The sequence below is a fragment of the Ancylobacter gelatini genome, from assembly GCF_022601675.1.
Taxonomy (GTDB): Bacteria; Pseudomonadota; Alphaproteobacteria; order Rhizobiales; family Xanthobacteraceae; genus Ancylobacter; species Ancylobacter gelatini.
Window position 1 is genome coordinate 1 of record NZ_JAKVIL010000011.1, and the last position, 57,444, is coordinate 57,444.

At 69.1% G+C, this 57,444-nt stretch carries 46 protein-coding genes, 1 other RNA gene and 2 pseudogenes (1 of these 49 only partly in view); 32 read left to right on the forward strand and 17 right to left on the reverse strand.

The window, feature by feature from the left end:
* From MKI84_RS17095 to MKI84_RS20830, 3 genes and pseudogenes are all read left to right on the forward strand, one after another.
* Window positions 1–84 (forward strand): NAD(P)(+) transhydrogenase (Re/Si-specific) subunit beta (locus MKI84_RS17095; protein WP_241621617.1); only part of this gene is annotated, 84 nt, incomplete at its 5' end.
* A 119-nt stretch (window positions 85–203) separates the two neighbouring features.
* Window positions 204–842: pseudogene (locus MKI84_RS20825) on the forward strand (extensin-like domain-containing protein); the annotation flags it as partial.
* 494 nt (window positions 843–1,336) lie between these two features.
* A pseudogene (locus MKI84_RS20830) lies at window positions 1,337–1,660 on the forward strand (hypothetical protein); the annotation flags it as partial.
* Here the strand turns inward: MKI84_RS20830 and dapB are convergent.
* From dapB to MKI84_RS17125, 5 genes are all read right to left on the reverse strand, one after another.
* Window positions 1,611–2,396, reverse strand: coding sequence for a 4-hydroxy-tetrahydrodipicolinate reductase (gene dapB / locus MKI84_RS17105; protein ID WP_241621467.1), 786 nt, complete (start codon window positions 2,394–2,396; stop codon window positions 1,611–1,613). The pseudogene MKI84_RS20830 and the gene dapB overlap by 50 nt on opposite strands.
* Window positions 2,397–2,411: 15 nt before the next feature.
* On the reverse strand, window positions 2,412–3,542 hold the full coding sequence (locus MKI84_RS17110) for a linear amide C-N hydrolase (RefSeq protein WP_241621468.1): 1,131 nt from the start codon (window positions 3,540–3,542) through the stop codon (window positions 2,412–2,414).
* 60 nt (window positions 3,543–3,602) lie between these two features.
* Entirely contained in the window at window positions 3,603–4,625 is a 1,023-nt protein-coding gene (locus MKI84_RS17115; protein WP_241621469.1) for a linear amide C-N hydrolase, read from the reverse strand.
* A gap of 164 nt (window positions 4,626–4,789) precedes the next feature.
* An RNA gene (rnpB, locus tag MKI84_RS17120) (RNase P RNA component class A) lies at window positions 4,790–5,177 on the reverse strand.
* A 126-nt stretch (window positions 5,178–5,303) separates the two neighbouring features.
* Window positions 5,304–5,768, reverse strand: coding sequence for a lytic transglycosylase domain-containing protein (locus MKI84_RS17125; protein WP_342593649.1), 465 nt, complete (start codon window positions 5,766–5,768; stop codon window positions 5,304–5,306).
* On the opposite strand from MKI84_RS17125, the gene MKI84_RS20690 reads away from it, so the two are divergent.
* Complete coding sequence (locus tag MKI84_RS20690) at window positions 5,713–5,844, forward strand: hypothetical protein (protein ID WP_281063254.1); 132 nt, start codon at window positions 5,713–5,715, stop codon at window positions 5,842–5,844. The genes MKI84_RS17125 and MKI84_RS20690 overlap by 56 nt on opposite strands.
* Window positions 5,845–6,028: 184 nt before the next feature.
* On the opposite strand, the gene MKI84_RS17130 is transcribed toward MKI84_RS20690, so the two are convergent.
* Window positions 6,029–6,832 carry an N-acetylmuramoyl-L-alanine amidase gene (locus MKI84_RS17130; protein ID WP_241621618.1) on the reverse strand — a complete coding sequence of 268 codons (804 nt, stop codon included), beginning with the start codon at window positions 6,830–6,832 and terminating at the stop codon, window positions 6,029–6,031.
* A 203-nt stretch (window positions 6,833–7,035) separates the two neighbouring features.
* Here MKI84_RS17130 and rsmH point away from each other — a divergent pair, with 203 nt between their 5' ends.
* The 20 genes from rsmH (at window position 7,036) to ligA (ending at window position 33,871) form a co-directional block, all read left to right on the forward strand.
* Window positions 7,036–8,040 carry a 16S rRNA (cytosine(1402)-N(4))-methyltransferase RsmH gene (gene rsmH, locus MKI84_RS17135; protein ID WP_241621619.1) on the forward strand — a complete coding sequence of 335 codons (1,005 nt, stop codon included), beginning with the start codon at window positions 7,036–7,038 and terminating at the stop codon, window positions 8,038–8,040.
* An 11-nt stretch (window positions 8,041–8,051) separates the two neighbouring features.
* Window positions 8,052–8,633 (forward strand): cell division protein FtsL, encoded by a 582-nt coding sequence (gene ftsL / locus MKI84_RS17140; protein ID WP_241621471.1) that lies wholly within the window; start codon window positions 8,052–8,054, stop codon window positions 8,631–8,633.
* A gap of 22 nt (window positions 8,634–8,655) precedes the next feature.
* Window positions 8,656–10,446: a peptidoglycan D,D-transpeptidase FtsI family protein gene (locus tag MKI84_RS17145; protein ID WP_241621472.1), complete on the forward strand. Its 1,791-nt coding sequence runs from the start codon at window positions 8,656–8,658 to the stop codon at window positions 10,444–10,446.
* Window positions 10,447–10,602: 156 nt separating this feature from the next.
* Window positions 10,603–12,096 carry a UDP-N-acetylmuramoyl-L-alanyl-D-glutamate--2,6-diaminopimelate ligase gene (locus MKI84_RS17150; RefSeq protein ID WP_241621473.1) on the forward strand — a complete coding sequence of 498 codons (1,494 nt, stop codon included), beginning with the start codon at window positions 10,603–10,605 and terminating at the stop codon, window positions 12,094–12,096.
* A 14-nt stretch (window positions 12,097–12,110) separates the two neighbouring features.
* Window positions 12,111–13,553 carry a UDP-N-acetylmuramoylalanyl-D-glutamyl-2,6-diaminopimelate--D-alanyl-D-alanine ligase gene (locus tag MKI84_RS17155; RefSeq protein WP_241621474.1) on the forward strand — a complete coding sequence of 481 codons (1,443 nt, stop codon included), beginning with the start codon at window positions 12,111–12,113 and terminating at the stop codon, window positions 13,551–13,553.
* 4 nt (window positions 13,554–13,557) lie between these two features.
* A complete protein-coding gene (gene mraY / locus MKI84_RS17160; RefSeq protein WP_241621475.1) occupies window positions 13,558–14,643 on the forward strand; it encodes a phospho-N-acetylmuramoyl-pentapeptide-transferase in 1,086 nt (361 codons plus the stop codon).
* Between the two features lie 7 nt (window positions 14,644–14,650).
* Window positions 14,651–16,033: a UDP-N-acetylmuramoyl-L-alanine--D-glutamate ligase gene (gene murD / locus MKI84_RS17165; protein ID WP_241621476.1), complete on the forward strand. Its 1,383-nt coding sequence runs from the start codon at window positions 14,651–14,653 to the stop codon at window positions 16,031–16,033.
* Between the two features lie 87 nt (window positions 16,034–16,120).
* Window positions 16,121–17,425: a sensor domain-containing diguanylate cyclase gene (locus tag MKI84_RS17170; RefSeq protein WP_241621477.1), complete on the forward strand. Its 1,305-nt coding sequence runs from the start codon at window positions 16,121–16,123 to the stop codon at window positions 17,423–17,425.
* Window positions 17,426–17,538: 113 nt separating this feature from the next.
* The gene (gene ftsW / locus MKI84_RS17175; RefSeq protein ID WP_241621478.1) at window positions 17,539–18,708 is read left to right on the forward strand and encodes a putative lipid II flippase FtsW; all 1,170 of its coding nucleotides are present in this window, start codon (window positions 17,539–17,541) and stop codon (window positions 18,706–18,708) included.
* A 10-nt stretch (window positions 18,709–18,718) separates the two neighbouring features.
* On the forward strand, window positions 18,719–19,828 hold the full coding sequence (murG, locus tag MKI84_RS17180) for an undecaprenyldiphospho-muramoylpentapeptide beta-N-acetylglucosaminyltransferase (RefSeq protein ID WP_241621479.1): 1,110 nt from the start codon (window positions 18,719–18,721) through the stop codon (window positions 19,826–19,828).
* Between the two features lie 102 nt (window positions 19,829–19,930).
* Window positions 19,931–21,340 carry a UDP-N-acetylmuramate--L-alanine ligase gene (gene murC, locus MKI84_RS17185; protein ID WP_241621480.1) on the forward strand — a complete coding sequence of 470 codons (1,410 nt, stop codon included), beginning with the start codon at window positions 19,931–19,933 and terminating at the stop codon, window positions 21,338–21,340.
* Window positions 21,337–22,257 carry a UDP-N-acetylmuramate dehydrogenase gene (murB, locus tag MKI84_RS17190; RefSeq protein ID WP_241621481.1) on the forward strand — a complete coding sequence of 307 codons (921 nt, stop codon included), beginning with the start codon at window positions 21,337–21,339 and terminating at the stop codon, window positions 22,255–22,257. Before murC ends, murB begins: the two co-directional genes overlap by 4 nt.
* A 77-nt stretch (window positions 22,258–22,334) precedes the next feature.
* On the forward strand, window positions 22,335–23,255 hold the full coding sequence (locus tag MKI84_RS17195; RefSeq protein WP_241621482.1) for a D-alanine--D-alanine ligase: 921 nt from the start codon (window positions 22,335–22,337) through the stop codon (window positions 23,253–23,255).
* A 50-nt stretch (window positions 23,256–23,305) separates the two neighbouring features.
* Window positions 23,306–24,289: a cell division protein FtsQ/DivIB gene (locus tag MKI84_RS17200; protein WP_241621483.1), complete on the forward strand. Its 984-nt coding sequence runs from the start codon at window positions 23,306–23,308 to the stop codon at window positions 24,287–24,289.
* Window positions 24,286–25,611 carry a cell division protein FtsA gene (gene ftsA / locus MKI84_RS17205; protein ID WP_241621484.1) on the forward strand — a complete coding sequence of 442 codons (1,326 nt, stop codon included), beginning with the start codon at window positions 24,286–24,288 and terminating at the stop codon, window positions 25,609–25,611. Before MKI84_RS17200 ends, ftsA begins: the two co-directional genes overlap by 4 nt.
* Before the next feature lie 102 nt (window positions 25,612–25,713).
* Entirely contained in the window at window positions 25,714–27,462 is a 1,749-nt protein-coding gene (gene ftsZ / locus MKI84_RS17210) for a cell division protein FtsZ (protein WP_241621485.1), read from the forward strand.
* A gap of 354 nt (window positions 27,463–27,816) precedes the next feature.
* The gene (gene lpxC / locus MKI84_RS17215) at window positions 27,817–28,755 is read left to right on the forward strand and encodes a UDP-3-O-acyl-N-acetylglucosamine deacetylase (RefSeq protein WP_241621486.1); all 939 of its coding nucleotides are present in this window, start codon (window positions 27,817–27,819) and stop codon (window positions 28,753–28,755) included.
* Between the two features lie 271 nt (window positions 28,756–29,026).
* A complete protein-coding gene (locus MKI84_RS17220; RefSeq protein WP_342593650.1) occupies window positions 29,027–29,845 on the forward strand; it encodes an outer membrane protein assembly factor BamD in 819 nt (272 codons plus the stop codon).
* Between the two features lie 175 nt (window positions 29,846–30,020).
* Window positions 30,021–31,700, forward strand: a complete 1,680-nt coding sequence (gene recN / locus MKI84_RS17225; protein WP_241621487.1) for a DNA repair protein RecN — start codon at window positions 30,021–30,023, stop codon at window positions 31,698–31,700.
* Window positions 31,697–33,871 carry an NAD-dependent DNA ligase LigA gene (gene ligA, locus MKI84_RS17230; protein WP_425353857.1) on the forward strand — a complete coding sequence of 725 codons (2,175 nt, stop codon included), beginning with the start codon at window positions 31,697–31,699 and terminating at the stop codon, window positions 33,869–33,871. The genes recN and ligA overlap by 4 nt, the downstream gene beginning before the upstream one ends.
* Window positions 33,872–33,959: 88 nt before the next feature.
* On the opposite strand, the gene MKI84_RS17235 is transcribed toward ligA, so the two are convergent.
* From MKI84_RS17235 to MKI84_RS17245, 3 genes are all read right to left on the reverse strand, one after another.
* Window positions 33,960–34,112 (reverse strand): DUF3309 domain-containing protein, encoded by a 153-nt coding sequence (locus MKI84_RS17235; RefSeq protein WP_241621489.1) that lies wholly within the window; start codon window positions 34,110–34,112, stop codon window positions 33,960–33,962.
* A 168-nt stretch (window positions 34,113–34,280) separates the two neighbouring features.
* Window positions 34,281–36,107 (reverse strand): aminopeptidase P family protein, encoded by a 1,827-nt coding sequence (locus MKI84_RS17240; protein ID WP_241621490.1) that lies wholly within the window; start codon window positions 36,105–36,107, stop codon window positions 34,281–34,283.
* 31 nt (window positions 36,108–36,138) lie between these two features.
* On the reverse strand, window positions 36,139–36,768 hold the full coding sequence (locus MKI84_RS17245; protein WP_241621491.1) for a LysE family translocator: 630 nt from the start codon (window positions 36,766–36,768) through the stop codon (window positions 36,139–36,141).
* Between the two features lie 90 nt (window positions 36,769–36,858).
* Between MKI84_RS17245 and MKI84_RS17250 the strand changes: the two genes are divergently transcribed.
* The 3 genes from MKI84_RS17250 (at window position 36,859) to MKI84_RS17260 (ending at window position 41,380) form a co-directional block, all read left to right on the forward strand.
* On the forward strand, window positions 36,859–37,650 hold the full coding sequence (locus MKI84_RS17250; RefSeq protein WP_241621492.1) for an ABC transporter substrate-binding protein: 792 nt from the start codon (window positions 36,859–36,861) through the stop codon (window positions 37,648–37,650).
* Window positions 37,651–37,743: 93 nt separating this feature from the next.
* A complete protein-coding gene (locus tag MKI84_RS17255; RefSeq protein ID WP_245404843.1) occupies window positions 37,744–40,308 on the forward strand; it encodes an ATP-dependent helicase in 2,565 nt (854 codons plus the stop codon).
* Window positions 40,309–40,456: 148 nt separating this feature from the next.
* Window positions 40,457–41,380, forward strand: coding sequence for a 50S ribosomal protein L11 methyltransferase (locus tag MKI84_RS17260; protein ID WP_241621494.1), 924 nt, complete (start codon window positions 40,457–40,459; stop codon window positions 41,378–41,380).
* Window positions 41,381–41,390: 10 nt separating this feature from the next.
* Here MKI84_RS17260 and MKI84_RS17265 read toward each other — a convergent pair whose 3' ends face one another.
* Complete coding sequence (locus MKI84_RS17265) at window positions 41,391–41,609, reverse strand: hypothetical protein (RefSeq protein WP_241621495.1); 219 nt, start codon at window positions 41,607–41,609, stop codon at window positions 41,391–41,393.
* Between the two features lie 147 nt (window positions 41,610–41,756).
* Window positions 41,757–42,269, reverse strand: coding sequence for a thioesterase family protein (locus MKI84_RS17270; protein WP_241621496.1), 513 nt, complete (start codon window positions 42,267–42,269; stop codon window positions 41,757–41,759).
* A gap of 243 nt (window positions 42,270–42,512) precedes the next feature.
* Here MKI84_RS17270 and MKI84_RS17275 point away from each other — a divergent pair, with 243 nt between their 5' ends.
* Together MKI84_RS17275 and MKI84_RS17280 are read left to right on the forward strand one after the other, a co-directional pair.
* Window positions 42,513–43,928: an FAD-binding oxidoreductase gene (locus tag MKI84_RS17275; RefSeq protein WP_241621497.1), complete on the forward strand. Its 1,416-nt coding sequence runs from the start codon at window positions 42,513–42,515 to the stop codon at window positions 43,926–43,928.
* 271 nt (window positions 43,929–44,199) lie between these two features.
* A complete protein-coding gene (locus tag MKI84_RS17280) occupies window positions 44,200–47,910 on the forward strand; it encodes an AsmA family protein (protein WP_241621498.1) in 3,711 nt (1,236 codons plus the stop codon).
* 4 nt (window positions 47,911–47,914) lie between these two features.
* Here the strand turns inward: MKI84_RS17280 and serB are convergent, their stop codons facing one another.
* Window positions 47,915–48,808, reverse strand: a complete 894-nt coding sequence (serB, locus tag MKI84_RS17285; protein ID WP_425353858.1) for a phosphoserine phosphatase SerB — start codon at window positions 48,806–48,808, stop codon at window positions 47,915–47,917.
* A 75-nt stretch (window positions 48,809–48,883) separates the two neighbouring features.
* Between serB and miaA the strand changes: the two genes are divergently transcribed.
* A complete protein-coding gene (gene miaA, locus MKI84_RS17290) occupies window positions 48,884–49,804 on the forward strand; it encodes a tRNA (adenosine(37)-N6)-dimethylallyltransferase MiaA (protein ID WP_241621499.1) in 921 nt (306 codons plus the stop codon).
* Here the strand turns inward: miaA and MKI84_RS17295 are convergent.
* The 3 genes from MKI84_RS17295 to purE all read right to left on the reverse strand — a co-directional run bounded on the left by MKI84_RS17295 (window position 49,768) and on the right by purE (window position 52,454).
* The gene (locus MKI84_RS17295) at window positions 49,768–50,730 is read right to left on the reverse strand and encodes a protein-methionine-sulfoxide reductase heme-binding subunit MsrQ (protein WP_241621500.1); all 963 of its coding nucleotides are present in this window, start codon (window positions 50,728–50,730) and stop codon (window positions 49,768–49,770) included. The two genes, miaA and MKI84_RS17295, sit on opposite strands and share 37 nt — an antisense overlap.
* A gap of 135 nt (window positions 50,731–50,865) precedes the next feature.
* A complete protein-coding gene (locus tag MKI84_RS17300; protein ID WP_241621501.1) occupies window positions 50,866–51,948 on the reverse strand; it encodes a 5-(carboxyamino)imidazole ribonucleotide synthase in 1,083 nt (360 codons plus the stop codon).
* 5 nt (window positions 51,949–51,953) lie between these two features.
* Window positions 51,954–52,454, reverse strand: a complete 501-nt coding sequence (purE, locus tag MKI84_RS17305) for a 5-(carboxyamino)imidazole ribonucleotide mutase (RefSeq protein ID WP_241621502.1) — start codon at window positions 52,452–52,454, stop codon at window positions 51,954–51,956.
* Window positions 52,455–52,830: 376 nt separating this feature from the next.
* Between purE and MKI84_RS17310 the strand changes: the two genes are divergently transcribed.
* Window positions 52,831–54,816: a L,D-transpeptidase family protein gene (locus tag MKI84_RS17310; RefSeq protein ID WP_241621503.1), complete on the forward strand. Its 1,986-nt coding sequence runs from the start codon at window positions 52,831–52,833 to the stop codon at window positions 54,814–54,816.
* A gap of 286 nt (window positions 54,817–55,102) precedes the next feature.
* A complete protein-coding gene (locus MKI84_RS17315) occupies window positions 55,103–56,662 on the forward strand; it encodes a peptidoglycan L,D-endopeptidase MepK (protein WP_241621504.1) in 1,560 nt (519 codons plus the stop codon).
* Window positions 56,663–56,752: 90 nt separating this feature from the next.
* Here MKI84_RS17315 and MKI84_RS17320 read toward each other — a convergent pair whose 3' ends face one another.
* Together MKI84_RS17320 and MKI84_RS17325 are read right to left on the reverse strand one after the other, a co-directional pair.
* Window positions 56,753–57,031, reverse strand: a complete 279-nt coding sequence (locus MKI84_RS17320) for a DUF2312 domain-containing protein (RefSeq protein ID WP_241621505.1) — start codon at window positions 57,029–57,031, stop codon at window positions 56,753–56,755.
* A 175-nt stretch (window positions 57,032–57,206) separates the two neighbouring features.
* Window positions 57,207–57,444 carry the 3' portion of a DUF1244 domain-containing protein gene (locus tag MKI84_RS17325; RefSeq protein ID WP_241621506.1) on the reverse strand. Its footprint extends 92 nt past the window's final position, so the window shows 238 of its 330 coding nt (coding positions 93–330); its start codon lies off the right edge, out of view; its stop codon occupies window positions 57,207–57,209.

A 57,444-nucleotide genomic window follows, 5' to 3' on the forward strand; every position in this document is an offset into this window, starting at 1 on the left:
AACGAGCTGTTCTTCCGCGACAACACCATGATGCTCTTCGCCGACGCAAAGAAAATGGTCGAGGATATCGTCAAGAATATCTGAAGCAGTTTCAATTTCGAAATAAATGGCCGGGGAGTTCTCTCCGGCCATTTGCATTTTCAGGTCGAAGACGTGCGCTGCTCTTAACCGGCTGTCAACCAAAGCGGTTCTAGCTTGCCGACATGGCGCGCGGCGTATCCTGGTTTTTCGTAGCCCCGCTCGTCCTTCTGGGGCTCTCGGGTTGCAAGTTCGGGCTGGAACAGCGCGAACCCTGGCGCTCGGCAGCTGAACAGCGGTGTCTGGCGGAGGGCTTGGTCAAGCCTTCCGCCTACATCCAGCCGATGCGCGCGATCGACGGCGCCGGCACCTGCGGCATGGACCGCCCCTTCAAGATCTCCGCCTTCGGCAATGGCTCGGTGGAAGTCGCACCCAAGGCGACGCTGGCCTGCCCGATGACCTCGGCGGTGGACCGCTGGATCGAGCAGGACATCCAGCCCGCCGCCATGGCCTGGTTCGGCCAGCCGGTGGTGAAGGTGAAGCAGATGTCCTCCTATTCCTGCCGCAAGATGAACGGCGCGGCGACCGGCAAGACATCCGAGCACGCCTTCGGCAACGGGCTGGATATTGGCGGCTTCGTGCTGGCCGACGGACGCGAGATTTCGGTGCAGTCCGGCTGGAAGGGGCGGCCCGACGAGGCCGGCTTCCTGCGCACCGTGCAGGCCTCGGCCTGCCAGCGTTTCACCGTGGTGCTGGCGCCCGGCTCCAATATCTATCACTACAACCACATCCATGTGGACCTGATGCGCCGCGCCTCCGGCAGCACGACCTGCAAGCCCGCGCCCGTGGTGCCGCGCCCGCCCAACCTGCCGATCTACAAGGCGCCGCCGATGCGCGGTTATCCCGGGCCGGTCTCCGCCCCGGATGCCGTCAACGAGGTCGAGCCGGCCTATGACGAGGAGGGCGAGCCGGTGAGCAGCAACGCCCCGGTCTCCACTCCGGCTCCCGGGCGCGCGCCGGCTTATCCCGCGCAGTCTTATCCGGCACAAGCCTATCCCGCGGCAGCGGCTTATCCGGCGCCCACGGGTGGCGCCGTCGGTGCGCCGATCCAGCTGTCGCCCGGCTATGGCCAGCCGGCTTACGGGCAGCCGGCTTATGGCCAGCCCTCGAACCATGGCGTCGATCCGAACTATCGGCCGCAGCCGAGCCCCGCGCCGCTCTCGCCCTATCCTGCGACCTCGGACTATCCGGCCGCGCCTTCCTACCCGGCGCCAGCCTATCCCGCGCAGGGTTACCCGGCTCAAACGCGTCCCGCGCCGGGATATCCCACGCAAACCTATCCGGCTCGAGTCTCTCCCGCGCAGCCCTATCCGGCCCCTGCCGTCGCCCCCACGCAGCAGACGCGTCCGCGCCCGTCGGGCGTGCCGCTGCCGCCCGCGGGCATTCCGCTCGCCAAATGGCTGGGCCTCGACCGCACCACCACCGGCTCCACCGGCAATGTCCGCTCCTTCACCGAGGAACGGCAGTTCGCCAGCCCGATCGAGCCGCCCGACGCGCCGGCCGGCGAGGACTGAGCCCCCGAACCTCGCCCGTCAGTCCAGCAGCGTGTCGAGCCCGCGCCGTACCCCGGTCCATCCGCTGACCTTGCGCGCCGCCAGCAGCGTGCCCGCGACATAGGGCGCGGCCGAGGAGCCGGCATCGTGACGGATGCTGAGCCGCTCATCCGGTGCGCCGAAGATGCTCTCGACTCCGAGCACGAAGGAGGGCAGCCGCAGCGCATGCACCCGCACCTCGCGCGCGCCCTCGCCGAAGCCACCGCCCCGCGTCGCCGGCACGCCCGAGACCTCGGAAACCGGCCGGCTGGTGGCGGGAAGTCGCACCCCGGCCAGCGTCTCGGCGAGTTCGCGGGCGGTGCCGGAGGGCGCGTCGGGCTTTCCGGCGGAGGCGTAGTCGATGATCTCGACATCGGCGACATATTTCGCCGCCTCAAGGGTGAAGCGCTTGAGCAGGGTCGCAGTGATGGAGAAATTGCCGGCGGCGAGCACGCCCCGGCCGCGCTCGCGGGCCAGCGCGTCGAGCTCGGCATAATCGGCGGCGCCGAGCCCCGAGGTGCCGACCACGGCGTGGAGCCCGGCATTGAGCGCGGCCGCGACATGGGCCTTCACCGCGCCGGGCTTGGTGTAATCGATCAGCACGTCGGCCGGGACCGTGAGCGCCTCCTCGATGGTGGCGAAGACGGGAGCGCCCTCGATCCGCGTGCCGGCGGCGGAGCGGGCGACGGCGGCCGCGAGTTCAAGGTCCGGCGCGGCGGCGATGGCAGGGGTGAGCGCCCGGCCGACCCAGCCGGTGGCACCGGCAAGAAGGATGCGGATCGTCATGAAAGCTCCCGTGGCTCAGGGCGCCGGCGGCTTGCCGGGCAGGAAGGTGAAGGGCGCGGACGGCCGGAACTGTCCGCTGACCTCTCCGGCATAGACCTCGCCCTTGGCGAGGTCGAGCTTGCGGACGCCGCTGCCGGGCGCGAAGTCCACCTTGTCGAAGGCGACCCAGAACGTGTTGGGGCGGGTGGCGGAATCGAAGAAATAGACTCGGTTCTTCTGGTCGGCGACGGTGCGCCAGAGCGTGGAGGAGATGTTGGGCTGGTCCGGCGTGGTGATGCCGAGCGGCACGCTCACCGCCCGCTGCACGCTCATCACACCCGCCACCGCCTGGTTGGCGAAGGAATGCCCGGGCACGCCGGCGATGTAATTGGGGTCCAGCTTCCTGGGGATGGCGCCGAGCAGGAAAGAGGCACGGGCGAAGCGGTCCGCCGCGCGGTTGGTGCCGGGCAGGAAGGTGAGGCCGCCGATCTCCTGCCAGTAGTCGTCCAGCGCCAGTTGCTGGTCATAGGCCGGCGAATTGGTCATCACCGTGTAGTCGCGGCCGTGATGGATGACGAGCTTGCCGCCGATATATTCGAAGATCGCGGAATCGCCGCTCGAATCGGAGAGCGAGAGGTGGAGCGCGGCGGGCGCGCCATTGGGCAGCGTCGGGGCCAGCAGGGCGAAGGGCTCGGCCGAAAGGTCGGCCACCGCCTCCGCCACGGTGGCGTGGCTGTCGAGGACATATTGCGCCCACAGCGAGATCGACAGGAACGGCTTGCCGGCCTGCGGCGTGCCGTAGTCGGATTCGGCGAGGTACAGGATATTGGCGACGAGGCCCTTCTCGTTCATGCCGTCCGTGGTGCCGGCGTCATAGCCGGTGACCACCACGCTGCCATATTTCGAGGTCCAGGCCAGCGAGTTCGGGCCGCTGGCGCCATCGCGCGTCATGCCGGCGGGCAGGATCCACATGTTGGAACCCATGTCCTCCTTCCAGTCCATGTTGCGGCCGGTGATCACCGTCTGGTCGGCGCCGACGAACAGGGTGCGGGTGCAGGCCTGCGCGAGCGGGGGCAGGGCGGTCAATATGGCGGCGACGACGGCCACGGAGGTCGACAGCATCCGCCCGCGCTTGAGCGAGCGGGCCTTGCGAGGGTGAAGCGTCATGTCGGGAAACCTCCTTGTGGGGCGCGTCGCGCCCCGTATCGATGGTCGGCCGGGCCGGTCTCAGCCCGCCGGCGGCGTGGCGGGCAGCGCGGTGAACGGCGCGACCGGCTGCATCGCCGCGCTGATCTCGCCGGCGAATACCTCGCCATGGGCGATGGTGAGCTTGCGCACCGGGGTGCCGGGCGAGAGGTCCACCTTCGACAGGTCGAGCCAGAAGGCGTTGGGTCGGGTCGCTGAATCGAAATAATAGACCCGGTTCGTCTGGTCGGAGACGGTCCGCCAGATGGTCGAGGAGATGTTGGGGTGCTCGGGCGTGGTGATGCCGAGCGGCACGCTGACCGCACGCTGCAGGCTCAGCACGCAGGCCACCGCCTGATGGGCATAGGAGTGCCCGGGCACGCCGGCGATATAGGCCTTGTCGAGTGCCTTGGGGATGGCATCGAGCAGGAACGAGGCGCGGGCGAAGCGATCCGCGGCATTGTTGGTGCCGGGAAGAAAAGTGAGCCCGCCAATGTTCTTCCAGTAGGCGTTGAGCGCGAGCTGCTGGTCATAGGGCGGTGAATTGGTCATCACCCGGTAGTCGCGCCCGTGATGGATGGTCAGTTCCCCGTCGATAAATTCGAAGATCGCCGAATCCCCGCCCGCATCCGAAAGCGAGAGGTGGAGGCTCGCCTCGGAACCGTTGGGCAGCGTCGGGGCGAGAATGGTGAACGGCTTCGCGGACAGCGCGTCGACCGCCTCGCTCACCGTGGCGAAGTTGTCGAGCACATACAGCGCCCATTGCGCGATCGACAGGAACGGGCCGTCGGTGCCGGGGCGGCCATAGTCGGATTCCGCCAGATAGAGGATGTTGGCGACGAGGCCCTTTTCATTCATCCCGTCGGTGACGCCGGCCTCATAGCCGGTCACGACCACGCTGCCATAGCGCGACGTCCAGCGCACCGAGTTCGGCCCGGCAGCGCCGTCGCGCGCGACGCCCGCGGGCAGCAGCCAGAGATTGGAAAGCATGTCCTCTTTCCAGTCCATGTTCCGGCCGGTGATGACGGTGTTGTCGTCCCCGACATAGAGGGTGCGCGTGCACATGGGTCTTGCCTTTTCTGAAGCGCGACCTGCCGCGCATCCTGTTTGCCACCGGGAGTGGGCGAGAATAGCCCGGTCCGCGTGGCAATCCAGAGCGCGGGGCGCGCCAAGGCAATATCCCGTTTGGGAGATTTCTCTCCCGCCGTGCTTCGGGCGAGGAAAAGTCAGGTGCCAGCCGGCCTGTAAGCCGGGTTCTGTATGGCGGGATTGCTCCCACGTGACGGCCATTCCTCTGGGACGCCGGTTACCCGGCGCCTCAAGCAGTCAACCCGGGTGGCTATCCGAGGACAGGATCTGATTCCGGCAGGCCGGAATCGTGCCACCCCTATACGACTTTGCTCCCGGTGGGGTTTGCCGTGCCGCTTCCGTTGCCGGCCGCGCGGTGCGCTCTTACCGCACCCTTTCACCCTTACCGCGGACGAATCCGTGGCGGTTTGCTTTCTGTGGCACTTTCCCTAGGGTCACCCCCGCCGGACGTTATCCGGCACCGTGTCTCCGTGGAGCCCGGACTTTCCTCGGCACCCTTGCGGATGACGCGGCCGTCCGGCCGGCTGGCGCGCCAGTGAATGGGCGAGGCGGCGCGCCGCGTCAAGGACTGAACAGGAAAACGCGCGCGCGCCGGAACGGAACGCGCAACCAGGAAGTCCCGGCGCGCACGCGCAACCTGCTCAGGAGGAGGGGTCAGTTCGAGGCCATCAGCGTGCGGGCCTTGCTGCAATAGGTGCGGGCGGTCGCGGACATGCGCCGCGCGCCATGCCCGCCCTGATAGCGCATCACGGTGCCGCAGGTGTCGCCGCCGGCGAGGCGATAGGCGCCCGCCAGATAGCGCATGCCCCATTTGATGTTGGTCTCGGGGTCGTAAAGCGCGGCGCGCGTGCCGCCATAACCCTGTCCGCGCGCGGTCTGGTGCTTGATCTGCATGAGGCCGACCTCGCCGGCGCGCCCGGTCAGATGGGTCTTCCAGTTGCTCTCGATGCGCACCACGGCGCGGGCCAGGGCCACCGGAACGCCATTTGTCTTCGCCTCCCGGTCGACGATTTTTGCGAGCTGTTCGCGCGAGCTGGGCGCGTCGATCTCTCGGGATTTCAGGTTGTTCGAATTAGCGCTGGCGCAGTTGGCGCCGAGGGCGACAGTCGAGGCGATGATGAGCGAAGCACAAAAAACGTTGCGGGATGCCATTATTCCGGTGAAGCCTTTTCAGGTCGATTTCGCAGCGCCATGAATCGCCGGGAAAATCTGTCTCGAATGAGGCTCGAATCGTTCGCGTTCGGGACGAAGCCTGTCCCGTTTCGCCACAACCTCTAAGATGTGTGGCGCAACCGCAACGTTTGTGAAACATCCTTGCGTTAGGAGGGGCACGCGCGAACGATGTTGGCGCGACGGGTAATCTGAAACCTCCGATCTTGTTACACGAAGTGATCAGCCCGCTGCGGAACCCCCGGCCCCGGCCGGGAGCGCGCGAGCGCATAGAGCGTCGCGAGCGTCGAGACATCGGCGATGCCGTCGATCTTGGCCCGGCGGAAATGGCGCTGGAAGGCGCGCACCACCGCTTCCGTGGTCTCGCAATAGCTGCCGGTGACCGGCACGCCATAGCCGTAAAACGCCAGCATGGCCTGCAGCGCCTCGACCGGCTGGCCGTGCTCGCCGCGCATGAAGAAACGCCCGTCGTCGAGCGGCGCTTCGGGCACGAGATGGCCGACCCCGGCGCGGTGCAGCACCTCCCACGGGAATTTCTCGCCGGGATCGTCCTTGCGGGTCGGGGCGATGTCGGAATGGGCCAGCACGCGCTCGGGCGCGATGGCGAGCCGCGTCACGATATCCTTGGCGAGCGCGGTCACCGCCTCGATCTGGATCGCGGGGAAGGGGGGATAACCGTGGTCATGGCCGGGATTGGCGATCTCGATGCCGATCGAGCGTGAGTTGATATCGCTCGCGCCTTCCCAGGACGAGACGCCGGCATGCCAGGCACGGCGCGCTTCCGGGACCAGCTGGGCGATCTCGCCAGTCTCGAACACCACGTAATGCGCGGAGACGCCGCGCTCGGGCGTGCGCAGCCACTCCACCGCCTCGTCGGTGGAGGTCATGCCGGTATAGTGCAGCACCAGCATGTCGGCGACCGTGACGCCGATCCGCTCGCCGTGATTGGGCGAGGGCAGCACCCGCGCGGCGAGCGGGGAATCCGGGGAAAACTGTGGCGCGGAGGTCTCCATCTCGACCGAGCTAGCGGGCATATGCGCCGCATTCAACCGATTCTTAAGGTTCATGGAGCGTTAATCACGGTTCAGGGCCGGGAGCGGAATCAGTTGCGTCGCCGAAAGGCGTGCCTGCCGGCTTCCCGCCGGCCCTTCTGACGCATTTGAGCCCCCGTTCCGAGTAGCGTAATCCGTTGCACAGCGATCCCAGCCAGCAAGGTTTGTCCCCGGCGGCCGACGCCCGGCACCTGCCCGTCCTTTTGGCGGAGGTGGTGGCAAACCTCGCCCCGAAGGACGGCGGCGTCTATGTCGACGGCACGTTCGGTGCCGGCGGCTACGCGCGTGCCATCCTGAACGCGGCGAACTGCCGGGTGATCGCCATCGACCGCGACCCGAGCGCGGTGGCGGGCGGGGCCGATCTGGTGCGCGCCTTTCCCGGGCGGCTCGCCATCGCGCAGGACCGCTTCGGCAACCTCGCCGAGGTCGCGGGCATGCTGGATGCGCCGCAGGTCGACGGCGTGGTGCTGGATATCGGCGTGTCCTCCATGCAGATCGACGAGGGCGAGCGCGGCTTCTCTTTCCGCCGCGACGGGCCGCTCGACATGCGCATGTCCAGCGAGGGCATCTCTGCCGCCGACATGGTGAACAGGCTCTCCGAGACCGAGCTTGCCAATCTGCTTTACCGCTTCGGCGAGGAGCGGCGCTCGCGCGGGGTGGCGAAGGCGATCGTCGAGGCACGGGGCGAGGCGCCGATCGAACGCACGCTGCAGCTCGCGGACATCATCGCCAAGGTGGTCTGGGCCAAGCCCCACGAGCCGCACCCGGCGACGCGCAGCTTTCAGGCGCTGCGCATCGCGGTGAACGACGAACTGGGCGAACTCGCCCGTGCGCTGGCGGCGGCCGAGCGCATTCTCAAGCCCGGCGGGCGGCTGGTGGTGGTCACCTTCCATTCGCTGGAAGACCGCATCGTGAAGAACTTCCTCGCCAACCGTGCCAAGGCGGCCTCCGGCTCGCGGCACCTGCCGGCGGCGCAAGGCGCGGCGCCGAGTTTCCGCCTCGTCGCGCGCGGCGCGGTCGAGGCCGGGGACGCCGAGCTTGCCGCCAACCCTCGCGCCCGCTCGGCCAAGCTGCGCGCGGCCGAGCGCACCGACGCTCCCGCCCATGGCGGCGGCGACCTCTCGTCGTTGCTGCCCCCGCTTCCCGCCTTCGACACCCGTCGCCGCTGAGGTCCGAAGACATGTTCCGCATCCTCAACTTCGTTTCGGTGATCGCGCTGCTTGCGGCGGCGGGGGCGGTCTATCACGTCAAATATTCCGCGGCCTTCGAGGCACAGAAGATCGCTGCGCTGCGCGGGGAGATCCGCTATGAGCGCGACCGCATCGCCACGCTGAACGCGGAATGGGCGCGCCGCACCGCGCCGGACCGGGTGCAGGCGCTCGCCGAGCATCATCTGGAGATGCAACCGCTGGACATCACCCGCATGGACAAGCTCGCCAGCCTGCCGGCCAAGCCCGAGCAGAACGGCGATGCGCTCGGCGGCATGATCGAGGCGCTGGTCGACGGCCCGTCCGGCGGCATCAACTCCATCCTCGGCGGCACCGGGAAGGAAGCCGAGAAGCCCCGCCCGGCGGCCCTCCGTCCGGCGCCCCGTCCGGCGGTGTCCTCCGGGCAGCCGCTGCCGCTCTCGGCGATGCCGGCGGCGGGGGTGATGGCGCCGCAGCGCCCTGTCTTCAACGCGGGACCGCAGGGCGCCATCGGCGCTCCGCTCAATCCCGCCGCGTCCCGCCCGCTGCTGCCCCCGGCAGCGGTCGGTCAATAGTTTCGCGAGGAGGTCTCCTGCCATGGCCGCGTTTCGCTTCGCCGCATCCTGTCTTTCCATCGGCCTGCGCTGGCTCGCGATGCTGCCGCTGCGCCTGTTGCGCGCGCTGGTCGGGGTGGTGCGCAGCGCCGCCGGGCGCGGGCGGCCGGAACCGCACGCCGTGGCGCGGGCGCGCATCCTGCTGTGCATGATCGTGTTCGGCTGCGTCTATCTCACCATTGCCGGCCGGCTCGCCATGTTCGCCTCGGCGCCGGACGGGGCGCTGGCGCGGCGCGGCGTCGCCTCCGACGCGGTGGCCTCGGCGCGGCCCGATATCCTCGACCGCCACGGCCTCGTCTTCGCCACCGATGTGAAGTCCTCGTCGCTGTTCGGCGAGCCGAAGCGGCTGATCGATGTCGATGAGGCGGTGGAAGCGCTCTCCGCCGTGCTGCCGGACCTCGATGTCGGCGAACTGCGCAAGCGCCTCGATTCCAATCGCGGCTTCGTCTGGCTCAAGCGCGAGATCACGCCGCAGCAGCAGCGCGAAATCCACAATCTCGGCATTCCCGGCATCGGCTTCATGACCGAGAACCGCCGCGTCTATCCCGGCGGCAATCTCGGCGCCCATGTGCTGGGTTCGGTGAACATCGACAATCAGGGCATTGCGGGCTTGGAGAAGTGGGTCGACAGCCGCGGCCTTGCCGACCTCCATCTCGCGGGCTTTGCTTCCGACCGCCAGCAGGAGCCGGTGGAACTGGCGATGGACCTGCGCGTGCAGCACGTGCTGCGCGACGAGCTGTTCGCCGCCAAGGAGAAGTTCAAGGCCATCGCGGCCGCCGGCACGGTGGTGGATGTGCGCACCGGCGAGATCGTCGCCATGGCCTCGCTGCCCGATTTCGATGCCAATGACCCGTCCGGCGCGCTCAACCCGAAGGCGCTGAACCGGCTCACCACCGGCGTTTTCGAGATGGGCTCGACCTTCAAGGCGCTGACCTTCGCCATGGCGCTGGATAGCGGGCGCTTCTCCATCAACTCGACGCTGGACGCGCGCGGGGCGCTGCATTTCGGCAAGTTCCGCATCAGCGACTACCACGCCGAAAACCGGGTGCTGACCCTGCCCGAGGTGTTCCTCGTCTCCTCCAACATCGGCACGGCCAAGATGGCGCTGGCGCTTGGCGTCGACGCGCACAAGGCGTTCCTGAAGAAGATGGGCCAGCTCGACCGGCTGCGCACCGAGCTGCCGGAAAGCGCGGCGCCGATCGTGCCCAAGCGCTGGGGCGACCTGAACACCGCCACCATCGCCTTCGGCCACGGCCTCGCGGTGGCCCCGCTGCAGGCGGTGATGGCGGTCAACGCGCTGGTGAATGGCGGCTATCTCATTCCCCCGACCTTTCTCAAGCGCACCCCGGAAGAGGTTCAGGAACTCTCTGTCCGCGTGATCAAGCCGGAGACCAGCGCCAAGATGCGCTATCTGCTGCGACTCAATGCCGAGAAGGGCTCCGCAAAGAAGGCCAACACTCCCGGCTACTATGTCGGCGCCAAGACCGGCACCGCCGAGAAGGTGGTGAACGGGCGCTATTCCAAGACCAAGCTGCTGACCACCTTCACCGCCGTGTTCCCGATGGACGATCCGCAATATCTCGTGCTGGTGATGCTGGACGAGCCGCAGGCGGTCGAGGGCACGTATGGCTATGCGACGGCGGGCTGGAACGCGGCGCCGACCACGGGGCAGATCATCAGCCGCGTCGGGCCGCTGCTCGGCATCATGCCGCGTACCGACCTGCCGCCGGCCGAGAGCCTGCTGAACGACTACAAGATCGCCCAGGCGCAATGACGGCCCTGCCGCGCCGCGCGGGGCAGGCATGACGCCGATTTCCCGTGCGTGAGGGCACGGGAATCGGCTATCCGATTGAGGATCGGCTATCCCGTGGTCAGGCTGGGAAGAGGCCGGCGGCACGGCCTGGCCGGGTGTCGTTAGAGGCAATTGAGAATGCACAACGCAATCCGCCCGACCGGCAGCGGCTGCATCAGGCTTACCCTGGGCGAGCTGGTCGGCGAGGACGCCGATTACAGCAGCGCCGACCCTTCGCTGGCCGTCGGCGAGCCGGTGCTCGACAGCCGCAAGGCGCGGGCCGGCGACGTGTTCTTCGCGCTGAGCGGGACCAAGAGCGACGGCATGGAATTCGCCCGCGACGCGCTGGCGCGCGGGGCGAGCGCGGTGGTCGGCGAGGCGGAAAATCCCGGTCTCGACCCCGGCACGCCCTATGTACGGGTCGGCAATGCCCGTCGCGCGGTCGCGCTCGCCGCCGCGCGGGCGTTTCCCCGCCAGCCCGAGACCATCGCGGCGGTCACCGGCACCTCGGGCAAGACCTCGGTCGCGGCCTTCACCCGGCAGCTCTGGGCGCGGCTCGGCCATGCCAGCGCCAGCCTCGGCACGCTCGGCGTGGTCGCGCCCTCCGGCGCGGTCTACGGCTCGCTGACCACGCCGGACCCGATCGAACTGCACCGCACGCTCGACACGCTGGCCGGGGAGGGTGTCACCCATCTGTGCCTGGAGGCGTCCTCGCACGGGCTCGACCAGCACCGGCTCGACGGGGTGCGGCTTTCCGCCGGCGCCTTCACCAATCTCTCGCGCGACCATCTCGATTACCACCCGACCATGGAGGACTACCTCGCCGCCAAGCTCCGGCTGTTCCGCGACCTGCTGCCGCGCGGGTGCCCCGCCGTGGTGTGGGTGGACAGCGCGGAAGGCGGGCAGGTCGCGGAAGTGGCGGCCGATCATGGGCTTGAGGTGATCGGCGTCGGCAATGCCGGTGCCGGCATCACCCTGCTGTCGCGCACCGACGAAGGGCTCGGCCAGCGGCTCGAACTCGACGTCGAGGGCCGGCGCCATTCGCTGCTGCTGCCGCTGGTCGGCGCCTTCCAGGCCGCGAACGCCCTGATCGCGGCAGGCCTCGCCATCGCCACCGGTGCGAGCGAGGGCGAGGCGCTCGGCGCGCTGTCGCAGCTCGAAGGCGTGCCGGGCCGGCTGGAGCTGGTCGGCACGGCGCGCGGCGCCGGCGTGTTCGTCGACTACGCCCACAAGCCGGACGCGCTCGCCAATGCGCTGGCGGCGCTGCGTCCCTACGCCACCGGCCGGCTGATCGTGGTGTTCGGCTGCGGCGGCGACCGCGACCGCGGCAAGCGCCCGATCATGGGCGAGATCGCCGTGCATGGCGCCGATGTCGCGATCGTCACCGACGACAACCCGCGCAGCGAGGACCCGGCGGCGATCCGCGCCGCCATTCTGGCCAGTGCCCCCGGCGCGCGCGAGATCGGCGACCGGGCCGAGGCGATCCACGCCGCCGTCGCGATGGCGCAATCTGGGGATGTCGTGCTCATCGCCGGCAAAGGCCATGAAACCGGCCAGATCGTGGGCGAGCGCACCCTGCCGTTCTCCGACAGCGAGAGCGCGCGTGCGGCGATCGCGGCGATCGCGAGCTAAGGGGGAAGTCTCTCATGTCCAAGAGGGTGCCGCTCTGGACCATTCACGAGCTGGCGGGGGCCATGGGAGCCACCGTGTCCGGCCCGATCGTCGAGACGCCGGACGGCGCGATCGCCGGCATCTCGATCGACACCCGCACGCTGGAGCCGGGCGACGCATTCTTCGCCATTACCGGCGAGAACAGCGACGGCCATGGTTATGTCGAGGCGGCGCTTACGCGCGGGGCGGCGCTGTGCGTGGTGGCGCGCTCGCGCCGCACCTCGATGCCCCACGGAGCGCGGCTGCTGCTGGTCGATGACGTGCTGCAGGCGCTGGAGGCCGCCGGGCGCTCCTCACGGGCCCGCAGCCACGCGCGTATCGTCGCGGTGACCGGCTCGGTCGGCAAGACCACGACCAAGGAGGCGCTGGCGCTCGCGCTTTCGGCCGACGGCCCGACCCATGCCTCGGCCGCCTCTTACAATAATCACTGGGGCGTGCCGCTCTCGCTCGCCCGCCTGCCGCGCAGCGCCGCCTATGGCGTGTTCGAGCTGGGCATGAACCATCCCGGCGAGATCACCCCGCTGGTGGCGATGGTGCGGCCCCATATTGGCATCATCACCACGATCGAGCCGGTGCACATCGCCCAGTTCCCGAGCGTCGAGGCGATTGCCGATGCCAAGGCGGAGCTGTTCTCCGGCATCGAGCCGGGCGGTGCGGTGGTGCTGAACCGGGACAATCCCTATTACGACCACCTCGCCAACGCCGCGCGCGCGGCCGGCATCGCCACCATCATCGGCTTCGGCGAGGCGCCCGGCGCGCAGGCGCGCCTGCTCAGTGTCGCGCTCCAGCCGCAAAGCTCGACCGCGCTGGCCGACATCATGGGCGAGACGGTGAGCTTCAAGGTCGGGCTGCCCGGCCGCCACATCGTGCAGAACGCGCTGGCCGTGCTGGCGGGCGCCAAGCTCGCCGGCGCCGACCTCGCGCTCGCGGCGATGGCGCTGGCCGCGCTCGGCCCGCCGCCGGGACGCGGTGTGCGTACCCCGCTTGCCGTGAAGGGCGGGCCGGCGCTGGTGATCGATGAGAGCTACAACGCCAACCCGGCCTCGATGCGCGCGGCGCTCTCCGTGCTGGCGGTGACGCCGGTGGAAGGGCGCGGACGGCGCATCGCCGTGCTTGGGGACATGCTGGAGCTCGGCACCGCCGGCGAAGGGTTGCACCGCGACCTCGCCCCGGCCGCGAGCGCCGCGGATCTGGTGTTCTGCGCCGGGCCGCTGATGCGCGCGCTGTGGGAGGCGCTGCCGGAAACCCGGCGCGGCGCCTGGGCGCCCGATGCCAGCGCGCTGCTCCCCCTCCTTGCCGACCGCTTGCGCGGCGGCGATGTCGTCATGGTCAAGGGCTCGAACGGCAGCCGCATGGGACCGCTGGTCCGCGCGCTGATCGAGCGTTTCCCCTCTTCGAGCGTACCGGCGGAAGGTTGATCCGATGCTGCAATGGCTGGCCCAGTTCCAGGAGAGCCTCCCCGCTCTCAATGTCTTCCGCTACATCACCTTCCGCACCGGCGGGGCGATCATCACCGCGTTGCTGTTCGTCTTCATGTTCGGGCCGGCGATCATCGCGCTGCTCAGGCTGAAGCAGGGCAAGGGCCAGCCGATCCGCACCGACGGGCCGCAGTCGCACCTTCTGACCAAGAAGGGCACGCCGACCATGGGCGGGCTGATGATCTTCTCCGGCCTGATGGTGGCGACCCTGCTCTGGGCGAACCTCGCCAACCCCTATGTCTGGGTGGTGCTGTTCGTGACCATCAGCTTCGGCCTGATCGGCTTCTATGACGACTATCTCAAGGTGACCAAGCAGACCCATAACGGGCTCTCCGGCAAGACGCGGCTCGCCATCGAGGCGATCATCGCCGGCGTCGCGGTGGTGGTCATCATGAATGTCGGGCGCGAGCCGCTCTCCTCCTCGCTGGCCTTTCCGCTGTTCAAGGACCTGCTGATCGACCTCGGCATCTTCTTCGTCATCTTCGGCGCCTTCGTCATCGTGGCGGCCGGCAATGCGGTGAACCTGACCGATGGTCTCGACGGGCTCGCCATCGTCCCGGTCATGGTGGCCGCCGGTTCCTTCGGCCTCATTTCCTACCTGTCGGGCAACGTGCTGTTCGCCGACTATCTCCAGATCCATTATGTCGCCGGCGTCGGCGAGCTGGCGGTGATCTGCGGCGCGCTTATCGGCGCGGGCATCGGCTTCCTGTGGTTCAACGCGCCCCCGGCGCAGATCTTCATGGGCGATACCGGTTCTCTGGCTCTGGGTGGCCTGCTGGGCACCATCGCGGTCGCCACCAAGCATGAGATCGTGCTCGGCATCATCGGCGGCCTGTTCGTGCTCGAAGCCGTGTCGGTGATCGTGCAGGTGGCCTCGTTCAAGCTCACCGGCAAGCGCGTGTTCAAGATGGCGCCGATCCACCATCATTTCGAGCAGAAAGGCTGGACCGAGCCGCAGATCGTCATCCGCTTCTGGATCATCGCCGTGGTGCTGGCGCTGATCGGGCTTTCCACGCTCAAGCTGCGCTGAGGCGGACATGATCCCCGTCACCACCTTCAAGGACCGCCGCGTCGCCCTGTTCGGCCTCGGCGGCTCCGGGCTTGCCACCGCGCGCGCGCTCATTGCCGGCGGTGCCGACATCATCGCCTGGGATGACAATATCGAGGCGGTGGAGAAGGCCGACGACGCCGACATCCCCACCGGCGACCTGCGCGCGCTGGAATGGGGCGCGGTGGACGCGCTGGTGCTGGCGCCCGGCGTGCCGCTGACCCATCCGATCCCGCACTGGAGCGTTCGGATGGCGCAAGCGGCCGGGGTGGAAGTCATTGGCGACATCGAACTGTTCTGCCGCGAGCGCCGGCTGGCGACGCGCCGGCCGCCCATGGCCGCGATCACCGGCACCAATGGCAAGTCGACCACGACCGCGCTGCTCGCGCATCTGATGAAGGTCGGCGGGCGCGATGCGCAGATCGGCGGCAATTTCGGGCCGGCCATTCTCGGACTGGAGCCGCCGAAGCAGGGGCGGGTCTATGTCATCGAATGCTCCTCCTACCAGATCGACCTCGCCCCGAGCCTCGATCCGTCGGTCGGCGTGCTGTTGAACCTGTCGCCGGATCATCTCGACCGCCATGGCGACATGGAGCACTACGCCGCCATCAAGGAGCGGCTGGTGGCGCAGGTGGAGGCCGGCGGCACGGCGGTGGTCGGGGTCGACGATCCCTGGTGCCGCGCCATCGCCGAGCGGCTGATCGCGGCGGGCGGCAATGTGGTGCGCGTCTCGGTGCGCGAGGCGCTCAATGACGGCATCTGGCTCGACGGCGAAACGCTGGTGCTCTGCGAGGAGGGCGAGCGCATCTATGAGCTTTCCCTTTCCGGCATCGGCTCGCTGCGCGGCGCGCATAATGCGCAGAACGCCGCCGCCGCCTTCGCCAGCGCCCGCGCGCTCGGCCTCGCGCCGGAGATCATCGCGGCCGGCATGCGCTCCTTCCCCGGCCTCGCCCATCGCATGGAGCAGGTGCGCACCCTCGGCAATGTGCTGTTCGTCAATGATTCCAAGGCCACCAATGCCGACGCCGCCGAGCGGGCGCTGACCAGCTTCGACGACATCTTCTGGATTGCCGGCGGCAAGCCCAAGGAGGGCGGCATCACGCCGCTCACCCCGTGGTTCGGGCGCATCCGCAAGGCCTATCTGATCGGCGAGGCGGCGCCGGCGTTCGCTCAGACGCTGGGCGAGACCGTGCCGCATGAGATGTCCGGCACGCTGGCGGTGGCGGTGGCCTCCGCCGCCCGCGACGCGGCGGCTTCCGGGCTGGCGCATCCGGTGGTGCTGCTGTCGCCCGCCTGCGCCAGTTTCGACCAGTTCCGCAATTTCGAGGTGCGCGGCGACGCCTTCCGCACGCTGGTCAACACATTGCGTTGAAGGGGTATTCGCGCGATTGTTCTCAGTATCGCAGCGGGGCGGGCTGAGGGTGTCCCGCCCTGATACATGTCGAGACGGACTTTCGCGATGCCTGACGCCATTCCCGGATGGTTCGACCATGTCCGCGCGCCGCTGGTCCTCGCTGCGGGCGACCTTGCCCTCGTCACCGCGCTGAACGCCGAGGCCGCCCGCCTGATGGGCGCGGGGCCGACCATGCCGTGCGCGCTGGCGGAACTGATCGGGCCGGAGGCCGCGGCGGCGGTGGTCGCGATGGGCACCGCCGGGCCTGCCGCGCAATCCTCCCCGCCATCCCGCGTCCTGACCTGCCGTGTCGCCGGCCGGGACCGCACGCTCGACGTGGCGCTGTCGCGGCTGGAGGACGGGCGCTGCCTGCTGACGCTTCAGGACCGGATGGCCGAGCACGAGGCCGCCGACAAGCTCCTGGCGATCCAGGACGATATTCGCGAGATCATGGAATCGATGCCGGTCGGGGTCGAGATCTACGACCGCGACGACACGTGCCTGTTCATGAATCACTATGGCGCCGCGCTGCTGGGCTATGGGGTCGACGACGTGTTCGAGCTCGATGACTGGTGGCGCCTCGCCTATCCCGATCCCGCCTATCGGAAGATGGCCATCGACGGCTGGGCGCAGGGCGTGCGCCAGGCGCGGGAGGAAAAGAACTACATCCAGATGTCGGAATGGATCGTGACCGCGAAGGACGGGTCGCAGCGGCTGATCCACTTCCGGCTGCGGGCGCTGATGGACAATACCGTGCTGGTGTACTGGGACGTGTCCGACCATGGCCGGCTCGTCAACCAACTCCGGCATCTGGCCGATACCGACGAACTGACCGGCGCCAGCAACCGCCGGCGCTTCCTCGCGGAAGGCGAGGCGGCGCTGGCCTCGGCGCGGCGGTCGGGGACGCCGACCGCGGTGCTGATGGTCGACATCGATTATTTCAAGCGGGTGAACGACCGGTTCGGCCACGCCGCCGGCGACCTGGTGCTGCGCGGCTTCGTGGAGAAATGCCGCCGGGCGCTGCGCGAGCAGGATCTGCTGGCCCGGCTCGGCGGCGAGGAGTTCGTGGCGCTGCTGCCGGGCACCGGCGAGGCGGAGGCGCACAAGGTCGCCGAGACGCTGCGCAATTTCATCGCCGCCGCCCCGATGATGATCGAGGGCATGCCGATCCCGATCACCGTCAGCATCGGCGTGTCGGTGATCGATCCGAACCAGGCCGAGACCGCCGCGACGGAAACCGATGCCGACATATTGTCCGGCCTGATGCGCCGGGCCGACCTCGCGCTCTACGCCGCCAAGGATGGCGGGCGAAACCGCGTGGTGCGTGACGGGGCCAATATTCCGCTGGTGCCGGCGATGTCCGCCAAATGAAGACGGCGCGATCGGCGTACCGGACATGCGCCGATGGCGCTCGCCATTAAGCCGGCGTCAACCTTAACCGTTCGATAGTCGCGCCAGACGTATTTCTTGAGCGAGTGGCGTAGATGATTTCACGTGCCGAGAGGACCGTGGTCGGCGAATGGTGGTGGACCATCGACCGCCTGCTGCTGGGGGCGCTCGCTGCGCTGATGATCATCGGCATCGTGCTGGCGCTGGCCGCCAGCCCGCCGGTGGCCTCGCGTCTCGGCATCGCCGACCCGTTCCACTTCGTGAACCGGCAGGTGATGTTCCTGGTCCCGGCGATCATCGTGCTGATCGCGACCTCGCTGCTCTCCCCGCGCAATATCCGGCGCCTCGCTTTGGTGCTGTTCATCCTGTTCCTGGGGCTGGTCTGGGCGACGCTGTTCGTCGGCCCGGAGGTCAAGGGCGCGCGGCGCTGGCTGAACATCGCCTCGATCACGCTCCAGCCCTCCGAATTCCTGAAGCCGAGCTTCGTGATCATCGCGGCGTGGCTGTTCTCCGAAAGCGTGCGCCGGCCGGAAATGCCGGGCCAGTGGCTGGCCATCGGCCTGCTCGGCGCGGTGGTGACGCCCCTGGTGATGCAGCCGGATTTCGGCCAGACCATGCTGGTCTCGCTGGTGTGGGGCAGCCTGTTCTTCCTTGCCGGGCTGCGGCTGATCTGGGTGGTCGGGCTGGGCGGCGTCGGCGCGGTCGGCCTGTTCATCGCCTATACGATGGTGCCCCACGTCACCAAGCGCATCGACCGCTTCCTCGATCCCGAATCCGGCGATACCTACCAGATCGACCTGGCCATCGATTCCTTCCTCAATGGCGGCTGGCTGGGTCAGGGGCCGGGCGAGGGCACCTACAAGAAGGTGCTGCCGGACGGGCACACCGACTTCATCTTCGCCGTGGCCGGCGAGGAATTCGGCGCCGTGCTGTGCCTGATGATCGCCGGCCTGTTCGCCTTCATCGTGCTGCGCGCGCTGTCGCGGGCGATGAGCGACGAGGACCCGTTCGTGCGCTTCGCGGTGGCGGGGCTCGCCATACTGTTCGGGCTCCAGTCTTGCATCAACATGATGGTCAACCTGCATCTCATGCCGGCCAAGGGCATGACGCTGCCCTTCGTTTCCTATGGCGGCTCCTCTTTGCTGTCGCTGGCCTATGGCATGGGCATGCTGCTCGCCCTGACACGGCGGCGCCCGCGCACCGCCACGCTGGCGGAACTGGAGCGGCTGGGCACGCGGCTCGGCGCGCGCCCGCAGGCCGCCTGAGGAGACACTGATGGCCGACACCACGCCTCTCGTCCTGCTCGCCGCCGGCGGCACGGGCGGGCACCTGTTCCCGGCGGAGGCGCTGGCCGGCGCGCTGGCAAGGCGCGGCATCGCGGTGGACCTCGCGACCGATGCCCGCGCGGCGCGCTATGCCGGGCATTTTCCGGCGCGGCGGCTGCACGTCCTGCCGGCGGACACGATGCGCGGGCGGTCCCCGGTCGCGCTGGCAAAGACCGGGCTCGCGCTCGGCTCCGGCATCCTCAAGGGTTTCCGCCTGATGCGCCGGCTGAAGCCGGCCGCCGTGATCGGCTTCGGCGGCTATCCCACCGTGCCGCCGTTGCTGGCGGCGGTGTTCGCGCGCCGCCCGACCCTCATTCACGAGGCGAACGGGGTGATGGGGCGGGCCAACGCCATGCTCGCCTCCCGCGTGACCGCCATCGCCACCGGCTATCCCAACCTGTTCGCCCATACGCCGGCGCTCGCCGCCAAGGCGCACCACACCGGCAATCCGGTGCGCCCGGCCGTGATTGCGGCGGCCGGCGTGCGCTATGCCGCGCCGATGGTGGGCGGTCCGCTGCGGCTGCTGGTGTTCGGCGGCAGCCAGGGCGCGCGGGTGATGAGCGAGATCGTGCCGGCCGGGCTGCGGCTGCTGGCGCCCGAGTTGATCGCGCGGATCGAGGTGGTGCAGCAGGCGCGGCCCGAGGATATCGAGGCCGTGCGGGCCACCTACAAGCGGCTCGGGATCAAAGCCGAGCTGGCGCCGTTCTTCGACGACCTGCCCGCGCGCATGGCGGCGGCACATCTGGTTATCGGACGTTCTGGGGCCTCGACCATTGCCGAGCTGTCGGTGATCGGGCGCCCGTCCATGCTGGTGCCGCTGCCGGGCGCGCTGGATCAGGACCAGCTCGCCAATGCCACCGCGCTGGCCGATGCCGGTGGCGCGCTGCTGGTGCCGCAAAGCGCCTTCACGCCGGAGCGATTCGCCGCCGACATCACCCGGCTCGCCGCCAATCCGGCCCAGCTTTCCGCCATGGCCGACGCCGCCCATTCGGTCGGCCGGGCGGATGCCGCCGAGCGGCTTGCCGATCTCGTTATCAGAATTGCCGATATCCGGCTGTGAGGGCGCCGGGATGACGGCACGGCTCCGGTCGGCTAATCCTGCGCGCCCCGACCGTGCGCCCGCGCCCCATGCGCGCCCGGGCTGCCAGAGGAAACCGCTTCGATGAAACTTCCGCTCTCACTCGGCCCCATCCATTTCGTCGGCATCGGCGGCATCGGCATGAGCGGCATTGCCGAGGTGCTGCACAATCTCGGCTACACGGTGCAGGGGTCCGACGTCGCGGAGAGCGCCAATGTGAAGCGCCTCGCCGAGAAGGGCATCAAGGTGCTGATCGGCCATGCGGCCGAGAACATCGAGGGCGCCGAGGTGCTGGTGGTCTCCTCCGCGATCCGGCGCGACAATCCCGAACTGGTCGCTGCCCGCGCCCAGCGCCTTCCCGTGGTGCGCCGCGCCGAGATGCTGGCGGAACTCATGCGGCTGAAAAGCTGCGTCGCCGTCGCCGGCACCCATGGCAAGACCACCACCACCTCGCTGGTCGCCACCCTGCTCGATGCCGGCGGCTTCGATCCGACCGTGATCAATGGCGGCATCATCAACGCCTACGGCACCAATGCCCGGCTCGGCGATGGCGAATGGATGGTGGTGGAGGCCGACGAGAGCGACGGCACCTTCCTCAAGCTGCCGGTCGAGGTCGGCATCGTCACCAATATCGACCCCGAACATCTCGACCACTTCAAGACCTTCGACGCGGTGCAGGCCGCGTTCCGCACCTTCGTCGAGAACCTGCCTTTCTACGGCTTCGCGGTGATGTGCACCGATCATCCGGTGGTGCAGGCGCTGGTGGGGCGCGTCGAGGACCGGCGCGTCATCACCTATGGCGAGAACCCGCAGGCGGATGCGCGCATCGTCGAGATCGACCTCAAGGGCGGTCAGTCGCGGTTCTCTGTGCTGTTCCGCGACCGTGCGGGGACGGTGGTGCACGAACTGCGCGACCTCGTTCTCCCGATGCCGGGCAAGCACAATGCGCTGAACGCCACCGCCGCCATCGCGGTCGCGCGGGAATTGGGCGCCAGCGACGAACAGATCCGCTCCGCGCTCGCCGGCTTCGGCGGGGTCAAGCGCCGCTTCACCCGCACCGGCGAGGTGGATGGCGTGACCATCTTCGACGATTACGGCCACCACCCGGTGGAGATCGCCGCCGTGCTGCGCGCCGCCCGCGCCTCGACCGACGGGCAGGTGATCGCGGTGGTGCAGCCGCATCGCTACACCCGCCTGCAATCGCTGTTCGACCAGTTCGCCACCTGCTTCAACGACGCCGACCATGTGATCGTCGCCGATGTCTATGCCGCCGGCGAAGCGCCGATCGAGGGCATCGACCGCGATCATCTCGTCGAGGCGCTGCGCGCGCGCGGCCACCGCTCGGTGATGCCGCTGTCCGGGCCCGACGCGCTGGCCGGGCTGGTGAAGGGGCTGGCGAAGCCGGATGATTATGTGATCTGCCTCGGCGCCGGCAACATCACCCAATGGGCCTACGCGCTGCCCGAACAGCTGGCGCGGGAGAGCGCGGCGTGAGCTTCCCCGACATCACGGCCGAACTGGCCGCCCGCCTGCCGGACCTGCGCGGGCGGCTCATCGCGAATCAGCCGCTGGCCGATCTCACCTGGTTCCGCGTCGGCGGGCCGGCTCAGGTGCTGTTCACCCCGGCGGATGAGAACGACCTCTCTTATTTCCTCAAGGCGCTGCCGGCGGACATCCCCGTCACCGTGATCGGGCTCGGCTCGAACCTGATCGTGCGCGACGGCGGCGTGGCCGGCGTGGTGATTCGCCTCGGGCGCGGCTTCAGCGAGATCGCGATCGAGGACGGGCACCGGGTCCGCGCCGGCACGGCGGTGCCGGACGTTAAGCTCGCCCGCGCGGCGGCCGATGCCGGCATTGCCGGGCTCGCCTTTTATCGCGGCATTCCCGGCGGCATCGGCGGGGCGCTGCGCATGAATGCCGGCGCCCATGGCGGCGAGACCAAGGATCGCCTGATCGAGGCGCGCGGCATCGACCGGCAGGGCCGGGTCCATGTGTTCGCCAATGCCGATTTCGGCTTTTCCTATCGCCATTCCGGCGCGCCGGCCGATGTCATCTTCACCAGCGCGCTCTATCAGGGCGAGCCGGGCGAGCCGGCCGACATCCTCGCCGAGATGGAACGAATCACCCAGGCCCGCGAGGCCTCGCAGCCGATTCGCGAAAAGACCGGCGGCTCGACCTTCAAGAACCCGCCCGGCCACAAGGCGTGGCAGCTCGTGGACGCCGCCGGCTGCCGGGGCTTGCGGCGCGGGGCGGCGCAGGTCTCGGACATGCACTGCAATTTCCTGATCAATACCGGGGGCGCCAGCGCCGCCGACATCGAAGGCCTGGGCGAGGAGGTCCGCGCCCGGGTCAAGGCCCAGTCCGGCGTCGAGCTGGACTGGGAGATCAAGCGAATCGGCATTCCGGCCTGACGGTTCCTCCTCTCCACGCGGGGGAAGGAGGCAAGAGTGACGCTGTTGGCCCGGTCATCACGGGCGGAGGAAACATCATGTCGAAGCATGTCGCCGTCCTGATGGGCGGGTGGTCGTCGGAACGCGAAGTGTCGCTGCGCTCGGGCGAGGCCTGCGCCAAGGCGGGGGAGAGCGTCGGCCTGCGCATGACGCGCGTCGATGTCGGCCGCGACGTGGCGCAGGTGCTGACGCAGCTCAAGCCGGACGTCGTGCTGAACGCGCTGCACGGCCCCTATGGCGAGGACGGCACGATCCAGGGCCTGCTGGAATTCCTGCAGATTCCCTACACCCATTCCGGCGTGCTGGCCTCGGCGCTCGCCATGGACAAGGCGCAGGCCAAGATCATCCTCGCCGCCCACGGTATTCCGCTGGCGGAGGGCAAGGTGGTCAGCCGGCTGGAGGCCGCGCGTGCCCATGTCATGGAGCGGCCCTATGTGCTGAAGCCGGTGAATGAGGGCTCGTCGGTCGGTGTTTTCATCGTCCCCGAGGATCAGGAGCACCCGCCGCAGGAGCTGACGCGCGCCGACTGGCCGCATGGCGAACTGATTCTCGCCGAGCGTTACATTCCCGGTCTGGAGCTCACCTGCGCGGTGATGAATGATGAGCCGCTGGGCGTCATCGAAATCCAGTCGGATCTAAGGTTCTACGATTACGAGGCAAAATACGCCCCCGGCGGATCTCGTCACATCCTTCCGGCCCAAATTTTACCGAATGTTTACCAAAAGGCGCAGATGTTAGCGGTCAAGGCGCATCGCGCGCTCGGCTGTCGGGGCATCAGCAGAACGGACTTTCGATACGACGATCGGACCGGAGACGAATCCGGCCTGATCGTTCTGGAGGTCAATACTCAGCCCGGAATGACCGAGACGTCGCTTGTGCCCGAACTTGCAGCCCATGCAGGCCATTCGTTCGGTGAGTTGGTTAAATGGATGGTGGAGGACGCCTCGCTCGATCGCTGAACCCCAGGCAGACGCCTGCGGGAGAAGGCGCGGGCACGGCCACGAGACAGATGCGCGGCGCGCGCGCTGACCGGCCCTCGGGGCGCGGTCAGCCGGCTGCGACCGGCAAGTCCGCGTCGGGCAAGACGACGTCTGGTTCGGCGGCCTCCGGCGCCGGCGGGCGGGTGTTCAACCGCGTCGTCATCGGCGGGCGCCGGCTGTTTGTCGGCCTGTCCTCCTCGCGCGCCGCGACCTGCGGCGCCGGCACCTGGCTGGTGGCGCTGCTGTTCGCCGCCACCGGCGCCTACGGCCTCCAGCGCGGCGGCCACATGCCCGAGGCGATCGAGACCGTCCGCGACATGGCCGATGTCGGCGCCAACATCGCCGGCTTCAAGATCGCCACCGTCAATCTCTCCGGCCAGAATCACGTCACCCCCGGCGATATCCTCGCCACCGCTGGCGTGAAGCCGACCTCCTCGCTGGTGTTCCTCGACGCGGAAGCCGCGCGCACCCGGCTGGAGCAGCTCGCCTGGATCAAGCGGGCGACGGTGCAGAAGCTTTATCCCGACCGCCTCGACATCCAGGTGGTGGAGCGCGAGGGCTTCGCGCTCTGGCAGAAGGACGGCATGATCAACGTCATCGCCCGCGACGGCACGGTCATCGCGCCCTATTCCGACGATCCCCGCTATATCCGCCTGCCGATCGTGGTCGGCGACGGCGCCGAGCGTCACGTCACCGAGATCGTCGAGGCGCTCAGCCTCGTGCCGGCGGTGCGCGAGCAGGTCCGCGCGGCGATCCGCGTCGCCGACCGCCGCTGGACGCTGAAGATGCGCAACGGCATCGACGTGCGCCTGCCGGAACAGGACATGCCGGACGCGCTCTCCGCGCTCGCCATGCTCGACCGCGACAAGTCGCTGCTGTCGCGCGACATCACCGTCATCGATCTGCGACTGGCCGACCGGGTCTCCGTGCGCCTTTCGGACGCCGCCTATGAGACACGCCAGGCTGAGCTGAAGGCGAAGGCCAAGGCCGCGAAGAAGGGAGGCAATACATGAGGCCCCGCGCTCCCTTCGAGATCGCGCCGAAGATGCGGCCGATCCCCCCCAAGCGTTCCGGCGTCGTCGGCGTGTTGGAGGTCGGCACCTCCAAGATCGTCTGCCTGATCGCCCGGCTGAAGCCGCGCGATTTCTCCAACAGCCTGCGCCGCCGCACGCATTCGGTGGACATTCTCGGCATCGGCCACACCAGCGCCCATGGCATCAAGGGCGGCACGGTGGTCGACATGGAGCGCGCCGAGCACGCCATCCGCCGCGCGGTCGACGCCGCCGAGCGCATGGCCGGCGCGCAGATCGCCTCCGTCGTGGTCTCCATGGCGGGCGGGCGTCTGTCCTCCGAGCATTTCGCCGCCGAAGTCGACCTGCCGGAGCCGGCGGTCGCGGAAGGTGACATCCGCCGCGTGCTCGACGCCGCCTCGACCTTCGTGGTCGGCGAGGGCCGCACCATCCTGCACGCGCTTCCGGTCGGCTACGCGATCGATGGCGTGGCCGGCATCGCCGAACCGCGCGGCATGCTGGGCCGGCGCCTCGGCGTCGACCTGCACGTCATCACCGCCGAAGCTTCCGCGGTGCGCAATCTGCTGCTGTGCATCGAGCGCTGCCATCTCGGCGTCGAGGCCATGGTCGCCGCGCCCTACGCCGCCGCACTCTCGACGCTGGCGGACGATGAATCCGAGCTTGGCGTGACGCTGATCGATTTCGGCGCCGGCACCACCACCGTCGCGGTGGTGATGAACGGCCAGTGCGTACATGTCGACGGCATCGCGGTCGGCGGCCAGCATGTCACCAATGACGTGGCGCGCGGCCTGTCCACCCGCCTCGCCGATGCCGAGCGGCTGAAGAGCCTGCATGGCGGGGTGATGGCGCTCGGCGCCGACGACCGCGAAATGCTCACCGTGCCCTCGATTTCCGACGATCACCGCGACCTGCCGCGCGCGATTCCCAAGTCGCGCCTGCTGCAGATCATCCGGCCGCGCATCGAGGAAATCGTCGAGATGATCCGCGACCGGCTGGTGACCTCCGGCCATGCCGCGGGCGCGGGCCAGCGCGTCGTGCTTACCGGCGGCGCCTCGCAGCTCACCGGCCATGCCGAGCTGGTCGGCAAGGTGTTGGGTCCGCAGGTGCGCATCGGCCGCCCGCTCGGCATTTCGCGCCTGCCGGAAGCCGCGCGCGGCGCGCCCTTCGCGGTGGCGACCGGGCTTCTCGTCTATCCGCAGGTGGCGGGTCTCGAACATTTCGAGGCGCGCCGCCGCAGGGCCTCGCAGGGCGAGGCCGACGGCTACTTCTCGCGCGTCGGACATTGGCTGAGGGAGGCCTTCTGACGTGTTCAACCCAATCCGCGCCGGCGGAACCGGCACTATAGAGATCACTACAGCGATCATCGGGACGGGACGTGAGCCCGCCGGCGTTAGGGGACAAATGCAATGACCATCAACCTTCAGGTTCCTGATATCCGCGAACTTCGTCCCCGCATCACCGTGTTCGGTGTCGGCGGCGCCGGCAGCAACGCCGTCAACAACATGATCACCGCCGGCCTGTCGGGCGTGGATTTCGTGGTGGCCAACACCGACGCGCAGGCACTCACCTTGTCCAAGGCCGAGCGCATCGTTCAGATGGGCGTCGCCGTGACCGAGGGCCTGGGCGCCGGCTCGCAGCCGGAAGTCGGCCGCGCCGCCGCCGAGGAAGCCCTCGACGAGATCCGCGATCACCTGGCCGGCGCGCATATGGTGTTCATCACCGCCGGCATGGGCGGCGGCACCGGCACCGGCGCGGCTCCGGTCATCGCCCGCGCGGCCCGCGAACTCGGCATCCTCACCGTGGGCGTGGTCACCAAGCCCTTCCACTTCGAGGGCCAGCGCCGCATGCGCATCGGCGAGATGGGCATCGCGGAGCTGCAGAAGGGCGTCGACACGCTCATCGTGATCCCGAACCAGAACCTGTTCCGGGTGGCCAACGAGAAGACCACCTTCGCCGACGCCTTCGCGATGGCGGACCAGGTGCTCTATTCGGGCGTCGCCTGCATCACCGACCTGATGGTGAAGGAAGGCCTGATCAACCTCGACTTCGCTGACGTCCGCGCCGTGATGCGCGAGATGGGCAAGGCGATGATGGGCACCGGCGAGGCGTCCGGCGAGAAGCGCGCCTTGCACGCGGCCGAGGCGGCGATCGCCAACCCGCTGCTGGACGAGGTGTCGATGCGCGGCGCCCGCGGCCTGCTGATCTCGATCACCGGCGGCAAGGACCTGACCCTGTTCGAGGTGGACGAGGCGGCGACCCGCATCCGCGAGGAAGTCGACCCGGACGCGAACATCATTCTCGGTGCCACCTTCGACGAGACGCTGGAAGGCCTGATTCGCGTGTCGGTCGTCGCCACCGGGATCGACCCGGCGGTGATCCCCGAGCAGATCCCGCACTCCTTCTCGAACCTCGCCGATCTGGGCGGCCGCAAGGTCTCCAACGCCGGCCGCGCCGCCGTGGAAGCTCGCCGCGACGCCGCCCTGCGTTCGGTCGCCTCCGCGCTCACCGAGGAAGCCGCGCATTACGCGCCGGAGCCGCACTATGAGCCCGCCTTCGCCGCCCCGGCCGCGAGCGATCGCGGCTATGGCGCCGAGCCGGCCTACGAGCAGGCCCCGATGCCCACGGCCGCCATCGACGACGTGACCATCCGCGCCGTGCCGCCCAAGGCCTCGCTCTATGTCGAGCCGGAGCCGGCCCCGGCGGCCTATGACGACTATGAGGACGAGGCGAACGAGCCCTTCATCCCGCCGCAGGCCGAGCGTCCCGAGCCCCGCATGCCCCGCATGCCGCGCGTTGACGAACTGCCGGTGCCGGCCCAGAACCAGATCCGCGCCGCGCGCGGCGAGGCTCCGGACCATCACCACGCGGAAAAGAAGCGCATGACGCTGCTGCAGCGTCTCGCCAATGTCGGTCTCGGCCGCCATTCGGATGAGGAAGAGGTGGACCCGCCGGCCGAGATGCGCCCGATGGTGCGCCGCGCGCAGGCGCCCGCCCAGCCGGAGGCCCGTCCGCTCGCCGAGATGCGCCCCGAGCCGTCCGAGTTCGCCAAGCGCCCGGCCCAGCGTCCGCTCGACGCCCATGGCCGTCCGATGGCGGCCCGCCCGGCCGAGGATGACCATCTCGACATCCCGGCTTTCCTCCGCCGCCAGGGCTGAGAGCCGGGCCGGGAGACTGGCCGGACACGGCTCGGCCCGGCACGCGCCGGGCCGCGGACGGCGACGCGCCGCTCTGTAACAGCCCTCTGACGCAATGCAGCACCCGGCCTGAAAGGGCCGGGTGCTACGTTTTGGAATTGTTAGGCTTTTTCAGTTATTGCAGGAGCGGTGCATCGGTAACAGACGGTAAGCAAGCGTGATTTGGCACCGCTGTGCCCCGTCGATATCTTGCAGCCCAACGATAAGCCGTCACGGGAGATTCGCGTCTCTCAAAACCTGGCGGCGAACTATGTTGGTTTGTGGGAAATTTGGGGGAGAGCGGATGGCGTTTTTCGTCCGCTCCTTGGGTCTGGAATGAACGCTGTAAGACAGACCACGATTGGCGACAGCATCACGCTTTCGGGCGTAGGTGTACATTCCGGCAAGGACGCGCGGCTGAGCATCGCTCCGGCCCATCCCGACACCGGCATCGTCTTCTACCGTTCCGACAGCTCCCAGTCCGTCCGCGCCTGCCGCTCCGCCGTTCGTGGCGGCGATCTCGCCACCGTCCTGCGTGATGAAAGCGGTCCGGCCGTCTCCACCGTCGAACATCTCCTGGCCTGCTTCGCCGGCCTCGGCATCGACAATGCCCATGTCGAGCTCGACGGGCCGGAAGTGCCGATCCTCGACGGCAGCGCCGAGGGCTTCGTTTCCGCCGTGGACGAGGTCGGCATCGTCGAGACCGACAGCGCCCGCCGCTATCTCAAGGTTCTCAAGCCGGTCCGCATCGAGACCGCCACCGGCTTCGGCGAGCTCTCCCCTTACGATTATGGTTGCCGGCTTGAGGTCGAGATCGATTTCGACCACGCCGCGATCGGCCGCCAGCGCTACGCCGCGACCCTGTCGCCGGACGTGTTCCGCAAGGAACTGGCCCGCGCGCGTACCTTCGGCTTCGTGAGCGATGTCGAGCGGCTGTGGCAGGCGGGCTATGCGCTCGGCGCCTCGCCCGACAACACGATCTGCCTGACCGAAGACGGCATCGTGAACACGACCGGCCTGCGCTATGCCGACGAGTTCGTTCGCCACAAGGCGCTCGATGCCGTCGGTGACCTCGCGATCAGCGGCCTGCCGCTGATGGGCCGCTTCCGCTCCTATCGCGGCGGCCACAAGCTGAACTTCGCCGTGATCGAGGCGCTGCTCTCCGATCGCTCCGCCTATGAGATCGTGGAAGCCCGCCTGCCGTCGCGTCGTTCGCTGCGTGATGTCAGCGGCGCCATCACGGTCGCGGTTCCCGCCTACGCGCCGGAACTCTGATTACCGTCGCCTCCCAGCTTCGGCACGGCGCCGGGCATCGCCGAATTCCGCTGTCGGGATCGCGTTGCAACATGTCGCTTGCCGCGGACGGGCCAAACGCCATAATCCCGACCGAAAGCGGCTTTAGCAGCCATGAAGGGTTTGTGCGGGGCGGACGTGGCCGGCAATGCGCCGGCGTGAAGCGCCCGGATCGGGATTAAAGCTTGTGATGCGTTATCTTCGGACCGTCCGCGCCGGCGCGGGGCAGATCTTCATCGGCCGCGCAGTGGCGATCCGGCTTCTTGCCGCCGTCGTGGTCGCAGTGCCGATGGCCGGCTGCGCCAATCTGTTCCCGGAGCCGACCGACGAATTCAACGTGCCCGAAGTCCCGGCCGAGCAGCGCTACAATGAGGGCTTGACCCTCATCCGCCAGGAAGATTATGTCGAGGCGATCTCGCGCTTCGAGGACGTCGATCGCCAGCACCCCTATTCGGACTGGGCGCGCAAGTCGCTGCTGATGATCGCCTATGTCAATTACACCACCGGCTCCTATGACGAGGCGATCGCGGCCGCGCGGCGCTATCTGGCGCTGCATCCCGGCTCGGCCGACGCCGCCTATGCGCAGTACCTGCTCGGCGCCTCCTATTACGACCAGATCCCCGATATCTCCCGCGACCAGGAACGCACCCGCAAGGCGATCGATGCGCTTGAGGAAGTGGTGCGCAAATATCCCGACACCGAATATGCGGTGAGCGCGAAGAAGAAGATGGAGATCGCCCGCGACCAGATCGCCGGCAAGGAGATGATGGTCGGGCGCTACTATCTGGAGCAGCGCAACTATGCCGGCGCCATCAACCGCTTCAAGGTCGTCGTCACGCGCTACCAGACCACGCGCCATGTCGAGGAGGCGCTGTATCGCCTCGCGGAGGCCTATCTCGCGCTCGGCGTGATCAGCGAGGCGCAGACCTCGGCCGCGGTGCTCGGCTATAATTTCCCGGACAGCCACTGGTACAAGGACGCCTACAAGCTGGTGCAGTCGCGCGGCGTCTCGCCCCAGATGAACGAGCAGTCCTGGATCGCCAAGGCGTTCAAGGGCTTCGGCCTCGGCTGAGACGCATGGCGGGGGCGGTCCCGCCGGATTTTCCCCATCCCTCGCACGCGAACAGAAGAAGAACGTCGGTGCGCGCGCGGTCCTGACCTGCTAGAAGCAGGATCGGGTCCGCCATGACGAGGGAATCACCGGCCGTGGCGGCCCCTTCGCGCGAACAGGTTCTGGAGCGTCACGCATGCTGGCCGCCCTGTCGATCAGGGACATCGTGCTCATCGAGCGGCTCGACCTCGCCTTCCGGCCCGGCCTCACCGTGCTTACCGGCGAGACCGGGGCGGGCAAGTCGATCCTGCTGGATGCCTTCACGCTCGCGCTCGGCGGGCGCGGCGACGGCGCGCTGGTGCGCCAGGGCGCGGCGCAGGGGCAGGTCACCGCCGAGTTCGATCTCGCGCTCGATCATCCGGTACGCGCGATCCTCTCCGACGCTGGCATAGAGGATGACGGCGCGCTGGTGCTGCGCCGCGTGCAGCACGCCGACGGGCGCACCCGTGCCTTCGTCAACGACCAGTCGGTCAGCGCGCAGATGCTGCGCAATCTCGCCCGGCATCTGGTGGAAATCCACGGCCAGCACGATGACCGCGCGCTGGTCGATCCCGCCTCGCACCGCGCCTTGCTCGACGCCTATGGCGGGCTGAGCGCGGACGCCGAGGCGGTGGCGGCGCTGTGGCGCGGCTGGCGCGCGGCGCGCAAGGCGGCGGGTGAGGAGCGGGCGCGGCTCGACGAGGCGGCGCGCGAGGCCGACTATATCCGCCACGCCGTGGCCGAACTCGCCGCCCTGGGCCCCGAGCCGGGCGAGGAGGAACTGCTCGCCACCCGCCGCACCGACATGATGCGCTTCGAGAAGATCGCCACCGACCTCGCCGATGCGCAGGAAGCGGTCGGCGGCTCGGCCTCGCCGATCCCCGGCCTCGCCGCCGCCGTGCGCCGGCTGGAACGCCGCGCCGGCGAGGTGGAAGTGCTGGTGCGCCCGGCCGTGGAGGCAATCGACGCCGCGCTCAACGCGCTGGAGATGGCGCGCAGCCACCTCGACGCGGCGCTGGCGGCGGCGGATTTCGACCCGCGGGAACTGGAGCGCATCGAGGAGCGGCTGTTCGCCCTGCGCGCGGCGGCCCGCAAATATAGCTGCACGGTCGACGACCTGCCGGCGGTCGCCACCCGCTTCGCCGACCAGCTCGACGCGCTCGACCATGGCGCGCAGACCCTCAAGGTGCTGGAGGAGACCGCCAGCGTGGCCGAGGCTAGCTATCGCCGCGCCGGGCAGGCGCTGTCGCTGGCGCGCCGCGACGCGGCAAGCGCGCTCGACGAGGCGGTGAACGCCGAGTTGCCGCCGCTGAAGCTGGAGCGCGCGCGCTTCATCACCGACATTCAGAGCGATGAGGCCGAGGGCCAGGCGGAAGGCTTCGACCGCATCGAATTCTGGGTGCGCACCAACCCGGGCACGCGGCCCGGCCCGATGATGAAGGTGGCATCCGGCGGCGAGCTGGCGCGCTTCCTGCTGGCGCTGAAAGTGGTGCTGGCGGACAAGGGCTCTGCGCCGACGCTGGTGTTCGACGAGATCGACACCGGGGTCGGCGGCGCGGTGGCGGACGCCATTGGCGGCCGGCTGGCGCGGCTCGGGGCCGGCGTGCAGGTGGTGGCGGTGACCCATGCCCCGCAGGTGGCCGCCCGCGCGGCCAATCATTTCCGCATCGCCAAGGAGATGGTGGCCGACCATGACCGCGTGGCAACCCACGTCTCCGCCCTGAGCGAGGATCACCGCCGCGAGGAAATCGCCCGCATGCTCTCGGGTGCCGAAGTGTCGAGCGAAGCGCGCGCCGCCGCCGAGCGCCTGCTGAAAAGCGCCGAATCCGCGAGATGACCATGGCCGACAACACCGCCCCGACCGAGGTCGAGAAGCTCACCGCCGCCGAGGCCGCGAGCGAGCACAAGCGGCTGGGCGAGGAGATCGCCGGCCATGACCGGCGCTATTATCAGGACGACGCGCCCACCGTCTCCGATGCCGAGTATGACGCGCTGCGCCGCCGCTACGAGGCGATCGAGGCGGAATATCCCGAGCTGAAGGGGATCGACAGCCTCTCGGTGAGGGTCGGCGCCGCGCCCTCGCCGAAATTTGGCAAGATCCGCCACGCCGTGCCGATGCTCTCGCTCTCCAATGCCTTCGCGCCCGAGGATGTCGAGGAATTCGTCGCCCGCGTGCGCCGCTTTCTCGGGCTCGCGCCGGACGCCGAGATCGCCCTCACCGCCGAGCCGAAGATCGACGGCCTGTCCTGCTCGCTGCGCTATGAGGGCGGCGAACTGGTGCGGGCCGCCACCCGCGGCGACGGGTTCGAGGGCGAGGATGTCACCAATAATGTGCGCACGATTCCCGACATTCCCGCCCGCCTGAAGGGGCGGGACATGTTCGAGATTCCCGCCGTATTCGAGGTGCGCGGCGAGGTCTATATGGGTCATGCCGACTTCGCCGCGCTCAATGAGCGGCAGAAGGAAGCCGGCAAACAACTCTTTGCCAACCCGCGCAACGCCGCCGCCGGCAGCCTGCGCCAGCTCGACCCGGCGATCACCGCGGCCCGCCCGCTGCGCTTCTTCGCCTATGCCTGGGGCGAGGTGTCGGGTGGCGAGCTGCCCGCCGACACGCAGTCCGGCGTGATCGAGGCCTTCGCGCGCTGGGGCCTGCCGACCAATCCGCTCACCGTGGTCTGCCGCTCGGCCGACGATCTGCTCGCCCATTACCGCAGGATCGAGGCGCAGCGCTCGCAGCTCGGCTACGACATCGACGGCGTGGTCTACAAGGTGGACAGCCTCGCTTTGCAGCAGCGGCTCGGCTTCGTCTCGCGCTCGCCGCGCTGGGCCATCGCGCACAAATTCCCGGCGGAGCGCGCGGTGACGCAGCTTGAGCGCATCGAGATCCAGGTCGGGCGCACCGGCGCGCTGACCCCGGTGGCCAAGCTCACCCCGGTCACGGTCGGCGGCGTCGTGGTGTCCAACGCCACGCTGCATAATGAGGATTACATCAAGGGCATCGGCGGCAATGGCGAGCCGATCCGCGGCGGCATCGACATTCGCGAGGGCGATTTCGTGCGCATCCAGCGCGCCGGAGACGTCATCCCGCAGGTCGTCGAGGTGGTGCTGGAGCGGCGGCCGGCCGACGCCAGGCCCTATGTGTTCCCGACCGTCTGCCCGGCCTGCGGCTCGCATGCGGTGCGCGAGGAAGGCGAGGCGGTGCGCCGCTGCACCGGCGGTCTCATCTGCCCGGCGCAGGCGGTGGAGCGCATCCGCCATTTCGTCTCGCGCGATGCGCTGGACATAGAGGGGCTGGGCGAGAAGCAGGTCCAGGCGTTCTTCGAGGCCGGGCTCATCAAGCAGCCGGCCGACATCTTCACGCTGGAGCGCCGCGATTCGGCGCCCGGCGCGCTGACGCGGCTGAAGAACCGTGAGGGCTGGGGCGAGACCTCGGCGAAGAACCTGTTCGCCGCCATCGAGGCGCGGCGCGCGGTGCCGGTGAACCGGCTGCTGTATGGCCTCGGCATCCGCCATGTGGGCGAGACCAACGCCAAGCGGCTGATGCGCCATTACCCGACCATCGAGGCATTGCGCGACGCCGCGCTCGCCGCCGTGCCTCCGGGCGCGGAATTCCCGAAGGGCAACGAGGCCTGGGGCGAGATGATCGCGGTGGAAGGCATTGGCGCGGTGGTGGCGGAAGCGGTGGTCGACTTCTTCGTCGAGCCGAATAACGAGGCCGCGCTCGCCGCGCTGCTGAAAGAAGTCACGCCGGAGCCGATGGAGATCATCGCCGCCTCCGGTGCCGTGGCCGGCAAGACTGTTGTGTTCACCGGCGCGCTGGAGAAGATGACGCGCGACGAGGCCAAGGCCATGGCCGAGCGGTTAGGGGCCAAGGTCGCGGGTTCTGTGTCTAAGAAGACGGATTATGTGGTGGCCGGCGCCGATGCCGGCTCCAAGCTCGCCAAGGCGCGCGAGCTTGGCGTCGCGGTGCTCACTGAGGACGAGTGGCTGGAACTCGCCCGCGCCTAGCGGCAGCTTCAGCGCACGGATTGCCGCAGACGCGCCGAAGCGCGGCGCCGTCTCCGGTCGCCGCGCTTCGGGCAGAAAAGCGTGGGGGTTAGACGCGGCCCGTCAGCATCATCACGATCAGGATGATCAGGAGAACGGTGACGATGCCGCTCGGCCCATAACCCCAGCTGCGGCTATAGCCCCAGCTCGGCAGGGCACCGATAAGGATAAGGATAAGAATAACGATAAGAATCGTGGTCATAGACACGTCTCCCAGCTTCGAATGTCGTCCGGCTGGCAGGTAAACGCCGTGTATCGGTGATGGTTCCATCAAACCATCACCCGAAAACTCATCGATGTGCTGGAGCCATTCGCCCCGGAAGGCCGGTCGCGCCACGCTGACACCTGTGCGGTGGCGCGAAGGGGCGCCTCACAGCGGCCGCGTCGCCTCAATCAGCCAGTCGCGATCCGCCGCGTCGAGGAGAGGCGCAATCTCGGCACGCACCCGCGCGTGATAGGCGTCGATCCAGGCGATCTCGTCGGGGTTAAGCAAGGCGAGGTCCAGCCCGCGCCGGTCGAACGGCGCCAGCGTCAGGGTCTCGAAGCCGAGCAGCGGGCGCTCGGCTCCCGCAATCGCCGGGCCGTCGACCACGATTTCGAGGTTTTCCAGCCGAATGCCGTAAGCGCCGGTCTTGTAGTAGCCGGGCTCGTTGGAGAGCACCATGCCGCGCCGGAGCGCCACCGTGCCGAGCTTGGAGATGCGCGCCGGCCCCTCATGCACCGAGAGATAGGCGCCCACCCCATGGCCGGTGCCATGGTCGAAATCCAGCCCCGCTTCCCACAGCGCCCGCCGCGCGAAGGGGTCGAGCTGCGCGCCGGTGGTGCCGGCCGGGAACACCGAGCGCTGGATCGCGATGTGCCCCTTCAGCACGCGGGTGAAGCGGTCGCGCATCTCGTCGCTCGGCGAGCCGACGGCGAGGGTGCGGGTGACGTCGGTGGTGCCGTCCTCATATTGCGCGCCGGAATCGATGACGAACAGTTCGCCCGGATTGAGCGGGTGGTTGCTGGCCTCGCTCACGCGGTAATGCGGCAGCGCGCCGTTCGGCCCGGCGCCGGCGATGGTGGGGAAGGAGATGTCCTTGAGCCTGCCGGTCTCGCGGCGGAAGCTCTCCAGCGCGCACACGCAGTCGATCTCGGTCAGGCCGCCATCATGGGCGTTGCGGTCGAACCAGGCGAGGAAGCGCGTCAGCGCCGCGCCGTCGCGTAAGTGGGCGGCCCGCATGCCGGCGAGTTCCGCCTCGTTCTTGGCCGCCTGCATCAGCGCGACCGGGCTGGCGCCCTTGGAGACCTTGCCGCCCGCCGCCTCGATGCGCGCGGCGAGCAGGGCCGGCGCCGTGGCCTGGTCGAGCCGGACCGTGGCGCCCCCGCTCGCGGCGAGTTCCACGGCGCGCTCCAGCAGCATCGGCTCGGCGATCTCGGCGATCTGCGCCAGCGCGTCGCGTGTGGTGTTGGTCAGCTTGCGCCCGTCGACGAACAGCGTCGGGCGGCCCTCGCGCGGCACCAGCGCCCAGGACAGCGGCAGCGGCGTGAAGGAGACATCGCCGCCGCGAATATTGAAGGTCCAGGCGACGCCATGCGGATCGGAGATCACCAGCGCGTCGAGCTTCTCCTCGCCGAGCGCGTTCTGCAGGCGGGCGAGCTTGTCCTCAACCGTGGCGCCGGCCAGCTCCGGCGCGCGCAGGCTGATCGGCGCCCGCGGGGCGGCGGGACGGTCGGCCCACACGGCGTCGACCGGATTGCCGTCCACCGCGACCAGCACCGCCCCGGCATTACCGACCGCGCGCCCGAGCCGCTCCAGCCCGTCAAGGGTGATCAGCCATGGGTCGTAGCCGAAATGCGCGCCCGCCGGCAGGTGCTTTTCCAGCCAGCGCTCGGGCGAGGTCTCGGCGAGCGGCACGACGGTATAGGCCGCCGGGTCGAGCTGGGCCGCGGCCTGCAGCGTGTAGCGGCCATCCACCACCAGCGCGGCCTCCTCGCGCAGCACCAGCGCGACCCCGGCCGAGCCGGTGAAGCCGGTGAGCCAGGCGAGGCGCTCGTCGCAGGGTGGCACATATTCGTTCTGGTGGGCGTCCGCGCGGGGAATGACGAACCCGTCCAGTCCCCGTCGCTCCAGCTCGGCGCGCAGCAGCTTGAGCCGGGCGGCGCCGAGGGCGGGGGCGCTGGCGTCGCCGAAGGTCTGGAATTTTGCGTCGAACATGGCAGGCACTCGATATGGCAAGGCAGGAGGGTTAGTTGCGGGCCGCGATGCCGCGTCCGGCGTCGACCAGCGACTTGGCGCCGAAGGCGATGAACATCAGCCCGGTGATGCGGGTGATGATCAGCCCGTGGCGCAGGAACAGCCGGCGCACCGGCGCGAGGCCGGCGGCCCAGATCAACAGGATGTCGGCGGCGATGAAGCCGGCGATGGCGGACGCCAGCAGGAAAGGTGCCGCGTCCCAGGAGAAGCTGGTGGCATATTGCGCGGTCAGCGCGGTGAACATCGCCACCGACACCGGGTAGGCCTTGGGATTGGTGAGGCCGAACAGCACGCCCGTCACCAGCGGCCGGCTGGCGCCGACCGGTGCGAGGTGTTCCTCGCGCGCCGTCACCGCCCTGTAACCGAGCCAGCACAGATAGAGGCCGCAGCCGATTCCCAGAAGGTCGAACAGGGTCGGCCCGAGCTGGTTGACCCCGATAATGGCGGCGAAGGCCAATGTTCCCCAGAAAATATCGCCGATGAGATGACCGCCGACAAAGCGGGCGCCCGCGGCCCGGCCGCGCGAGGCGGACAGCGAGAAAAGCGCCAGAAAGGCAGGGCCCGGCAGCAGCACATAGAGCGCGCCGGCGAGCGCCGTCATGAGGTAAAGGCCTGAGGTCATGTCGGAAGTCCGGCTGGACGGGGGGAGGCGATTGCCTCAGCATCGGAGCGAACGATCCACGCGTCAATCGCTGCCTTGTATGGAGACCCGATGATCCCGACATCGAGGCGCCTGTTTCTCGCGGGCGCATTCGCGCTCGCCTGCGCGGTTCCGTCCGCTGGACAGGCCGACGGGGTCCTGCGCGTGGGGACGGTGGTCAATAACGAGCCGTGGGAGTTCACGGATCCGCAGGGCCGGCTCGCGGGATTCGACATCGACCTGATGATGGAGATCGGCCGCCGGCTGGGGATGAAGGTCGAGTTCGACATCATGCCGTTCCGCGATCTGTTCGGGGCGCTGGAGCGGGGGCAGATCGAGGCGGCGATCTGCTCGATCACCGTGACCCCGGAACGGGCGAGCCGCTTCGATTTCTCGCAGCCCTTCTATCGCACCTCGCAGGGCGTCGTGGTGATGCGCAGTTCCGGCATCCGCTCCCTGCGCGATTTGAAGGGGCGCAGCATCGGGGTCGAGCCCGGCACCACCAATGAGGAATGGGTGAAGGCGAATGCCCGCACCTTCGGCTTCGGCGCCATCAGCTATTCCACCGGCGTCAATGAAGGGTTGCGGCAGCTCCAGGCCGGCGAGATCGCCGCCTATTTCGGTGACCTGCCGGTGCTGATCTATCAATTGCTCACGCGCCGCGACCTTGCGGTGATCGAGCGCCTGCCGACCCATGATCTCTATGCGGTGATGTTGCCCAAGGGCTCACCGCTCACCGAGAAGATCGACCTCGCCATTGCCGCGCTCAAGAAAGATGGCCGGCTCGCGGAGATTCACCGCAAATGGTTCGGCCAGTCGCCGGAGCCCGGCTCGCCGAGCGCCGTCCCGATGCGCCGGCCCTGAGAACGCGCGCTTTTCCCGCCAGACTGTGCAAAAACCGCGCAGTCTCGCCAAATGGGCATGGCGGTGCCATTTTGTTCTCATATGAATCAGCCGATGAAACCGAGCGGGCCTGTGGCCGACCCTGAGCAAACGCCGCGCGACGACGCGTCCGACATCCCCTTCGACCTGCCGGCCCGCGCCGGGCAGGGACGCGACGACGCGTCCGACATCCCCTTCGACCTGCCGGCCCGCGCCGGGCAGGGGCGCGGCGACGTGCCCGCCGCCTCGGGCGGCGGGACCGATTACGTGCCGAAGGCCGGCGGCATCGCGGCCCGCGCCCGCGCCATGGCCGCGCCGGGCGGGGGCGGCGGGAGCGGGGTCTATCTCGACGGGCTGAACCCGGAGCAGCGCGCGGCGGTGGAGGCGACCGAAGGGCCGGTGCTGGTGCTGGCCGGCGCGGGCACCGGCAAGACGCGTGTGCTCACCACCCGCATCGCCCATATTCTCTCGCTCGGTCTCGCCTGGCCCTCGCAGATTCTCGCCGTCACCTTCACCAACAAGGCCGCGCGCGAGATGAAGGAGCGCATCGGCGCGATGGTCGGCGAGCAGGTGGAGGGCATGCCGTGGCTCGGCACCTTCCACGCCATCGGCGTGCGCATGCTGCGCCGCCATGCCGAGCTGGTCGGGTTGAAGTCCGGCTTCACCATTCTCGACACCGACGACCAGATCCGGCTGCTGAAGCAGCTTCTGCAGGCCGAGAACATCGACGAGAAGCGCTGGCCGGCGCGGCTGCTGGCCAACACCATCGACGGCTGGAAGAATCGCGGCCTCACGCCCTCGCAGGTCTCGGCCGGCGAGGGCGCCGCCTTCGCGAACGGGCGTGGGCAAAAACTCTACGCCGCCTATCAGGCCCGGCTCAAGGCGCTGAACGCGGTGGATTTCGGCGACCTGCTGCTGGAGGGCATCCGGCTGCTGCGCGAGAACCCGGACGTGCTCGCCGAGTATCACAAGCGCTTCCGCTACATTCTGGTCGACGAGTATCAGGATACCAACGTCGCGCAATATCTCTGGCTGCGCCTGCTGGCGCAGGGTTCGCGCAATGTGTGCTGCGTCGGCGACGACGACCAGTCGATCTATGGCTGGCGCGGCGCCGAAGTGGACAACATCCTGCGCTTCGAGAGCGATTTCCCCGGCGCCACCGTGGTGCGGCTGGAGCGCAACTACCGCTCGACCGGCCATATTCTCGGCGCCGCCGCGCATCTGATCGCCCATAATGAGGGCCGGCTCGGCAAGACCCTGTTCTCGGAAGGCGCGCTTGGCGAGAAGGTCACGGTGACCGGGGCGTGGGACAGCCAGGAGGAAGCCCGCGCCATCGGCGAGGAGATCGAGGATTTGCAGCGGGGCGGACAGGCGCTCTCGCAGGTCGCCATATTGGTGCGCGCCTCGTTCCAGATGCGCGAATTCGAGGACCGTTTCGTCACGCTGGGGCTGAACTACCGCGTCATTGGCGGCCCGCGCTTCTATGAGCGCGCGGAAATCCGCGACGCGCTGGCCTATCTGCGCGTCATCGCCTCGCCCGCCGACGACCTAGCCTTCGAGCGCATCGTCAATGTGCCCAAGCGCGGGCTGGGCGACGCGGCGCTGCGCCAGATCCATGACCACGCCCGCGCGGCCGGCGTGCCGCTGGTCGAGGCCGCGCGCGACCTGGTGAACAGCGAGGAGCTGAAGCCGAAGGTGCGGCTCACTTTGCGCGATCTGGTCGGCTCCTTCGATCGCTGGCGCCAGCAGATGGCGAGCCTGCCGCATCACGAACTCGCCGAGATCGTGCTCGACGAGAGCGGCTATACCGAGATGTGGCAGAAGGACCGTTCGGCGGACGCCGCCGGCCGGCTGGAGAACCTGAAGGAACTCGTGCGCTCCATGGAGCCGTTCGAGAACCTGATCGGCTTCCTCGAACATATCTCGCTGGTGATGGATGCCGAGGGTGCCGCCGGGCAGGATGCGGTCAACATCATGACGCTGCATTCCGCCAAGGGGCTGGAATTCGAGACCGTGTTCCTGCCGGGCTGGGAAGAGGGCCTGTTCCCGCACCAGCGCGCGCTGGACGAGCAGGGCCGCGCCGGGCTCGAGGAGGAGCGCCGCCTCGCCTATGTCGGCGTCACCCGCGCCCGCCACCGCGCCAAGGTGTTCTTCGCGTCCAACCGGCGCATCCATGGCATGTGGCAGTCCAGCGTGCCGAGCCGTTTCCTCGACGAGCTGCCGGAAGCCCATGTCGAGGTGACCGAATCGCGCGGCGGCCATGGCTGGGGGGGCGGTCAGGCCGGGCGCTATGGCTACGGCCCCAGCCGCTTCGACAAGGCCGAGACCTTCGGCTCCTCCTACTCCACCCCCGGCTGGCAGCGCGCGCAGCAGAGCAAGCGCGAGGGCCAGTTCGGCGGCTTCGCGGAAAATGCCGGGCGCTACAACCCGGCGACCTCCCGTGGGGCGGGCCGGGTGATCGAGGGCGAGCTCATCGCCAAGTCGACCGGCGCGCCATCCGCCTTCCCGCTCGGCGCACGGGTGTTCCACCAGAAGTTCGGCTATGGCGAGGTGGTGGCGGTGGAAGGCAACAAGCTCACCGTCCAGTTCGACAAGGCCGGCGAGAAGAAGGTGGTCGACAGCTTCGTCCAGGCGGCGTGAGCTGCACGCCTTCTGATGGACCCGGCGTGAGCCGCCGGCCTGTTCGATCCGTGCGGCGTGACGCGGCCCGTTGCCGGGGCACTGGCGTTCGGCGCCCGGCTCTGGCACATGAGCGCGAGCCGCTCTGAACCGATCACGAGGCCCCGCCATGCTCGAAGGACTGCCGCCCAACGGCGCGACGCACATCATGCGTGTCGGCGTTCCCGAGAGCGAGGCGCTCTCCATCGCCGAGTTCATCGGCGAGACCTTCGATCCGGCCGAGGTCGCCACCAGCGCGTTCGAGATCGAGAACCGCGCCGAGGGCTCGGCCTGGGCGATCGAGATCTATTTCGCCGAGGCGCCGGACGAGGACGGCGTGCGCGAGCTGATCGCCCTCGTCTCGCCTCAGGCGGCGGAAGAGGCGGTGTTCGCGACGCTCGACAAGAAGGACTGGGTGGCCGCCTCGCTGGAAGGGTTGGCGCCGGTCGAGGTCGGCCCGTTCGTGGTGCACGGCTCGCATGATCGCGGCCGCTTCACCGCCAACCGCATCGACATCGAGATCGAGGCCGCGCTCGCCTTCGGCACCGGGCATCACGGCACCACCAAGGGCTGCCTCGCCGCCATCGCGGCGTTCGGCAAGCGGCGCCGGCCGGCGCGCACGCTCGATGTCGGCACCGGTACGGGCGTGCTGGCCATGGCGGCCGCGCGGCTGTTCCACCGCCCGATCCTCGCCAGCGACATTGACCGGGTGGCGGTGGCGACGGCGCGCGACAATGCACGCGCCAACCGCGCCGCGCCGGAAATCACCTTCCTGCACGCGCCGGGCCTGTCCGCGAGCGATTTCGCTGCGCGCGGGCCCTATGACCTGATCCTGGCGAATATCCTGCTGGCACCGCTCAAGAGCATCGCGCGCGGCCTGCGCCCGCTGCTCGCGCCGGGCGGCACGCTGGTGCTGTCGGGGCTGCTGCCCTCGCACGCGAACGCGGCGCTTGCCGCCTATCGCGCGCAGGGGCTTCACCTCGTGCGCCGGCGCACCATCGAGGGCTGGACCACGCTGGAACTCAGCGCCGATACCGGGCGTCCGAAGGCCTGAGCCTTCGGGCTCAGCCGGCGCGGTTCTGGTCGCCGAACACGTCCTTCAGCACCGGCGAGTCCGGGTTGAAGCCGAGATGGCGATAGCGGGCCATTTCACGCTCGACTTCCGCGAAGCGCGCGGCGATCACTCGGTCGAGGAAGCGGCCCCAGAAACCGCGTGAGGGCGTGGCCGCGCGAGCGGACGAGGTGGGGGCGAGATGGGTCGGGGCAAAAAAAGCGGTTGCCATGAGGTGTCTCCTGCACATGGAGCGACGTTTCTATGTGCGAAAACATAGACTTTTTGCGCTGCACAAGAAGAGGGGCATGTTCATGGCTGGCCCGCGCCTGTTGCATGCGCGAGCCAAGGGCTCCGTCGTCGCGGAGCGTTCAGCCGGTCAGGACAGCCTGATCGGCATGTTCACCGGGCGGCCGAGCCCGTCGGGCACCGGCAGCGCGCCGTGAGCCGCCTTCATCAGCGCGAGCCGTTCCAGCACCTCGTCCGGGAACGGCGAGACCCGCCGCGTGCCCATGTCGACATGCTGGGCGATCTGCTCGCAGGTGGCCGCGGTCCAGCCCTCGCGGGCATGGTGCATTTCCTGAAACAGATGCATGCGCCGGTCGTCATAATTGATCAGGCGGAGCGTCACCCGCACCTCCTGCCCGGCACGGAGTTCGCGTACGAAGCGCTGATGGGCTTCGGTCGTGAAGAAGGAGGCACTGCGCCTCTCGACCAGATGCGGGCCAAGGCCCACAAGGAACACCGCCTCGTCGACCGCGCGGTCGAACAGAAGGCCGTAATATGCTGAATTGAGCTGCCCGTTATAATCGACCCAAGCCGGCTCGACCGTCATCACGGACGAGACGAAAGGGGCGAAAAACACGGGCTCGAAGTCGATCCCGTCCAACATGACACCGTTCCCGCTATTATGAGCGCGAGGTCCGCGCTGCCTTATTGAAAAGCATTGTGCCGACTTTTCATGCAGTCGTCACCTAGGCTGATGGCCTTTGAATGACGAAAATCTTGCGAGACGAGGGTTTTTGTGCCCTCGAATCGCCGCGGTCAGCCGCGCGGCGGGCTCGCACCCCCGTTCGATAAGGTGTAAGCGGTCTTGTCCCGCCTCCCGGCGGGCTGGATTGCTCAGGAGGAAGGCATGGCGGAACTGGTGGCGGAGCGCCCGCGCGCGGAGGGTGAGGTCGAGGCGGTGGAGCGGGTAATCGCCAGCCTGGCCAAGCATTTCGGCGATCGGCTCGTCACCGGGCGCGCGGTGCGCGAGCAGCATGGCAACAGCGTCACCTGGCTGCCCAATGAGGCGCCGGACGCGGTGGTGTTCGTCGAGAGCACGCAGGATGTTCAAATCACCGTGCGCGCCTGCGCCGAGCATGGTGTCCCGGTGGTCGCCTTCGGCGCCGGCTCCTCGCTGGAGGGCCAGATCAACGCCCCCAGGGGCGGCATCTCGATCGACCTGTCGCGCATGAACCGCGTGCTGGCGGTGAACCCGGAGGATCTCGACTGCGTGGTCGAGCCCGGCGTCACCCGCAAGCAGCTCAACGAGCACCTGCGCGATGCCGGCCTGTTCTTCCCCATCGATCCCGGCGCGGATGCCTCGCTCGGCGGCATGGCCGCGACCCGCGCCTCCGGCACCAATGCGGTGCGCTACGGCACGATGAAGGACAATGTCATCGCGATGACCGTGGTGCTCGCCAATGGCGAGGTGATCTCCACCGGCTCGCGCGCCCGCAAGTCGTCCTCGGGCTACGACCTCACCCGCCTGTTCATCGGCTCCGAGGGCACACTCGGCATCATCACCCAGCTGACGCTCAAGCTGTCGGGCATTCCCGAGGCGATTTCCGCCGGCGTCTGCGCCTTCCCCACCATTCGCTCGGCCTGCGACGCGGTGATCCTCACCATCCAGTCCGGCCTGCCGGTGGCGCGCATCGAATTGCTGGACGAGGTGCAGGTGAAGGCGTGCAACGCCTATTCCAAGCTCGACCTCGCCGAGCAGCCGACCCTGTTCGTGGAGTTCCACGGCACCGAGGCCGGCGTCGCGGAACAGGCGGCGCGCTTCGGCGAGATCGCGTCCGAATATGGCGGCGGCCCCTTTGTCTGGGCGACCAAGCCGGAGGAGCGTTCCAAGCTGTGGCAGGCGCGCCATGATGCCTATTGGGCCTGCCTGCCGCTCAAGCCCGGCGCGCGCGCCATCGCCACCGATGTCTGCGTGCCGATTTCGCGCCTTGCCGAATGCGTCGACGAGACCAAGCGCGACATCGAGGAAATGGGCCTGATCGCCCCCATCGTCGGCCATGTCGGCGACGGCAATTTCCACACGGTGACGCTGGTCGACATGGAAGACCCGCAGGATATCGCCAAGGTGAAGGACTTCATGTCGCGCATGGTCAAGCGCGCGCTGGCCATGGGCGGCACCGCCACCGGCGAGCACGGCGTCGGGCAGGGCAAGCGCAAATACATGGAAGCCGAGCACGGCACCGCGGCGCTCGACGCCATGCGGGCCATCAAGGCGGCGCTGGACCCCAAGGGTATCTTCAATCCCGGCAAGATACTGCCCTGAGGCAAGCTTCCCTGATGCGGCGGCCCTGAATCGCCGGCCGCGCATCGCGCTACGGCGTTTTTGCACGCATAGTCGGTTTATGCTCTGGAGCGTGTCCCGATCAGATGGAATCACCTGATCGAAGAGGAATTGCTCCAGCTATTTGAATCCAGAGCACTTCCTGATTGTTCGGATGTTCCATCCGAGCGGGAAGGGCTCTAGGTAAGAGGTCCGTCGGTATCTCCCGCGCCGGCGGGTCGAGCGCGAGTACCGGACGACCCGGAGGAGAGGCGTGCAGAACTTTCTGCTCACGGTCGCAAGCGCCGTCATCCTGGTGATCGCCGCCGCCTTCGCGGCGCCGTTCCTTATCGACTGGACGCAGTTCCGCTCGGTCATCGAGGAGCAGGCGAGCACGCGGATCGGCGTGCCGGTGACCATTGGCGGCGCGATCGACGTGCAACTTCTGCCCGCGCCGAAGCTGCTGCTGCAGCAGGTCGCGGTCGGGGCGCCGGGGGCGGCGACGCAGCTTTCGGTCGGCGAGCTGCGCGGTGATTTCTCGCTGGGCGAACTGATGCGCGGGCATTTCGTCGCCGAACGGCTGACGCTGGCACGGCCGGCTTTGAGCCTCGACCTCGACGATCTGCGCCGGCTGGCGGCTGGCGGGAACCTCTCGGCCTTTTCCATCGCCGCGCTGGTCATCGAGGACGGCGCGCTGGAGCTGCGCGACCGGGCAAGCGGGCACGTGCTGCGCCTCGCGGGGGCAAATCTTTCCGGTGAACTCGGCAGCCTGCGCGGCCCGCTCAAGCTTGAGGGCGAGATCGGCAGCGGCGGGGCCCAGCGCCGGCTGCGGCTCGCGCTCTCCGGCCTTGAGCCCGATGGCAGCGCCAGGCTGCGCGCCACCGTGCAGGGGCTCGATACGCCGATGGCGTTCGACGTCGACGGCGTGCTGCGCATCGCCGGGGCCGTGCCCGCCTTCGAGGGCAAGGCGTCGCTTTCCACGGCCTCGCTGTCCACGCAGCCGCGCGAGACGCCCGCGCTGCGCGGCGTCGCCAGTGCCCCCGCCGGCGGCTGGAGCCTCTCCGCGACGGTCGCGGCGACGCCGGAGCTGGTCGAGGCGCGCGAGCTCGCCCTCAGGCTCGGTGCCAGCGAGCACCCGGTGGAACTCAACGGCAATGCGCGGCTCACCCGTCCGCTGGAACTCGGCGCCGGCTCGCGGCTGGAACTGGCGCTGGGCGCCCGCCAGCTCGATCTGTCCGCCGCGGCCGGCAAGGCTGCCCCGCTCGCCGTGCTGAACGCGGTCGCCGCCACCCTCGCGCCGCTGTCGCGCGTCGCCGCCACCGGCGCGCTGGATTTTTCCAGCGACACGGTGCTGCTGTCCGGCGCGGCGATGCGCGAGGTCAAGGCCGGGCTCGACTGGAGCGGCGAGGGCTGGAGCGCCCGCGCGCTGGAGGCCCGCCTGCCGGGGCGTGCCAGCATCCGGCTGGCCGGGGCGCTGCCGGGCACGCGCGACACGCGGGCGGGAGACGAACTCTTCGCCGGCACCATCGATCTTTCGGCCGAGGACCTGGCCGCCTTCGCCGGCTGGGCCGCGCCGGAAGCGCCGACACTTCTGGCCGGTTTGCCCGCCGGAGCGGCGCGGCTGACCGGCGGCATCGCGATCGCGCCGGAGCGCGTGGCGTTCGACGCGGCGACCCTCTCTGTCGGCACGATGACGCTCACCGGCGGCGGCGCCTATGCCTTCCCGCCGGGCGGGCGCGGCAAGGTTGATGCCGCGCTGGCGGCCGAGGGCGTCGATCTCGATCCGCTTCTGGTCCCGGTGCGCCGGCTGCTGGCCATGAGCGGCGAAAAGCTCGATGTCGCGCTGGGCTTCAAGGGTCGCCGTGTGCGTCTCGCCGGCGTCGATGCCGGCCAGATCGACCTCGCGCTCGCCACCACACCGGAGGGGCTGTCGATCCAGCGCCTCGCGCTCGCAAATTTCGGCGGGCTCAATGTCACCGGCTCCGGCCTTCTGGTCTCGCCCGAGGCTGGCCGAGCCGCCGGGGCGGATGGCCGGTTCGAGGCGCGGCTGGCCGGCACGAAGGCCGACGGACTGCCGGCGCTGGCGCGCACCTTCGGTCTGGCGCGTGTGGAGGAACTGGTAGCCCGGCTCGGCCCCACGCTGGCGCCGGTTGATGTCGGGCTGACGCTCACCGCCGACAAGGGCGCGCTTGATCTCGATGCGCGCGGCCGGCTCGGCGTGGTCGAGGGTTCGGCCGTGGCGACCTTCGGTGCCGGGCGCGATCTCGCCGGCACGCTCGGCCTCAATATCGACGACGGCAGCGCGCTGTTCTCGCGGCTCGGCCTCACGGCGCTGCGGCCCAAGCTCGGCCCGGCCCGGCTCGACGTCACGCTCGCCCGCCAGTTCGAGGGCGAACTGCTGTTCGCTGGCGCCGAGCTCGCGGCGCGAGGCGCCTTCTCCTTCGACGAGGTGGGCCGGTTGCAGCCCGACCTGACCCTGAAGCTCGACGGCGCCGACCTTTCGAGGCTGTTTCCACCGCTCGCGCTCGGCGGCATTGCCAGCCTGCCGGCGACACTCGAGGGCGCTCTCAGCCGCGACGGCGAGACCTGGCGGATCGAGGGGCTGACCGGGACGGTGGGCGGCCAGAAGATCGATGGCCGCGCCGCCTATCTGCCCGGCGAGGCGCAGCCGATCGACGCCGAGCTCAGCCTCGCGCGCTGGAGCCTGCCCACCGCGCTGGCGCTGGTCTCGGGCACCCCGGCGCCGGGCAGAGCCGGCGGCTGGCCGGACGGCGCATTTGGGCGCGCCCCGCTGGCCACGCTCGGCGCGAGCGTGCGGCTGGAGGTCGCCACGCTCGACCTGCCGGCCGGCCTTGCGATCGACGGTGCGAAGCTGCGGCTGCGGCTCAATGACGGCGCCGCCGTGGTCGAGGAGATCACCGGCTCGCTGGCCGGCGGGCGGCTGGCCGGACGGTTCGAGCTGCGCCGGCGTGGTGACCTCGCCCAGCTGGATGGCCACCTGGCGCTGAACGATGCCGAGATCGCCCAGCTGGTGCGCGCTGCCGGCACGGCGCGACCGGGGGTGAGCGGGCGGACGAGCGTCAATCTCGACGTTTCCGGCGCCGGGCGCTCGCCGCGCGCCATTGTCGCCGCGCTGTCGGGGCAGGGCAGCCTCACTGTGAGCGGGCTGGAGATCGCCGGCGCCGATCCCGAGGCGCTGGCCTATGCCATGCGCGCCACCGAGGCTGGTCTGCCGCCGGACGAAGCCCGCATCACCGGCGTTCTGGAGGAAGGGCTTGCGCGCGGCCCGCTGAAGCTGGCTCAGGCAGAGAGCGCGCTCGGGCTGGTTGGCGGCGTATTGCGCTCCGGTTCCGCGCGGTTTTCGCAAGGCACGCGGCGCTTCGCGCTGTCCGGCGCGCTCGACCTGCCGCAACTCGCCTTCGAGGCGACGCTGGATATGGAAGATCCGGCCGCCGGGCCACAGGCGGCGATGCCCGGCGCGGCGCTGGTCTGGCGCGGCTCCCTGGACGCTCCCGAGCGGCGGGTCGACGTGACGGCGCTCAGCGCGGCGATCAACATGCGGGCGCTGGAGCGCGAGACCCGGCGGCTGGAGGAGGAGTTCCGCCGCCAGCCTCCGGCTCCGCAGACACCCGCGCAGCAGGCGCCATTACGTGCGCCGGCGGCAGCGCCTGCTCCACCCCCGGCCTCGCCGGCGGCGATGGCACCCGCGGTCACCGTTCCCCTGCCGAAACCCGCGCCGACGCCCTTCAGCATGCGCCCGCGCGATCCGGCCCCCAGGCCCGCGCCGCTGCGCGCGGGCGAGGTGCGTTCCTCGCCGCTGCCGCCGCCCATGTCGCTTCAGCCCTCCGCTGCCGGGAGCGGCCCGGGCGCGTCGTCCGGTGCGGAGCGGGTCGTGCCGCAGGCGGCACCGCCCTTGCCGCCGCCGATCGACATCGCGCCCGATGTGTTGCTTAGCCCGATCATGGCGCCGCCATTGGCGCCGTGAGCGTTCAGGCGGTCACGAAGTCCTCACGGGCATAACCCTGCAGATAGAGCAGTGCGGTCAGGTCGCCGTGATCGATGCGCACCTGCGCGCTCGCCGCCACTTGCGGCTTGGCGTGATAGGCGACGCCCAGTCCCGCGGCGCCGATCATGGCGAGGTCATTGGCCCCATCGCCCACAGCCAGCGTCTCGTCGTCCGAGAGCCCGAGCTCCGCCCGCAGCTCTACCAGCGCCGCGAGCTTTGCCTCGCGGCCGAGGATCGGCTCCTCGACGAGACCGGCGAAGCGTTCGCCTTCGGTCACCAGTATATTGGCGCGATGGGCGTCGAAGCCGATCATCGCCGCCACACGGCTGGTGAACAGGGTGAACCCGCCGGACACCAGCAGCGTGCGCGCGCCATGGGCCCGCATCGTGCGCACCAGTTCCGTGCCGCCGGGGGTGAGGCGGATGCGCTCGGCCATCACCGCATCGACCACGGAGACCGGCAGATCCTTCAGCAACGCCACGCGCTCGCGCAGCGCCGGCTCGAAGGCGATCTCCCCGCGCATGGCGCGCTCGGTGATCGCGGAAACGTGTGCCTTCATGCCGGCATGGTCGGCCAGCTCGTCGATGCATTCCTGCCCGATCATGGTGGAGTCCATGTCGGCGAGGAACAGCTTCTTGCGCCGTCCCGTGGCGGGCAGCAGCGCGATGTCGAGCGGCAGATGCGCCACCATCGCCCGCAGCACGTCGAGATTGGCGCCGCCGGCAAAACCGATTTCCGCAGCGATACCCTCGTCCAGCGTGCGGACCTCGCCGGCGCCCGGCAGCAGCGCGCGGATCGCGGCCACCAGCTCGGGGCTGATCATCGGCCGCGTCGGGTTGGAAATCAGGACGGCGACGTGGGAAGTCTTGTGCGACATGGTAAGGCTCGGGCGGCTGCGCCCCGCAGGGTTGCGGGCGGCGGCGGGCTGGAAAAGCAAGGCGAGGATTTTCGCGTGAACAGTTCATCCCGCCCGCGCGCGGTGCTTATCGCAGGGCCGACCGCGAGCGGCAAGTCCGCGCTGGCGCTGGCGCTGGCCGAGCGTGCCGGCGGCCTCGTCATCAATGCCGATTCCATGCAGGTCTACCGCGATCTGCGCGTGCTCTCGGCCCGGCCCAGCGCGGAGGAGGAGGCCCGCGCCCCGCATGCGCTCTACGGCCATGTCGACGGGGCGGAGGAGTATTCGGTCGCGCATTGGGTGGAGGACGCCCGCCATGCGCTGTATGACGCGTCCGCATCCGGGAGGCTGCCGATCCTCATCGGCGGCACCGGGCTGTATTTCAAGGCGCTGACGCAGGGGCTGGCGCCAGTGCCGGCGATCCCTGAGGAGGTGCGCGAGCGGGTGCGGATGAGCGGCCTCGACGCCCCGGCGCTGCATGAGCGGCTCGCCCGCGTCGATCCCGAGACCGCCGCGCGGCTGCGCCCGTCCGACACACAGCGCCTGATGCGGGCGCTGGAAGTATTCGAAGCGACCGGCCGCCCGCTGGCCCGCTGGCAGGAGGACGAGGGCTCGGCCCCGGTTCTGGCGGGGGATGACGTATTGCGAATTTTCCTTGCCACCGATCGCACCGCGCTGCGCACGACGATTGGCCGCCGCTTCCAGCTGATGATCGAGGCGGGCGCTCTGGACGAGGTGCGGGCGCTCGACGCGCGCGCCCTGCCGGCCGACCGCACCATCCTCAAGGCCCACGGCGTGCCGTGGCTGCGCCGGTATCTGCGCGGCGAGATCACGCTCGACGCGGCGATCGAGGGCGGCGTCACCGACACCCGCCGTTACGCCAAGCGGCAGGATACCTGGTTCCGCCACCAACTCGACGGCTGGCGCGCACTCAGCCCCGCTCAGGCGGCCGACGAACTGGCCCGGCTGGTGACCTGAGGGCGGGCGGCGCGGCGCACCGGCAGCGGGCGCAGCTTCAGCACGACCTCGCTGGCGAGCGCGATGGCGATGCCGGTGCCGAACACCCACCAGGCCGGGCGGATCGAATAGGAAAAGGCGAGGTTGGCGTTCAGCACCCGCCACGGGTCGATGCCGGTGGCGGCGAGATACCAGCCGGCCTCTGTCAGCGCGGTGGAGAGCCCAGCGGCGGCCGCCACCACTATCATCGCCACCAGCCCGGTTCCGTGCTGGAACCGTTGCGCGATCCGCCAGTAGATCAGCCACAGGAACAGCCCGGTCATCAGCGTCGGCTCCGTCACGTCGAGCTTCTGCTGCATGAAGAAGTGCAGCAGGCCGAGCGCGGTGATCGGATAGACCAGCATGTGGATCTGATTCCAGCGCGCGGCGCCGAGGCGCTGCACCGCCCCGTCCCACGAGGTGGCGGACAGCACCAGCAACCCGACCAGGGCGATGAAGCCGATGGTGAGATAGATGCGCAGCACGATTTCGCGCACCACCATGCCGAGATCGCCGATATCGGCGACATAGAAGCCGACATGCAGCACCACATAGAAGGCCGCGCCAAGGCCGAGCGTGCGGCGCGCGGCCAGCAGGCGCGGCCAGTTGAACAGCCGCCGCGCCGGTGTGATGGCGAGTGTGACCAGCAGGAGGCGGATCGACCATTCGCCGATATAGCGGATCGCCTCCACCAGAGGGCGCGCGGCGAGCGCCGGATCGGCCCCAAGCGCGCCGCCACCGAGACCGCCACCACCCAGCGCTCCGCCCGCCACGCCGAACGGGTCGGCCGGGGCAAGCCCGCCGCTGAGCGCGCGCGCCGCGAGCCAGCCAAGCGGGGCCAGCACGAGCAGCAGGGCGACGATCTTCTCGGGACTGAAGGCGCCGGAGCGCTCGCGCAGGAAGGCCATGTCAGGAAGCACCGCTGAGGGGGGATCGCTACCAGATACGATGGCATGCGCCGGAAAATTACCCGGCCCGCCGCACGTTTGCGTGAGGCGGGCCGGGCAGAACGGGCAATCGTGCAAGCGAGGGCGGCGCCGCGCTCAGGCGTCGTCCTCGAAGAAAATGCGCGTGACATGGCCCATCTTGCGCCCCGGCCGGGCTTCTGCCTTGCCGTAGAGGTGCAGATGCGCGCCGGGCTCGGCCAGCACCTCGTGCCAGCTTTCCGCCTCGTCGCCGATCAGATTGGTCATCTCGACATGGCCGAGCCGCTCCACCGCGCCCAGCGGCCAGCCGGCGACCGCGCGCACATGCTGCTCGAACTGGCTGGTGACGGCGCCGTCCAGCGTCCAGTGGCCGGAATTGTGAACGCGCGGGGCGATCTCGTTGACGATCACGCCCTGCGTGCCGTCCACCACCACCAGGAACATTTCCACCGCGAATACGCCGACATAGCCCAGCGCCTCGCCGATGCGCCGCGCGATCTCATGCGACACCGCCGCGACCGCTGGCGTCACCTCGGCGGGGACGGTGGAACGGTAGAGGATGTGATGGCGATGCTCGTTCTGCGTCACCTCATAGGCCGCGAAACGCCCGTCCTCGGTGCGCGCGGCAACCACCGACACTTCGCGGATGAATGGCACGAAACCTTCGAGGATCGCGGGATGGCCACCGATGGCGGCAAAGGCGGCTGCCGCATCGTCACCCTCGCGGATCATCACCTGACCCTTGCCGTCATAGCCGAAGCGCCGGGTCTTCAGCACCGCCGGCCGGCCGATCTCGGCGAGCGCTTCTGTCAGCGAAGCCTCGTCGTCGACGGCCGCGAAGGGCGCGACCTCGATGCCGAGCCGGGCGATGAAGCTCTTTTCCGCCAGCCGGTCCTGGGTGATGCCGAGCGCACTCGCGCCCGGATGCACCGGCACGCGGGCGGCGAGGAATTCGGCCGTCGCGACCGGAACGTTCTCGAACTCGTAGGTGACGACATCGACCGCGGCGGCGAAACGCTCCAGCGCCTCGAAATCCTCATAGGCGGCCCTGGTATGCGCGCTCGCTACGTCGAAGGCCGGGCTGCCGTCTTCCGGCGCGTGGATATGGGTCTTGAGGCCGAGCGGGGCGGCCGCGAGCGCGATCATGCGCGCGAGCTGGCCGCCGCCGAGAATGCCGAGAGTGGAGCCGGGCTTGAGCATGGCGATCACACCGGTTGTTCGGTGACGGCGGCGGTGCGTGCCGCGCGCCAGGCGTCCAGCCGCGCGGCCAGCGCCGGGTCGGACAGGGCGAGCACGGCGGCCGCGATGAGCGCAGCATTCACCGCGCCGGCCTTGCCGATGGCGAGCGTGCCGACCGGGACGCCAGCGGGCATCTGGACGATGGAGTACAGGCTGTCGAGCCCTTGCATCGCCTTGCTCTCCACCGGCACGCCGAAAACGGGGAGCGGTGTGAGGGAGGCGACCATGCCGGGAAGATGGGCGGCGCCGCCAGCCCCGGCGATGATCGCCTTGTAGCCGGCCGCTTTCGCGCCCCTGGCGAAGTCGAACATGCGCTCCGGGGTGCGGTGGGCGGAAACGATGAGGCAGGTGTGGCCGACCTCCAGCGCCTCCAGCGTCTCGGCGGCGTGGCGCATGGTCTCCCAGTCCGACTGGCTTCCCATGATGATGGCGATCGGCTGCGCGTCAGCCGTCGTCGGCTCGGTCATTGCCGGGTCCTTCCCCCAAAAAGAAGGCGCGGATTATAGGAATCGCGAAGGTGGCGGCAAGCGCTGTTCTCACATCCGCGTCATCCCGTCCGCAAACGGCTGTCCCCGCTCATGCTTAACACCGCCTTTACCACCTTTTGCGACAGTGCATTTGCTTCTCCGTTCGGCTTCTCCGGCCTTGTTTCATCGGCGCCATCGCGGCCGGATATGGGACCTTTGCCGGTTTCGTGAGTTGAACCGGAGAGAGCGAACCGAGACAAAGAGGCTGCGTACCAGCCTCATGCGTTTTCAGATAGTGTGGCGGGGAACGGAGACAGCAATGGCCGGGCGTGTCGATCAGCTTGCGAGGCGGTATCTTGCCGGTACGGCGTGCGCCTTGCTTGCGGCGGTTCTGACGGCGGGTGCGCTGCCGGGAGCCGGGACGGGCCTGTCCGGCATGGCGCGCGCGCAGGATTTGTCGGGCGCCCCCATCGCCATGGGCGACCCTGCCGGCAACGGCACTCATGATGGTGGCTCGGCGCAGCCTGCCGGAGAAGGTGCCGCCCCGCTTTCTGCGCCGGGCGATGCGCCCGCGCCCTTCGACATCCGCTCCACGCGCCACCGGCTCGACACCGTGCTGGCGATGCCGGCCTACCCGCAGGATCACCCGGCCGCCGCCGCCAACCAGCCGGCGCGCCCGACGTCCACGGGCTCCGCCACTGCAAATCCGCCGGTTCCCGGCTTCGGCGCTCCGAGCCTGGGCACCGGCACGCCCGGCACTGGCACCCCGACCGCTTCCACCCCCGCCAGCGGCGCGCCGGCGGCTGCTACCGCGCCCCAGCAGGGGCTGATGGTCTCGCGCTATCTCTCGGAATTGATTGGCAGCCAGCTGCGGCGCTTCGTGGTGAGTCCGAAGGAGGCGCAGGCGCTCGCCGATTTCTACGCCGCGCGCCAGTATCAGCCAGTTTTCACCGCCGCCGGCGGCTATTCGGCGATCGGATCAGCCGTGCTCGGCACCTTCGCCGCGTCGGCGCTGGAAGGGCTGGCGCCGGCCGACTATGTGGTCCCACCGCTGCGCGCCCATGCCTCCGACGGCGAACTGGCCGAGGCCGAACTGCGCCTCGCGGCCACCACGCTGCTCTATGCGCGCCACGTTCAGAGCGGGCGTTTCGATCCCAAGGGCATCAATCCCGAATTCGTCGACCCAACGCCCACCGCGCCGGAGGCGGCCGCGGTGCTCGCGCTGGTGGCGACCTCGCCCAATACATCGGCGGTGATGGCGTCCTTCGCCCCGCAATATGACGAGTACCGGCTGCTGAAGATGCAGCTTGCCACGCGTCTCGCGGATGGGCGCGGCGTGCCGCTTGCCCAGGTTCCCCCCGGCCCGACGTTGCGGCCGGGCGATGGCGATCGGCGCGTGCCGCTGCTGCGCGCGCGGCTCGGCCTGCAGGGCGCGCCGGACGATTTCGGCTATGACGACATGCTGGTCGATGCGGTGCGCCAGTTCCAGGCCGCCTCCGGCCAGAAGCCGGACGGGCTTGTGGGCCCCGGCACGCTCGCTGCGCTCAACGGCACCGGCAGTGAAAGCCTGCCCGACATCATCGCCAATATGGAACGCTGGCGCTGGGTGCCCCATGAGGTGGCGCCGGTCTATGTGATGGTGAACATCCCCGAATTCATGGTGCGCGTGGTCGTCAATGAACAGACGATCCATGAGACGCGCGTCGTGGTCGGCACCGAGAAGAACCAGACCCCCATCATGTCCGCCGAGATGCAGTACATGGTGTTCAACCCGTCATGGAATCTGCCGCCGGGCATCATTCGCAACGAGATGCTGCCCAAGCTGCAGGCTGACCCCTACGCGCTGGACCGCCAGGGCATCGACGTGGTGCGCAATGGCCGCATCATCGATCCCGGCACGGTGGACTGGAGCCGGGGCACGCAGGGCTATTCGTTCCGCCAGCCGCCCGGCGAGCGCAACGCGCTCGGCAACATGAAGTTCATGTTCCCGAACAAGCACTCGGTCTATCTGCACGACACGCCGAGCCGCGCGCTGTTCGGGCGCGAGCGCCGGGCGTTCAGCCATGGCTGCGTGCGGGTGCATGAGCCGATGAAGTTCGCCGAAGTGATGTTCGGTCTCGGCGTCAACGACCAGTGGGACCAGAAGCGCATTTCTCGCCTGCTCGGCGGCAATGAGAAGCATGTGAGCCTGCAGCGTCGCTTCCCGGTGCATCTGGTCTACTTCACCACCTATGTCGACGGCGCCGGCAAGCTGGTGTCGCGCGAGGATATTTACGGCACCAACGCCGCGGTGAAAGCGATTCTCGGCCTTGATGGCTCGTCCCGGATCGCGACACGCGGACGCCAGACCGCGCTGCGCTGACGCCCATCTCCACCTGTCACACCCTCGTCATTGGCTGATTTGTGTTTCATCAAAGACACGATCAACCAAAAAACTGACGATGAATGGTGCTGTTGTAGCGAATTTGATTGGGCGGCACGGTTTCGCCACAGTCACTTTCTAGCCAGAGTGCCAATAAAGGCGTGGGGGTTGGGTCGTAACGGCCTTTTAACCAAACCCGATAAGACTGTGTTGACCATGTGTGTCGCGGCTTCCGGCTGCGGCGCTTCAAGGAAACGTTCGTTTTCGGGTTTGGAAGTCCGTGCGCATGACACTCGCTTTACGCTCTCGTCGTCTTGCACAGGCCTCGCTGCTCGCGGCAGCGGTTTCCCTGTGCAGCACCGACCTGCTTCAGGACGCGGTTGCCAATGGCGACACGCGCACGCTGAGCTTCCATCACGTCCATTCCGGCGCAAGCGCCACCGTCACCTTCAAGCGCAACGGCCGCTACGATCCGGCCGCGCTGCGGCAGCTCAACGTTCTGCTGCAGGATTGGCGCCGCAAGGAGCCGACCAATATGGACCCCCAGCTGTTCGATATCGTCTGGGAGGTCTATCGCGAGACCGGGGCCACGGCGCCGGTCGAGGTGATCGGCGGCTACCGTTCGCCCGCGACCAACGCCATGCTCCGCTCGCGTTCGCGCGGCGTCGCCCAGACCAGCCTGCACATGCAGGGCAAGGCGATGGATTTCTTCATCCCCGGCGTGCCGCTCTCCAAGATCCGCGAGGCCGGCCTGCGGCTCCAGCGCGGCGGCGTCGGCTTCTACCCGACCTCCGGTTCGCCCTTCGTGCATCTCGACACCGGCGGCGTACGGCACTGGCCGCGCATGACCCGCACCGAGCTTGCGCGCGTGTTCCCCGACGGCAAGACCGTTCATGTGCCGACCGACGGCAAGCCGATGCCGCGCTATGAACTGGCGCTGGCCGAGGTCGAGTCCAAGGGCAAGGAGCCGGGCGGCGTTGGCGCCGCCTTCGCCGGCCTGTCCGGCGGCAATGATCCCAAGCGCGCCGGCGCCGCTGCCGGCGGTTCCAAAAATCTGTTCGCCAGCCTGTTCGGCGGCGGCAAGGAGGACGATGACGAGGAGAGCGCGGCGCCTGTCGCGAGATCCGCCCCCGTCACGGCCCCGGCCACCGCGCCGGCTCCGGTGCAGGTCGCGGCGGCCGAACCGGCCGATATTCCGCGGCCGCAACCAAGCCCGATGCCGCGCGGCGCCACGGCTGTCGCCGATGCACCGGCTCCCGCCGCCGTGCCCTTCGCGGTCGCCGCGATGGTGCCCCGTCCGCTCTCGCGCCCTGCCGATGCGCCGAAGCTGCCCGCTGCGGCCGAGCCCGCCGCGCTTCAGGTCGCGAACGCCGCTGTCCCACGTCCGCAGGCCCGTCCCGGCGCACTGCCCGAGCTGATCGTCGGCTCCTCGGTCGATGGCGCGCCGGCGCTGGCCTATGCCTCGGCCTCCACCGGAATCTTCCCGAGCGAGCGGCTCCAGCCCGGCCGCGCCCCGGCGCCGGCGCCGAGCGCGGCGGCCGCCCCGTCGCGCTCCACCGGTGCCAATGGCCTGCGCGGCACGGTGGCGCCCTATCCGCCGGAAATGCAGGCCGAGATTCGCCGGCTGTTCTCCAGCCCGACCGTGGCCACCCATGTCGTGATGCGCACGCCCGAGCTGCGTCGCTTCGCCGCCTTCGTCGCCCCGCCGCGCCAGGTGGTTGCGGGCGGCTTCAGCAAGACCGCGCCGGCCAGCCTGAACACCTCCCGCTTCGAGGGTGCCGCCGTGGTCGCGGTGCCGGTGGTCGCGATGATGAGCGGCGCCGCCCCGCTGGCGAAACCGCTCTGAACGCGACCTCCGCGGCATTGGCCCGAACAACAAAAACCCGGCGATCCGCCCTGGATCGCCGGGTTTTTCATGCAGCGACGATGGCGCGGTTCAGGCGACCATGCCGAGCGCCTGGAGATAGAGGTCGACGATCGCCTCGTGCTCGGCGCGCTGGTCGGCGTCCTGCTTGCGGATCTTGAGGATCTCGCGCAACGCCTTGACGTCGAAGCCGGTGCCCTTGGCTTCGGCAAACACGTCCTTGATGTCTTCGGAAATGGTCTTCTTCTCTTCCTCCAGCCGCTCGATGCGCTCGATGAAGGATTTGAGCTGTTCCTTGGCAAAGCCGGCGGCGGCATCGGAAAGCGGCTGGTCGTTGGGAATGTCGGACATATCTACTCCGGTGGGCCTGGGCCGGGAGGCGCGAACCGCGCCGGCCCGGCAGCCTCGTGGCTGAAAATCGGGATCGGATCAGGAACGGAACTCGTCCGCCGCGTCAAGGCGGAGGCGTCCGCGTGCACAGGCTAGCCCCGCAATCCACCGTCCATGTCGCGCGATCGACGCGGCGTCAGTGGGTCCCCGGGCCGGTAAAGGCGGCCTTCTGCTCGGGCGTCGCCTCGGTCTGGTGCCTGGCCTTCCAGTCCTCATAAGGCATGCCGTAGACCGCCTGGCGGCTCTCGTCCTTGGTCACCGGCAGGCCGCGCTCCTGCGCGGCATCAAGGTACCAGTTCGACAGGCAATTACGGCAGAAGCCGGCGAGATTCATCAGGTCGATATTCTGCACGTCGGTGCGCGCGGACAGATGC

What these genes read in the sequence shown, in the direction of transcription:
- dapB (WP_241621467.1), bottom strand. Translation starts at nt 2,396, where the DNA reads ATGACGATCCGCATCCTTCTTGCCGGTGCCACCGGCTGGGTCGGCCGG.
- MKI84_RS17110 (WP_241621468.1), bottom strand. Translation starts at nt 3,542, where the DNA reads ATGACGCTTCACCCTCGCAAGGCCCGCTCGCTCAAGCGCGGGCGGATG.
- MKI84_RS17115 (WP_241621469.1), bottom strand. Translation starts at nt 4,625, where the DNA reads ATGTGCACGCGCACCCTCTATGTCGGGGACGACAACACCGTCATCACC.
- MKI84_RS17130 (WP_241621618.1), bottom strand. Translation starts at nt 6,832, where the DNA reads ATGGAGACCTCCGCGCCACAGTTTTCCCCGGATTCCCCGCTCGCCGCG.
- ftsL (WP_241621471.1), top strand. Translation starts at nt 8,052, where the DNA reads ATGTTCCGCATCCTCAACTTCGTTTCGGTGATCGCGCTGCTTGCGGCG.
- MKI84_RS17145 (WP_241621472.1), top strand. Translation starts at nt 8,656, where the DNA reads ATGGCCGCGTTTCGCTTCGCCGCATCCTGTCTTTCCATCGGCCTGCGC.
- MKI84_RS17150 (WP_241621473.1), top strand. Translation starts at nt 10,603, where the DNA reads ATGCACAACGCAATCCGCCCGACCGGCAGCGGCTGCATCAGGCTTACC.
- MKI84_RS17155 (WP_241621474.1), top strand. Translation starts at nt 12,111, where the DNA reads ATGTCCAAGAGGGTGCCGCTCTGGACCATTCACGAGCTGGCGGGGGCC.
- mraY (WP_241621475.1), top strand. Translation starts at nt 13,558, where the DNA reads ATGCTGCAATGGCTGGCCCAGTTCCAGGAGAGCCTCCCCGCTCTCAAT.
- murD (WP_241621476.1), top strand. Translation starts at nt 14,651, where the DNA reads ATGATCCCCGTCACCACCTTCAAGGACCGCCGCGTCGCCCTGTTCGGC.
- MKI84_RS17170 (WP_241621477.1), top strand. Translation starts at nt 16,121, where the DNA reads ATGCCTGACGCCATTCCCGGATGGTTCGACCATGTCCGCGCGCCGCTG.
- ftsW (WP_241621478.1), top strand. Translation starts at nt 17,539, where the DNA reads ATGATTTCACGTGCCGAGAGGACCGTGGTCGGCGAATGGTGGTGGACC.
- murG (WP_241621479.1), top strand. Translation starts at nt 18,719, where the DNA reads ATGGCCGACACCACGCCTCTCGTCCTGCTCGCCGCCGGCGGCACGGGC.
- murC (WP_241621480.1), top strand. Translation starts at nt 19,931, where the DNA reads ATGAAACTTCCGCTCTCACTCGGCCCCATCCATTTCGTCGGCATCGGC.
- MKI84_RS17195 (WP_241621482.1), top strand. Translation starts at nt 22,335, where the DNA reads ATGTCGAAGCATGTCGCCGTCCTGATGGGCGGGTGGTCGTCGGAACGC.
- MKI84_RS17200 (WP_241621483.1), top strand. Translation starts at nt 23,306, where the DNA reads ATGCGCGGCGCGCGCGCTGACCGGCCCTCGGGGCGCGGTCAGCCGGCT.
- ftsA (WP_241621484.1), top strand. Translation starts at nt 24,286, where the DNA reads ATGAGGCCCCGCGCTCCCTTCGAGATCGCGCCGAAGATGCGGCCGATC.
- ftsZ (WP_241621485.1), top strand. Translation starts at nt 25,714, where the DNA reads ATGACCATCAACCTTCAGGTTCCTGATATCCGCGAACTTCGTCCCCGC.
- lpxC (WP_241621486.1), top strand. Translation starts at nt 27,817, where the DNA reads ATGAACGCTGTAAGACAGACCACGATTGGCGACAGCATCACGCTTTCG.
- recN (WP_241621487.1), top strand. Translation starts at nt 30,021, where the DNA reads ATGCTGGCCGCCCTGTCGATCAGGGACATCGTGCTCATCGAGCGGCTC.
- ligA (WP_425353857.1), top strand. Translation starts at nt 31,697, where the DNA reads ATGACCATGGCCGACAACACCGCCCCGACCGAGGTCGAGAAGCTCACC.
- MKI84_RS17235 (WP_241621489.1), bottom strand. Translation starts at nt 34,112, where the DNA reads ATGACCACGATTCTTATCGTTATTCTTATCCTTATCCTTATCGGTGCC.
- MKI84_RS17240 (WP_241621490.1), bottom strand. Translation starts at nt 36,107, where the DNA reads ATGTTCGACGCAAAATTCCAGACCTTCGGCGACGCCAGCGCCCCCGCC.
- MKI84_RS17245 (WP_241621491.1), bottom strand. Translation starts at nt 36,768, where the DNA reads ATGACCTCAGGCCTTTACCTCATGACGGCGCTCGCCGGCGCGCTCTAT.
- MKI84_RS17250 (WP_241621492.1), top strand. Translation starts at nt 36,859, where the DNA reads ATGATCCCGACATCGAGGCGCCTGTTTCTCGCGGGCGCATTCGCGCTC.
- MKI84_RS17255 (WP_245404843.1), top strand. Translation starts at nt 37,744, where the DNA reads ATGAAACCGAGCGGGCCTGTGGCCGACCCTGAGCAAACGCCGCGCGAC.
- MKI84_RS17260 (WP_241621494.1), top strand. Translation starts at nt 40,457, where the DNA reads ATGCTCGAAGGACTGCCGCCCAACGGCGCGACGCACATCATGCGTGTC.
- MKI84_RS17265 (WP_241621495.1), bottom strand. Translation starts at nt 41,609, where the DNA reads ATGGCAACCGCTTTTTTTGCCCCGACCCATCTCGCCCCCACCTCGTCC.
- MKI84_RS17270 (WP_241621496.1), bottom strand. Translation starts at nt 42,269, where the DNA reads ATGTTGGACGGGATCGACTTCGAGCCCGTGTTTTTCGCCCCTTTCGTC.
- MKI84_RS17275 (WP_241621497.1), top strand. Translation starts at nt 42,513, where the DNA reads ATGGCGGAACTGGTGGCGGAGCGCCCGCGCGCGGAGGGTGAGGTCGAG.
- serB (WP_425353858.1), bottom strand. Translation starts at nt 48,808, where the DNA reads ATGTCGCACAAGACTTCCCACGTCGCCGTCCTGATTTCCAACCCGACG.
- MKI84_RS17295 (WP_241621500.1), bottom strand. Translation starts at nt 50,730, where the DNA reads ATGGCCTTCCTGCGCGAGCGCTCCGGCGCCTTCAGTCCCGAGAAGATC.
- MKI84_RS17300 (WP_241621501.1), bottom strand. Translation starts at nt 51,948, where the DNA reads ATGCTCAAGCCCGGCTCCACTCTCGGCATTCTCGGCGGCGGCCAGCTC.
- purE (WP_241621502.1), bottom strand. Translation starts at nt 52,454, where the DNA reads ATGACCGAGCCGACGACGGCTGACGCGCAGCCGATCGCCATCATCATG.
- MKI84_RS17315 (WP_241621504.1), top strand. Translation starts at nt 55,103, where the DNA reads ATGACACTCGCTTTACGCTCTCGTCGTCTTGCACAGGCCTCGCTGCTC.
- MKI84_RS17320 (WP_241621505.1), bottom strand. Translation starts at nt 57,031, where the DNA reads ATGTCCGACATTCCCAACGACCAGCCGCTTTCCGATGCCGCCGCCGGC.